58 protein-coding genes (1 of these 58 cut by a window edge) are annotated in these 54,774 nt (G+C 61.2%); 33 read left to right on the top strand and 25 right to left on the bottom strand.

What is annotated here, in order from left to right:
* Window positions 1–222 precede the first annotated feature (222 nt).
* The 3 genes from C8N43_RS12390 to C8N43_RS12380 all read left to right on the top strand — a co-directional run bounded on the left by C8N43_RS12390 (window position 223) and on the right by C8N43_RS12380 (window position 4,049).
* Window positions 223–513 (top strand): hypothetical protein, encoded by a 291-nt coding sequence (locus C8N43_RS12390; protein ID WP_107845895.1) that lies wholly within the window; start codon window positions 223–225, stop codon window positions 511–513.
* Window positions 514–645: 132 nt separating this feature from the next.
* A complete protein-coding gene (locus C8N43_RS12385; RefSeq protein ID WP_107845894.1) occupies window positions 646–1,821 on the top strand; it encodes an acetyl-CoA C-acyltransferase family protein in 1,176 nt (391 codons plus the stop codon).
* Window positions 1,822–1,892: 71 nt separating this feature from the next.
* Window positions 1,893–4,049 carry an ATP-binding protein gene (locus tag C8N43_RS12380; RefSeq protein ID WP_107845893.1) on the top strand — a complete coding sequence of 719 codons (2,157 nt, stop codon included), beginning with the start codon at window positions 1,893–1,895 and terminating at the stop codon, window positions 4,047–4,049.
* Here C8N43_RS12380 and C8N43_RS12375 read toward each other — a convergent pair.
* The gene (locus C8N43_RS12375) at window positions 4,046–5,038 is read right to left on the bottom strand and encodes an asparaginase (protein ID WP_107845892.1); all 993 of its coding nucleotides are present in this window, start codon (window positions 5,036–5,038) and stop codon (window positions 4,046–4,048) included. The genes C8N43_RS12380 and C8N43_RS12375 overlap by 4 nt on opposite strands.
* Before the next feature lie 166 nt (window positions 5,039–5,204).
* Here C8N43_RS12375 and C8N43_RS12370 point away from each other — a divergent pair, with 166 nt between their 5' ends.
* The 3 genes from C8N43_RS12370 (at window position 5,205) to rlmN (ending at window position 7,686) form a co-directional block, all read left to right on the top strand.
* Entirely contained in the window at window positions 5,205–5,735 is a 531-nt protein-coding gene (locus tag C8N43_RS12370) for an invasion associated locus B family protein (protein ID WP_107845891.1), read from the top strand.
* Between the two features lie 98 nt (window positions 5,736–5,833).
* Window positions 5,834–6,448 carry a Hint domain-containing protein gene (locus C8N43_RS12365; protein ID WP_107845890.1) on the top strand — a complete coding sequence of 205 codons (615 nt, stop codon included), beginning with the start codon at window positions 5,834–5,836 and terminating at the stop codon, window positions 6,446–6,448.
* Between the two features lie 41 nt (window positions 6,449–6,489).
* A complete protein-coding gene (gene rlmN, locus C8N43_RS12360) occupies window positions 6,490–7,686 on the top strand; it encodes a dual-specificity RNA methyltransferase RlmN (protein WP_107845889.1) in 1,197 nt (398 codons plus the stop codon).
* Between the two features lie 51 nt (window positions 7,687–7,737).
* On the opposite strand, the gene C8N43_RS19730 is transcribed toward rlmN, so the two are convergent.
* A complete protein-coding gene (locus C8N43_RS19730) occupies window positions 7,738–7,914 on the bottom strand; it encodes a hypothetical protein (protein ID WP_170114422.1) in 177 nt (58 codons plus the stop codon).
* Window positions 7,915–8,070: 156 nt separating this feature from the next.
* Window positions 8,071–8,661 (bottom strand): L,D-transpeptidase, encoded by a 591-nt coding sequence (locus C8N43_RS12355; RefSeq protein ID WP_107845888.1) that lies wholly within the window; start codon window positions 8,659–8,661, stop codon window positions 8,071–8,073.
* 159 nt (window positions 8,662–8,820) lie between these two features.
* Here C8N43_RS12355 and dalA point away from each other — a divergent pair, with 159 nt between their 5' ends.
* Complete coding sequence (dalA, locus tag C8N43_RS12350) at window positions 8,821–9,330, top strand: divisome-associated lipoprotein DalA (RefSeq protein ID WP_107845887.1); 510 nt, start codon at window positions 8,821–8,823, stop codon at window positions 9,328–9,330.
* On the opposite strand, the gene C8N43_RS12345 is transcribed toward dalA, so the two are convergent.
* From C8N43_RS12345 to mtgA, 5 genes are all read right to left on the bottom strand, one after another.
* Complete coding sequence (locus C8N43_RS12345; RefSeq protein ID WP_107845886.1) at window positions 9,327–9,824, bottom strand: L,D-transpeptidase family protein; 498 nt, start codon at window positions 9,822–9,824, stop codon at window positions 9,327–9,329. The two genes, dalA and C8N43_RS12345, sit on opposite strands and share 4 nt — an antisense overlap.
* Before the next feature lie 98 nt (window positions 9,825–9,922).
* Entirely contained in the window at window positions 9,923–10,774 is an 852-nt protein-coding gene (locus C8N43_RS12340) for an SDR family oxidoreductase (protein WP_107845885.1), read from the bottom strand.
* Entirely contained in the window at window positions 10,771–11,796 is a 1,026-nt protein-coding gene (gene queG / locus C8N43_RS12335; protein ID WP_107846352.1) for a tRNA epoxyqueuosine(34) reductase QueG, read from the bottom strand. Before queG ends, C8N43_RS12340 begins: the two co-directional genes overlap by 4 nt.
* A 2-nt stretch (window positions 11,797–11,798) precedes the next feature.
* Window positions 11,799–12,464 (bottom strand): FtsZ-binding protein FzlA, encoded by a 666-nt coding sequence (gene fzlA, locus C8N43_RS12330; RefSeq protein WP_107846351.1) that lies wholly within the window; start codon window positions 12,462–12,464, stop codon window positions 11,799–11,801.
* Between the two features lie 57 nt (window positions 12,465–12,521).
* Window positions 12,522–13,181 carry a monofunctional biosynthetic peptidoglycan transglycosylase gene (gene mtgA / locus C8N43_RS12325; RefSeq protein WP_245912987.1) on the bottom strand — a complete coding sequence of 220 codons (660 nt, stop codon included), beginning with the start codon at window positions 13,179–13,181 and terminating at the stop codon, window positions 12,522–12,524.
* 195 nt (window positions 13,182–13,376) lie between these two features.
* Between mtgA and C8N43_RS12320 the strand changes: the two genes are divergently transcribed.
* Window positions 13,377–16,325 carry an error-prone DNA polymerase gene (locus C8N43_RS12320; RefSeq protein ID WP_107845884.1) on the top strand — a complete coding sequence of 983 codons (2,949 nt, stop codon included), beginning with the start codon at window positions 13,377–13,379 and terminating at the stop codon, window positions 16,323–16,325.
* Window positions 16,322–16,753, top strand: a complete 432-nt coding sequence (locus C8N43_RS12315) for a c-type cytochrome (protein WP_107845883.1) — start codon at window positions 16,322–16,324, stop codon at window positions 16,751–16,753. Before C8N43_RS12320 ends, C8N43_RS12315 begins: the two co-directional genes overlap by 4 nt.
* A gap of 2 nt (window positions 16,754–16,755) precedes the next feature.
* Here the strand turns inward: C8N43_RS12315 and C8N43_RS12310 are convergent, their stop codons facing one another.
* Window positions 16,756–17,025: an I78 family peptidase inhibitor gene (locus tag C8N43_RS12310; RefSeq protein ID WP_107845882.1), complete on the bottom strand. Its 270-nt coding sequence runs from the start codon at window positions 17,023–17,025 to the stop codon at window positions 16,756–16,758.
* Between the two features lie 106 nt (window positions 17,026–17,131).
* On the opposite strand from C8N43_RS12310, the gene C8N43_RS12305 reads away from it, so the two are divergent.
* Together C8N43_RS12305 and C8N43_RS12300 are read left to right on the top strand one after the other, a co-directional pair.
* On the top strand, window positions 17,132–18,244 hold the full coding sequence (locus C8N43_RS12305) for an S-(hydroxymethyl)glutathione dehydrogenase/class III alcohol dehydrogenase (protein WP_107845881.1): 1,113 nt from the start codon (window positions 17,132–17,134) through the stop codon (window positions 18,242–18,244).
* On the top strand, window positions 18,245–18,958 hold the full coding sequence (locus C8N43_RS12300) for an NYN domain-containing protein (RefSeq protein WP_107845880.1): 714 nt from the start codon (window positions 18,245–18,247) through the stop codon (window positions 18,956–18,958). It begins immediately after the preceding gene.
* Here C8N43_RS12300 and C8N43_RS12295 read toward each other — a convergent pair.
* Window positions 18,955–19,572, bottom strand: a complete 618-nt coding sequence (locus tag C8N43_RS12295; protein ID WP_245912986.1) for a TetR/AcrR family transcriptional regulator — start codon at window positions 19,570–19,572, stop codon at window positions 18,955–18,957. The genes C8N43_RS12300 and C8N43_RS12295 overlap by 4 nt on opposite strands.
* A gap of 183 nt (window positions 19,573–19,755) precedes the next feature.
* The gene (locus tag C8N43_RS19625; protein WP_158269974.1) at window positions 19,756–19,920 is read right to left on the bottom strand and encodes a hypothetical protein; all 165 of its coding nucleotides are present in this window, start codon (window positions 19,918–19,920) and stop codon (window positions 19,756–19,758) included.
* Window positions 19,921–20,070: 150 nt separating this feature from the next.
* Between C8N43_RS19625 and C8N43_RS12290 the strand changes: the two genes are divergently transcribed.
* Genes C8N43_RS12290 through C8N43_RS12275 form a run of 4 tightly spaced genes read left to right on the top strand, consistent with a single transcriptional unit; the run spans window position 20,071 to window position 23,356 of the window.
* Window positions 20,071–20,994: an AEC family transporter gene (locus C8N43_RS12290; RefSeq protein WP_107845878.1), complete on the top strand. Its 924-nt coding sequence runs from the start codon at window positions 20,071–20,073 to the stop codon at window positions 20,992–20,994.
* A 9-nt stretch (window positions 20,995–21,003) separates the two neighbouring features.
* Window positions 21,004–21,834, top strand: coding sequence for an S-formylglutathione hydrolase (gene fghA / locus C8N43_RS12285; RefSeq protein WP_107845877.1), 831 nt, complete (start codon window positions 21,004–21,006; stop codon window positions 21,832–21,834).
* Complete coding sequence (locus tag C8N43_RS12280) at window positions 21,831–22,451, top strand: HAD family hydrolase (protein ID WP_107845876.1); 621 nt, start codon at window positions 21,831–21,833, stop codon at window positions 22,449–22,451. The genes fghA and C8N43_RS12280 overlap by 4 nt, the downstream gene beginning before the upstream one ends.
* On the top strand, window positions 22,448–23,356 hold the full coding sequence (locus C8N43_RS12275; protein WP_107845875.1) for an ornithine cyclodeaminase family protein: 909 nt from the start codon (window positions 22,448–22,450) through the stop codon (window positions 23,354–23,356). The genes C8N43_RS12280 and C8N43_RS12275 overlap by 4 nt, the downstream gene beginning before the upstream one ends.
* A gap of 1 nt (window position 23,357) precedes the next feature.
* Here C8N43_RS12275 and C8N43_RS12270 read toward each other — a convergent pair whose 3' ends face one another.
* The gene (locus C8N43_RS12270; RefSeq protein ID WP_107845874.1) at window positions 23,358–24,596 is read right to left on the bottom strand and encodes an MFS transporter; all 1,239 of its coding nucleotides are present in this window, start codon (window positions 24,594–24,596) and stop codon (window positions 23,358–23,360) included.
* Between the two features lie 84 nt (window positions 24,597–24,680).
* On the opposite strand from C8N43_RS12270, the gene zapE reads away from it, so the two are divergent.
* A complete protein-coding gene (gene zapE, locus C8N43_RS12265) occupies window positions 24,681–25,751 on the top strand; it encodes a cell division protein ZapE (protein ID WP_107845873.1) in 1,071 nt (356 codons plus the stop codon).
* A gap of 37 nt (window positions 25,752–25,788) precedes the next feature.
* On the opposite strand, the gene C8N43_RS12260 is transcribed toward zapE, so the two are convergent.
* The 3 genes from C8N43_RS12260 to C8N43_RS12250 are packed head-to-tail and all read right to left on the bottom strand — an operon-like array spanning window position 25,789 to window position 28,934.
* Complete coding sequence (locus tag C8N43_RS12260) at window positions 25,789–27,051, bottom strand: bifunctional folylpolyglutamate synthase/dihydrofolate synthase (RefSeq protein ID WP_107845872.1); 1,263 nt, start codon at window positions 27,049–27,051, stop codon at window positions 25,789–25,791.
* Window positions 27,048–27,974 carry an acetyl-CoA carboxylase, carboxyltransferase subunit beta gene (gene accD / locus C8N43_RS12255; protein ID WP_107845871.1) on the bottom strand — a complete coding sequence of 309 codons (927 nt, stop codon included), beginning with the start codon at window positions 27,972–27,974 and terminating at the stop codon, window positions 27,048–27,050. Before accD ends, C8N43_RS12260 begins: the two co-directional genes overlap by 4 nt.
* 54 nt (window positions 27,975–28,028) lie before the next feature.
* Complete coding sequence (locus C8N43_RS12250; protein WP_107845870.1) at window positions 28,029–28,934, bottom strand: CPBP family intramembrane glutamic endopeptidase; 906 nt, start codon at window positions 28,932–28,934, stop codon at window positions 28,029–28,031.
* Window positions 28,935–29,033: 99 nt separating this feature from the next.
* On the opposite strand from C8N43_RS12250, the gene ilvD reads away from it, so the two are divergent.
* The 7 genes from ilvD to C8N43_RS12215 all read left to right on the top strand — a co-directional run bounded on the left by ilvD (window position 29,034) and on the right by C8N43_RS12215 (window position 36,835).
* Window positions 29,034–30,797: a dihydroxy-acid dehydratase gene (gene ilvD / locus C8N43_RS12245; RefSeq protein WP_107845869.1), complete on the top strand. Its 1,764-nt coding sequence runs from the start codon at window positions 29,034–29,036 to the stop codon at window positions 30,795–30,797.
* A 4-nt stretch (window positions 30,798–30,801) separates the two neighbouring features.
* Complete coding sequence (locus C8N43_RS12240) at window positions 30,802–31,491, top strand: hypothetical protein (RefSeq protein WP_146174214.1); 690 nt, start codon at window positions 30,802–30,804, stop codon at window positions 31,489–31,491.
* Between the two features lie 70 nt (window positions 31,492–31,561).
* Window positions 31,562–32,335, top strand: coding sequence for a DUF6478 family protein (locus C8N43_RS12235; RefSeq protein ID WP_245912985.1), 774 nt, complete (start codon window positions 31,562–31,564; stop codon window positions 32,333–32,335).
* 15 nt (window positions 32,336–32,350) lie between these two features.
* Window positions 32,351–32,731, top strand: a complete 381-nt coding sequence (locus C8N43_RS12230) for a hypothetical protein (RefSeq protein WP_107845866.1) — start codon at window positions 32,351–32,353, stop codon at window positions 32,729–32,731.
* 150 nt (window positions 32,732–32,881) lie between these two features.
* Window positions 32,882–34,906 (top strand): NADPH-dependent 2,4-dienoyl-CoA reductase, encoded by a 2,025-nt coding sequence (locus C8N43_RS12225; RefSeq protein ID WP_107845865.1) that lies wholly within the window; start codon window positions 32,882–32,884, stop codon window positions 34,904–34,906.
* Window positions 34,906–35,790: a zinc transporter ZntB gene (locus C8N43_RS12220; RefSeq protein WP_107845864.1), complete on the top strand. Its 885-nt coding sequence runs from the start codon at window positions 34,906–34,908 to the stop codon at window positions 35,788–35,790. Before C8N43_RS12225 ends, C8N43_RS12220 begins: the two co-directional genes overlap by 1 nt.
* 139 nt (window positions 35,791–35,929) lie before the next feature.
* Window positions 35,930–36,835 carry a LysR family transcriptional regulator gene (locus tag C8N43_RS12215; protein ID WP_107845863.1) on the top strand — a complete coding sequence of 302 codons (906 nt, stop codon included), beginning with the start codon at window positions 35,930–35,932 and terminating at the stop codon, window positions 36,833–36,835.
* 30 nt (window positions 36,836–36,865) lie between these two features.
* Here the strand turns inward: C8N43_RS12215 and C8N43_RS12210 are convergent, their stop codons facing one another.
* Genes C8N43_RS12210 through C8N43_RS12195 form a run of 4 tightly spaced genes read right to left on the bottom strand, consistent with a single transcriptional unit; the run spans window position 36,866 to window position 39,816 of the window.
* Complete coding sequence (locus tag C8N43_RS12210) at window positions 36,866–37,816, bottom strand: OmpA family protein (protein ID WP_107845862.1); 951 nt, start codon at window positions 37,814–37,816, stop codon at window positions 36,866–36,868.
* Complete coding sequence (locus C8N43_RS12205) at window positions 37,813–38,382, bottom strand: peroxidase-related enzyme (protein ID WP_107845861.1); 570 nt, start codon at window positions 38,380–38,382, stop codon at window positions 37,813–37,815. Before C8N43_RS12205 ends, C8N43_RS12210 begins: the two co-directional genes overlap by 4 nt.
* A gap of 11 nt (window positions 38,383–38,393) precedes the next feature.
* Window positions 38,394–39,092, bottom strand: coding sequence for a GNAT family N-acetyltransferase (locus C8N43_RS12200; protein ID WP_107845860.1), 699 nt, complete (start codon window positions 39,090–39,092; stop codon window positions 38,394–38,396).
* Complete coding sequence (locus tag C8N43_RS12195; protein ID WP_107846349.1) at window positions 39,085–39,816, bottom strand: competence/damage-inducible protein A; 732 nt, start codon at window positions 39,814–39,816, stop codon at window positions 39,085–39,087. The genes C8N43_RS12200 and C8N43_RS12195 overlap by 8 nt, the downstream gene beginning before the upstream one ends.
* A gap of 46 nt (window positions 39,817–39,862) precedes the next feature.
* Between C8N43_RS12195 and sfsA the strand changes: the two genes are divergently transcribed.
* From sfsA to radC, 3 genes are read left to right on the top strand one after another with little or no spacing between them, the layout of a single operon-like run.
* Window positions 39,863–40,600 carry a DNA/RNA nuclease SfsA gene (gene sfsA, locus C8N43_RS12190; RefSeq protein WP_107845859.1) on the top strand — a complete coding sequence of 246 codons (738 nt, stop codon included), beginning with the start codon at window positions 39,863–39,865 and terminating at the stop codon, window positions 40,598–40,600.
* Window positions 40,601–40,645: 45 nt separating this feature from the next.
* Window positions 40,646–41,458, top strand: a complete 813-nt coding sequence (gene map / locus C8N43_RS12185; RefSeq protein WP_107845858.1) for a type I methionyl aminopeptidase — start codon at window positions 40,646–40,648, stop codon at window positions 41,456–41,458.
* A gap of 42 nt (window positions 41,459–41,500) precedes the next feature.
* Window positions 41,501–42,253 (top strand): RadC family protein, encoded by a 753-nt coding sequence (gene radC / locus C8N43_RS12180; RefSeq protein WP_107845857.1) that lies wholly within the window; start codon window positions 41,501–41,503, stop codon window positions 42,251–42,253.
* 3 nt (window positions 42,254–42,256) lie between these two features.
* Here radC and C8N43_RS12175 read toward each other — a convergent pair whose 3' ends face one another.
* The 3 genes from C8N43_RS12175 to secA all read right to left on the bottom strand — a co-directional run bounded on the left by C8N43_RS12175 (window position 42,257) and on the right by secA (window position 47,435).
* Window positions 42,257–43,804: a substrate-binding domain-containing protein gene (locus C8N43_RS12175; RefSeq protein WP_107845856.1), complete on the bottom strand. Its 1,548-nt coding sequence runs from the start codon at window positions 43,802–43,804 to the stop codon at window positions 42,257–42,259.
* Window positions 43,805–43,817: 13 nt separating this feature from the next.
* Window positions 43,818–44,669 carry a hypothetical protein gene (locus C8N43_RS12170; protein WP_107845855.1) on the bottom strand — a complete coding sequence of 284 codons (852 nt, stop codon included), beginning with the start codon at window positions 44,667–44,669 and terminating at the stop codon, window positions 43,818–43,820.
* Between the two features lie 69 nt (window positions 44,670–44,738).
* Window positions 44,739–47,435, bottom strand: a complete 2,697-nt coding sequence (gene secA / locus C8N43_RS12165) for a preprotein translocase subunit SecA (protein ID WP_107845854.1) — start codon at window positions 47,433–47,435, stop codon at window positions 44,739–44,741.
* Between the two features lie 178 nt (window positions 47,436–47,613).
* Here secA and C8N43_RS12160 point away from each other — a divergent pair, with 178 nt between their 5' ends.
* From C8N43_RS12160 to mutT, 3 genes are read left to right on the top strand one after another with little or no spacing between them, the layout of a single operon-like run.
* A complete protein-coding gene (locus C8N43_RS12160) occupies window positions 47,614–48,456 on the top strand; it encodes a peptidylprolyl isomerase (RefSeq protein ID WP_107845853.1) in 843 nt (280 codons plus the stop codon).
* A 19-nt stretch (window positions 48,457–48,475) separates the two neighbouring features.
* Window positions 48,476–49,711 carry a bifunctional glutamate N-acetyltransferase/amino-acid acetyltransferase ArgJ gene (gene argJ / locus C8N43_RS12155; RefSeq protein WP_107845852.1) on the top strand — a complete coding sequence of 412 codons (1,236 nt, stop codon included), beginning with the start codon at window positions 48,476–48,478 and terminating at the stop codon, window positions 49,709–49,711.
* Window positions 49,708–50,106, top strand: a complete 399-nt coding sequence (gene mutT / locus C8N43_RS12150; protein WP_107845851.1) for an 8-oxo-dGTP diphosphatase MutT — start codon at window positions 49,708–49,710, stop codon at window positions 50,104–50,106. The genes argJ and mutT overlap by 4 nt, the downstream gene beginning before the upstream one ends.
* A gap of 240 nt (window positions 50,107–50,346) precedes the next feature.
* On the opposite strand, the gene hemH is transcribed toward mutT, so the two are convergent.
* Window positions 50,347–51,408 carry a ferrochelatase gene (gene hemH, locus C8N43_RS12145; RefSeq protein WP_107846348.1) on the bottom strand — a complete coding sequence of 354 codons (1,062 nt, stop codon included), beginning with the start codon at window positions 51,406–51,408 and terminating at the stop codon, window positions 50,347–50,349.
* An 11-nt stretch (window positions 51,409–51,419) separates the two neighbouring features.
* Window positions 51,420–52,268 (bottom strand): methyltransferase domain-containing protein, encoded by an 849-nt coding sequence (locus C8N43_RS12140; protein ID WP_107845850.1) that lies wholly within the window; start codon window positions 52,266–52,268, stop codon window positions 51,420–51,422.
* Between the two features lie 44 nt (window positions 52,269–52,312).
* Between C8N43_RS12140 and C8N43_RS12135 the strand changes: the two genes are divergently transcribed.
* Genes C8N43_RS12135 through C8N43_RS12120 form a run of 4 tightly spaced genes read left to right on the top strand, consistent with a single transcriptional unit; the run spans window position 52,313 to window position 54,597 of the window.
* A complete protein-coding gene (locus C8N43_RS12135; RefSeq protein WP_107845849.1) occupies window positions 52,313–53,032 on the top strand; it encodes a double zinc ribbon domain-containing protein in 720 nt (239 codons plus the stop codon).
* A 36-nt stretch (window positions 53,033–53,068) separates the two neighbouring features.
* Entirely contained in the window at window positions 53,069–53,326 is a 258-nt protein-coding gene (grxC, locus tag C8N43_RS12130; protein ID WP_107845848.1) for a glutaredoxin 3, read from the top strand.
* Window positions 53,326–54,156, top strand: coding sequence for a carbon-nitrogen hydrolase family protein (locus tag C8N43_RS12125; RefSeq protein WP_107845847.1), 831 nt, complete (start codon window positions 53,326–53,328; stop codon window positions 54,154–54,156). Before grxC ends, C8N43_RS12125 begins: the two co-directional genes overlap by 1 nt.
* Window positions 54,157–54,597 (top strand): MarR family winged helix-turn-helix transcriptional regulator, encoded by a 441-nt coding sequence (locus tag C8N43_RS12120; protein WP_107845846.1) that lies wholly within the window; start codon window positions 54,157–54,159, stop codon window positions 54,595–54,597. It abuts the gene before it with no gap.
* Here the strand turns inward: C8N43_RS12120 and ubiG are convergent.
* Window positions 54,572–54,774: the final stretch of a bifunctional 2-polyprenyl-6-hydroxyphenol methylase/3-demethylubiquinol 3-O-methyltransferase UbiG gene (gene ubiG, locus C8N43_RS12115; protein WP_107845845.1), read on the bottom strand. It continues 550 nt past the right edge of the window; the window shows 203 of its 753 coding nt (coding positions 551–753); the start codon falls outside the window, past its right edge; the stop codon is at window positions 54,572–54,574. The genes C8N43_RS12120 and ubiG overlap by 26 nt on opposite strands.

The raw sequence follows: 54,774 nt of genomic DNA, 5'->3' as shown, positions 1-54,774 counted from the left end.
CTTCGACGGTCCAGATGGATGTCTCTCTCGCGCCGCTGTGAGCCGATCTGACGACCCTGTGATCCACTGATCGGGACCGCACCAAATCCGTGCGCTGATGCACCAATTATGCAGATCTATCACGCGCCTGTTCATTGAGTGTGATCAGGCAGAGCTCCATATTCAACTCATCAAACGGCACAACGCCGACAGAAAACAAACGATCTACTGGAGTACACCCAAATGAAAACCATCATCGCATCCGTCATCGCCCTGACCGTCGCTGCCCCTGCATTTGCAGACGTGAACAACGCCAAGGCCTTCTTCGCATTGGGCAACGAATCTGCCGCAGAGCGGACCGTCAGCGAAACCTCCACCGGCGACATCTCCGAGGCGCTCGACATCTTCGTCGCGTCCAAGGACAGCTCCGCCGAGCGTAACATCGTCGTCGACCAGAACCCGCAAGTGAGCCGCAACGTGCAGGCCTTCTTTGCGCTGGGCAACGACTCTGCTGCCGAGCGCGTGCAGTTCTAAGCCACCCCAATCCAAAATGATCGAAGGCCTCTCCGTCCGGAGGGGCCTTTTTGCGTGCGCCATACGCAACGTCATAGCGTGCACACATGTGTTTTCGGTTAGGGTTTCCGCGATATCAGGAGGAACTGACCCATGACCGACATTATGATCCTAAGCGGCGCGCGCACCGCAATCGGCACCTTTGGCGGCGCGCTCGCCGCGACCGCCCCCATTGATCTTGGCGCAGCCGTATCGAAAGCGGCCATGGAGCGCGCTGGCGTCGCCCCGGATCAAATCGGGCATGTGGCCTTCGGCCATGTGATCAACACCGAACCCCGCGACATGTATTTGTCCCGTGCCGCTGCCATGCAGGCAGGTGTGCCCGACACGGTGCCAGCGATGAACGTGAACCGCCTTTGCGGGTCCGGGGTGCAGGCCATCGTGTCCGTGATCCAGTCGCTGTCGCTGGGCGACGCCGAATTTGGCCTTGCTGGCGGCGCGGAGAACATGAGCCGCTCACCCTACATCCTGCCGCAAGCGCGCTGGGGTCAGAAAATGGGCGACGCAGGAGCGCAGGATATGATGCTCGGTGCGTTGAACTGCCCATTCGGAACCGGCCACATGGGCGTAACGGCGGAGAATGTCGCGGCAGAGCATGGCATCACCCGCGAGATGCAGGATGCGTTTGCGATGGAAAGCCAGGAACGCGCGGCAAAAGCGATCGCAGAAGGCCGCTTTGCCGATCAGATCACGCCCATTGAGGTACGTGTGAAGCGCGACATGGTTGCGTTCGACACGGACGAGCACCCCAAGGCGACCTCTCTTGAGGCGCTGGCAGGATTGCGCGCGGTGTTCCAGAAAGATGGCTCCGTCACGGCTGGCAATGCTTCCGGTATCAACGACGGTGCCGGTGCCGTGGTCTTGGCATCTGAGGCCGCCGCGCGCGCGTCCGGCCTGACCCCACGTGCGCGCGTCCTCGGCTACGCCCATGCCGGTGTCCGACCGGAGGTGATGGGCATCGGTCCCGTCCCTGCGGTTCAAAAGTTGTTGGAGCGAACCGGGCTCAAGGCGTCGGACTTCGATGTCATCGAATCAAACGAAGCGTTTGCGGCGCAGGCGCTTGCGGTCAGCCAGGAACTCGGGTTCGACCCCGCCCAAGTGAACCCGAACGGTGGTGCTATCGCGTTGGGTCACCCGGTCGGTGCAACGGGGGCGATCATCACGGTAAAGGCACTTTACGAGCTCGAGCGCATTCGGGGCTCCAAGGCCCTGATCACCATGTGTATCGGTGGCGGGCAGGGCATCGCGCTGGCTATCGAGCGGGTCTGATCCGGCGTTAAGCGTGTTTTCATTTTGTTCGACGAGTGTACGCGCAAAGCAGACACACGAATCGGACCCTGATGGAACACGCGCCGAGCGACAGTGAGATCATGGCGGAGCGCCGTGCGCGCCTCGCGGCCGAGCGGCTGTTGGAGCAAAAAAGCGCAGAGCTTGTTGCCGCCAATCGCAAGCTCTCGGCCCATGCTCTGTCGCTGTCGGGCCAGATCGTCGACCAGCGCAAGGTCGTGGCCGAACTTGCAGGCGAGAAGGATCGCGTCAGTCAGGATCTGGAAGCCGCGAACCATAAAGTCGTGGCGGTGGAACGGCTGCTTTGGGACGCCGTCGATACGATCAAGGACGGCTTCGCGCTCTATGACGCGCGGCTCAATCTGGTCGCGGCAAACCCGCCTTACCTTGCCATCTTCGAAGGCGCCGCAGGCATTGGGCCGGGTTGCAACTACAAGACTATTCTCGATCTAAGCGTCGACGAGGGGATCGTTGATCTGAAGGGCAGCGATCCCGACGATTGGCTTCAGATGATGCTTGACCGGTGGTCCGCGGGCGAGATCGAGCCCGTGACGCTCCGGTTTTACAACGGGGTGTATGTGAAGATGATGGACCGCCGCACATCTGACGGCGGAATCGTATCCATGGCGATGAACATCACCGACACGATCCTGCGCGAAGACGAATTGCGAGACGCGCGCGACAAGGCGCGCGCCGCCGACCGCGCCAAATCCGCCTTCCTCGCAAAGATGAGCCACGAGCTGCGCACGCCAATGAACGGTGTGGTCGGCATGGCCGATCTTCTGCTCGAAAACGGCCTGGACGAGGAAAACGAGCTGTACGCGCAGACGATCCGCAATTCCGGCGAAGCCCTGTTGGAAATCATCAATGACGTTCTGGATTTCTCCAAGATCGAAGCCGAGAAGATCGAGCTGAAGCCGCAACCCTTCGATCTGGAACGGCTGGTGCAGGACGTGGGCCTGATCGTCGAGCCGACCGTGCAACGCAAGGGGCTCGATTTCCAGATCGACTACGATCAGTTTCTGCCTGCGGAGTTCATCGGCGATCCGGGCCGGTTGCGCCAGATCCTGACAAACCTTGTCGGCAATGCGGTGAAGTTCACCGATGACGGGTACGTTCTGATCCGCGTCGTCGGCATTCCCGGCGAGAACGGCGACTGTCAGCTGCACCTCACGGTCGAGGATACCGGGATCGGGATTGAGCCCAAGATGGTTGAACACATCTTCGGCGAATTTAACCAGATCGAAGATGAGGCGAACCGCAAATATGAGGGCACCGGTCTAGGTCTCGCGATTACGCGCAAACTGGTTGAACAGATGGGTGGCGAGGTCTGGATCAGCTCGCAAAAGGGCGAGGGCGCATGTTTTGGCTTCTCGATCAACCTTCCGGTCGTCACAGACGCGGAGCGGCCGCCCAATGTGCTGCCAGAGAGTTTGAAGTCCGTAATGGTGATCGAACCCAACGCGATGGATCTGGATATTCTGACCCGGCAAGTCGGCCTGCTCGGGCTCGATGTCGAAGTGATGCCGCACGTGAAATCCGTGTTGGAAAAGAAGAAGAACAGCACGCCCGACGTGATCCTTGTCGGCCATCATGGTGAGTTGTCGGACGGGACCTCGACGCTTGGTGAACTTGGCAAGGTTTTCCCCGATACGCCGATGATCGCGATGCTCGGCCCGTCGGATGTGGTCAAGGTCCCGAAGGGCGTCGAGACGCTCAAAAAGCCTTTTCACCGTCAGGATTTGTTCAGTTGCCTCATGGCGGCTTCGGAAAAAGCCGGTGCGGTGGTGCAGAAGGAGTCCAAGGTCTTGCGGCCCCTTCGCATCCTCGCAGCAGAAGACAACAAAACCAACCAGCTCGTTTTTCGGAAGATGCTCAAGGGCGTAAATATGGAGCTGACCTTGGTCGATAACGGCTTAAAGGCTGTCGAGGCCTTCAACGACGGCGACTTTGACCTCGTCTTCACGGACATCTCAATGCCCGAGATGGACGGAATGGAGGCCAGTCGCGCGATCCGCAAACTGGAGACCGAGCGCGGAGAAGATCCATTGCCACTTATCGCAATGACGGCTCACGCGATGGAAGGCGACGAAGGCCGTATCCGGGAGGCGGGCATCAGCCACTACCTGACCAAACCTCTGAAGAAGGCGGAAATCCATGCCCTAATCCGGGAGCTTGCGCCGAAGGACACCGCCCCGTTCGAGGATTAGGCGAAACCGGCAGCGATCTTCATGTGGCCGGTTTTCAGTCCATCCCAGTTGCGGATCGGGCCATGCATAAACTTTAGGGCCATCGGATGCTCCGCATTCAGCGCGCCGTATTTGACAAGGAGGGCAGCAATGGCCGCTTCGGCCGCGCGGGTGCCGCCATCGGCAACTTTCAAGGCTATCCCCAACTTTTGCTCGGGAAGGATCGCGACGAATACGGCCTCTGCCCCGGTTTTGATCGCGACTTTTCCGTCCATCGCACGCATCAGCTCGGTGCAGGCGCGTCCCTCGCCCGCGACAAGATCGGGATGCGCCCCCATGGCGCTCACCAGCCGCTCGCAGGCCGCACTCCGCGTGCCGCCGCCCGAAGGGGCCGCCATTTTTGCCATGGCCCGGGCTAGCCCTGTGACTGTGCAGGCGTGATTTGGGGCGGAGCATCCGTCGATTCCGTAGCCGGGCGAGTTTTCTTCGACCATTTCCTCGAACGCGGCTTTGACGGCGCGCTGAACAGGGAGGTCGATGTTCACGTAGTCCGGACCCGCCCCAAGGTGTTTCGCAAGGGTCAAAAACCCGGAATGCTTGCCGGAGCAGTTGTTGTGTCGCCGACCCGGCGCCTCCCCGGCCCGAATGAGCGCATCACGGGCCGGAATGTCGTTTGGTTCCTGTGGGCCACAGCAAAACGCAGCTTCGGTCAGGCCCAGATCACTGAGCCACGCATCGACCCGATCTGTGTGAATGGCCGCGCCCTGATGCGATGCACAGGCGAGCGCCAACTGCTCGGTCGAGAGCCCGAATGCGTCTGCCGCGCCGCTTTCGATCAGGGGTAGGGCTTGCAGCATCTTGCATGACGACCGCGGGTAGATCACCTTTTCGTCATCACCCCAGCTTTCAACCACTTGACCGCTGCTATCACAGACAACGGCATGGCCAAGATGTTGCGATTCAAGCAAGTCTCCACGCCAGATTTCGAGCATCGGGATGGGCTGTGTCATAGACGCCTCCTCATAAAGCGAAAATCCGCCAATGGGCCTTCCCCCAGACATGACTTCTGGGCTAAAGTTTGGCAATCGAGATAATGAAGTTGCGCCGGTTCAAATCGAGCCTGAAAAGGGCCACCCGGCGTATGAAGAGGCAGAGACAGCTGGAGCTGTGGAACACATGAATTACGTGCTGAAAAGCGTTGCCGTTGCTGCGGCAATCGTCCTGGCCACTGGGCCAACCTTCGCTCAGGAACAATCCACCAACCGTGTTGCGTCAAAGACCGACTGGAGCGTGTTCGTGGAGGACAACCCGACACAATGCTGGGTCGTGTCGAGCCCCAAGGAAACCGTCAACACCAAGGGAGGCCGCGTTGTGGCCGTGACCCGCGGCGACACCTTGATGTTCGTGAGCTACTGGCCCGGATCGGGCAAGCTGGGCGAAGTGTCCTTCACCGGCGGATACCCCTACCCCGACGGCGCGACGGTCAGCCTCCAGATCGGTGATGGTCAGTACGAGCTGTTCACCAGCGGCGAGACGGCTTGGGCACCGACACCCGCGGATGACAACAAGATTATCGCGGCCATGAAGCGTGGGGCAAACGCCGTGATCACGGGACAATCGCGTCGGGGGACGACCACGAAAGACACGTTCTCTCTTCTGGGCTTCACTGCGGCCCTCGAAGATGCCGCAAAGCGCTGCGGCGCGTAGCAAGATCTGATTTTCAAACGCAAGGGGTGCCGGCTGCCAAGGCCCCCTTGTGATCCAAACGACAAGAGCCGGGATCACCCGGCCGGAAGGCAGCACATATGACCCTATCACGTTCGTCGGTCGTCAAACTGCCTGCACAGGCGAAACCGGCGCTTGTGCGCTTGAGCGCCGCAGGTCTGACCGTCGGAACGCCGGTCATGACCAGCACCGGCAAGCGGCCGATCGAAGAGCTGAAATCGGGTGACCGCGTGCTGACTAAGGACCTAGGCATGCAGGTGGTGAAATGCATTGCCTTCCGCGACGCCGATCTGGAGAGCAGTCCGGACTTGTCGCCGATCCGCGTGCCGCCGGGTGCTTTCGGGCATGAACGCCCCGGTCAGGATATCTACCTCGCCCCTAGCCAGCAGATCGCGCTGCGCCACCGGATGTTTGATGTGCTCTTCGCATCGCGCGAAGTTCTGGTCGCCGCACGGGACCTTGTCGGCGTCGCCGGGATCGAGCGGGTGTCGGGCTTGCGCGGGGTGACTTACGTGTCGCTCGGCTTCATGAAGCGCCACCTGCTTTATTGTGGGAACTTGGCCCTTGATCTTGGCCCCGGCTGCCAGACAACCACACGCCCGGCGCTCTCGGTAGAAGAAGCCCGGCTTGCAACGAACCTGCTGCGTCCCCATGTCCCTTCACACGCGCAGGCCGCAGCTTTCCCTTTGCACTGATTTGGTGTAATTCACGGCCTTCCCGAGCCCAGAGGCCCAAGATGTCCGCCACCGCCCCGATCACGCAAGACATGCTGACTATTCCGCGCAAGCTGCCGGACAGCGACAAGGTCAACCTCGTGGGTTTGACCCGTGAGGGTTTGCGCGAGGCGCTGATTGCCGCAGGCACGCCCGAGAAGCAGGCGAAGATGCGGGTGGGGCAGGTCTGGCAGTGGATCTATCAGAAAGGCGTGCGCGATTTCGATGCGATGACAAATCTGTCGAAGGATTACCGCGCCCTTTTGGCCGAAAAGTTTGAAATCGCGCTGCCCGAAGTTGTCACCCGTCAGGTGTCTGATGATGGAACCCGCAAATATCTGGTTCGCATCGCTGGCGGCCACGAGGTCGAGGTCGTCTACATCCCCGAAGAAGGGCGTGGCACTCTGTGCATCTCCAGCCAGGTCGGGTGCACCCTGACATGTTCGTTCTGCCACACCGGCACGCAGAAACTGGTGCGCAACCTGACGGCGGGCGAGATCATCGGCCAGGTGATGCTGGCCCGCGATGATCTTGGCGAGTGGCCGGAACCCGGGCGGAACCCCAAGGATGAGACGCGCCTGCTGTCCAACATCGTGTTGATGGGCATGGGCGAGCCGCTGTACAACTTCGACAACGTGCGCGACGCGATGAAGATCGCGATGGACCCCGAAGGGATCAGCCTGTCGCGCCGCAGGATCACCTTGTCGACCTCCGGCGTCGTGCCAGAGATTGCGAAGACCGCCGAAGAGATCGGCTGTCTTCTGGCGATTTCCTTCCACGCGACGACGGACGAGGTGCGCGATAAGCTGGTGCCGATCAACAAGCGCTGGAACATCGAGGCGCTGCTGGACTCGTTGCGTGCCTATCCGAAGCTGTCGAATAGCGAACGCATCACTTTCGAGTATGTGATGCTGAAGGACGTAAATGATAGCGACGAGGACGCGCGGCGGTTGATCAAGCTAATCAAGGGCATCCCGGCCAAGATCAACCTGATCCCATTCAACGAATGGCCCGGCGCGCCTTATCAGCGCTCTGACTGGGCCCGGATCAAGAAGTTTGCCGATATCATCTACAAGGCTGGCTATGCCTCGCCGATCCGCACGCCGCGGGGCGAAGACATCATGGCGGCCTGCGGACAGCTCAAGTCCGCAACCGAGCGGGCGCGCAAATCACGCAAGCAGATCGAGGCCGAAGCGGGCATCGCCACGCCCCAGACATAGAAAAGGCGGCCACTGGGGCCGCCCTTTCGAATTCAGATGTTCGCGTCGAACTTAGGAAGCAGCGGCTGCAACCAGAACGAGGAACAGCAGCGGGATCAGAATGCCGCCAGCCGAGGAGGAGGTCTCTTCAACGATGACCGGCTCTTCGATGATCGGGTCCGACAGGCCGCCAGCGAATGCGGTGGAAGCGGCCAGCGTGAATGCGGTAGCAAGTGCGATTTTTTTCATCTTTATATATCCTTCCAAGATACGTCTGCTGAGCCTAGACTATCTGGCCCATCCACAGACACCCAAGACAGTATCTCGTCACATCCTATAACCATCTATCCCGATGGAGTTCAATGCGACGGCATTGGTGGGGGATTTCGAAACGCCCGAATGTCGTCAAATTAGCAACACTTGGGTGCCGATTTGCGTCCGTCCGAACACTTCGGCGATGTGTTCATTGAACAGCCCGATGCAGCCATTGGACGATCTGCGCCCGATTTTGCGCGTATCGTGGGTGCCGTGGATTCGGTAGTAGGTCCACGTCAGATAGAGCGCATGCGTGCCCAACGGATTGTCGGGGCCGGCCGGCACGAAATCGGGCCATTCCGGATTGCGCTTCTTCATTGCGGGCGTCGGGCTCCATGTGGGGCCATCGACCTTGCGGATAACGCTGGTGCGCCCGCGACGGGTCAGGTCCTCTGACAGCGGAACGGAAGACGGGTACAGGTTATACTGCCCATCCTCGGTCCACATGTGCAGGGCGCGGCTGTCGATATCGACCAGGATCGCGCCCTTGTTGAGATTGCTGAAATACGGCTGCCAGTCCAGCGCACGGAAGCTGGAGATGTTGCGCCGCGCGAACTCCGGCTCGTCGTCGCCCAGCGGCAGTGTGGTGTTCTGCGCCAAGGCCGGTGCGGCCAGACCTGTTGCGGCGGCGCTCAGCAGAAAACGGCGGCGGCTCAGGCCGAAACGGGATGTATCGCTCATGGAATCTACCCTCCTTGAGTTAATCTTCGGTGTGATAATATGGCGAGAATGCCTCAATCACAATTCAAACCCGAGACAGATCGGCTGATTCCCACCACTGTGTTTGAACCCCTCCGAGGTTCGGTCTAAGCATTGTCAAAATTCCGAAGGACCTGGAACATGGCTAGACTGTTTATCCTCCTGTTTTCCGCGATGTTTGCGCTTGCGGCCTGTACGCCCCCGCCGCCATCGGTCGGGCCGGATGGAAAACCTTTGCCGCGCGTCTACCGGATCAAGAATGCAGACACGGCCAAGATTCAGTTCCGGGTGCTCGATTCGGTGAACGCCCTGCGTACCGCCGCGGGTGAGCAACCGTTGCAGCTTGATGCAAAGCTCACAGCCGCTGCCGCCACCCATGCGCGCGATATGTCGGTGCAAAACCGCCCGTGGCATTTCGGCTCTGACGGCTCCTCGCCGCTCGATCGTGTGGCCCGGGTCGGCTACACGGGCCAGCTGATCGGCGAGAACATCTCCGAGACCTACGAGAACGAGTCCGAGACGTTGGCCGCGTGGATGGAAATGAAGTCGACCCGTGATGTGGTTCTCTCACCGCGCGCGCGCAATCTCGGCTTCTCGTGGTTCCAAGAGCCTAATGGCAAGATCTGGTGGACCCTGGTGACTGGCACCTAGGGGAAGATGTCGATCACCGTGCCATTACGCACCATCGCGTAAATCTTGCGCATCTCCTTGTTCGAGACGGCGATGCAACCGGCAGTCCAATCCGGACCCCTGGGGCCCACGAGGTTCGGCTGACCATGAATGAAGATATCGCCACCGGGTGATTTCCCAAGCGATTTCGCATACGCGATGTCACGCGCGTTCGGATAAGAGATACCAAGCGACAGGTAGAAAGAGCTGTTCGGATTGCGCCGATCAATCAGGTAGCGGCCCTCTGGCGTCTTGCCGTCCCCTTCGAATTCCTTGTGACCCGTGGGACCGAAGCCAAGCTCGACATCGAACTGCTTCAAAAGCCGGTTGCCGTGAAACAGCTTCATCACGCGCGCGTCCTTGTGAACCTCGATCTTGGTGACCTCGGGTCCGTTATAGGTGATGAACTTCGACGAGCAGGCCGATAAGGCCAGCAGCACGGCAAGTAAAAGGCCGCGGAAGAGCACTGAACGCATTGGAGTTACCGTCCCAATATTTTTTTGCGACGATAGCGCGTATCCGCGATCTAAGGAATCCACTTTGCGCGTGCTGACGCGCTTGTGTTGCAGCGGTGCTAGGCCTCTGCGGCGAGCAGGGCGCGCAGCCCCGTCTTGTAGTCGGGGTAGATCAATTCAACCCCCAGCTCGTCCTTGATCCGGTCATTTCGAACGCGCTTGGACTCCGCATAAAAGCTCCGCGCCATCGCACTCATGTCTGCGGTCTCGAAATCCTCGGCGGGCGGAAGCGGCAATCCCAAAAGCTCTGCCGCGTAGCCGATGACGTCTTGAGGCGGCGCTGCATCATCATCGCATAGGTTGTAAACTGCGCCGGGATTTGGGCGGTCGATCGACGCCTTCAGGATCTTTGCAATATCATCGACATGGATGCGGCTGAACACCTGTCCCCTCTTGATGATTCGCCGCGCGGTCCCGGCCCGAACCTTGGCAAATGGCCCCCGACCCGGGCCGTAGATCCCAGCGAGCCGGAAGATGTGCAGCGGCAGTCCGGGGATGCTTTGCCACTCTGCTTCAGCCTCGACCCGCAGCTGGCCACGCGTGGTGGAGGGCGTTAGGGGCGTGGCCTCGTCGACCCACCCGCCGTTGTGATCGCCATAGACACCTGTTGTTGAAAGGTAACCAACCCACGCGAATTGATCGGCTCGTTTTGCTATTCTGTCCCGCAGCTCGCGCAAGACTGGATCGCCCTGCGCATCCGGCCCGGCGGAGACCAGCAGATGTGTCGCGCTGTCCAAGGACTGTGTCAGATCGGTGCCGGGCCAGATGACCGGCGACACATGCTCTGCCCGCAGCGCGTACGCCTTCTCATCAGACCGCGTTGTCCCGGTGACGGTCCACTCCTTACGGGACAACAGCTTGCTCAAAGCGCGTGCGGAATATCCATGCCCGAAGCTGAGAAGATGGTTCATGAAGCGAGCCTTTCGATCGCCCATTGCGCGGCCTCGGCCACCGTGGGGTCAGGATCATCCGTGAGACGCCGCGCGGCCTCTGCCAGGGCGGGTGTTTGCGAGTTTCCAATCGCGTAGAGCACGTTGCGCACGAAACGGTCCCGGCCAATCCGCTTGATCGGCGAACCTGAGAATTTCGTGCGGAACCCGGCATCATCAAGCGATGCTAGCTCGCCCAAATTCGGCGCGCGAAGATCCTCTCGCGCGGCGTATCTGATCTCGGTCGCGTCCTGCGCAAACTTGTTCCACGGGCACACGGCCAAACAATCATCGCAGCCATAGATGCGATTGCCCATTTTTGCGCGCAACTCCGGTGCAACCGGTCCCTTATGTTCAATCGTCAGATATGAGATGCAGCGCCGGGCATCCAGCTGGAACGGTGCAGGGAAGGCATCAGTCGGGCAGATGTCGAGACATGCGCGGCAGGACCCGCAATTCTCGTCTTCCGGTATATCAGGGTCTAATTTCACCGTCGTGAAGATGGCGCCCAGAAAGAACCAGTTTCCCAGATCTCGCGCCAAAAGGTTGGTGTGCTTGCCTTGCCACCCAAGCCCGGCCGCCTGCGCGAGCGGCTTCTCCATGACAGGGGCGGTGTCGACGAAGACCTTGATCTTTTCGCCGCGCGCCTGCTCCAACAGCCACCGTCCGACGCGTTTCAGGCGCTTTTTGACCAGATCGTGGTAGTCCCGGTTCTGCGCGTAGACCGAGATGGCGGCGCGGTCGCGCAGCGTCAGTGTGTCGAGCGGGTCGTGATCAGGCGTATAGACCTCCGCCAGCATGATGATCGAACGAGCCTCCGGCCAAAGCGCTTGCGGATCGCCCCGCCACGCCATCCGCTCCGCCATCCACGACATCTCCCCGTGCCGCCCCTCGTCGATGAAGCGCTTCAGCCGATCCCCGGCCAGCGGGATCGCGTCCGGGCGACAGACGCCCATCTTCGAGAACCCTTCCGCCAGCGCGACATCGCGAAGCCGGTCTTTCAGGCTCAAAAATCGAGATCCGAGTAATGTGGCGGCTGCGGGAAGCCAGGCACCTGATCCGCAAGGATCGAGCGGAAGGCAGGTCGCGATTTGATCTTGGCGTACCAGTCCTTGACGTTCGCGTTGCGGTTCCAGTCCACGTCGCGAATGTAGTCGAGGCAGCTGAAATGTGCGGCGGCCGTGAAATCAGCCAGGGTCATCTGATCGCCCGCCAGCCAGCGCCGCTGATCCAGCAGCCAGCCCATGTAGTCGATGTGATATTTGATCTTCTGCGCGCCGAGCTTCACGTTCCGGCTTTCCGGATATCCCTGCCCCATGATCTTCTTGTTCACCCGCTCGTAGAGCAGCTTCGACGTCACCTCTTGGTGGAACTTGTCGTCGAACCAGAACACAAGGCGGCGCATCTCGGCGCGGTCCTCGGGCTTTTTCGGGAACAGGGCGGGGTCCGGCAGAACCTCTTCGAGATATTCGCAGATCGCCTGGCTCTCGCTCAAGGTCTGACTGTCGATCTTCAGGATCGGCACCTTGCCTGCGGGGTTGCGCTGCAGGAAATCGGCCGACTGCTCCCAGTAGCGTTCCTCGACCAGCTCCACCTCGACCTTCTTCTCTGCAAGCACGAGACGCACCTTGCGGCAGTAAGGCGAGAGCGGGATGTGGTAGAGACGGTTCATGGAGCGGTCCATCAGGTCACTGCGGTCTGCCTGTCATGGCAATCTTGGCGCTGATTTTCAACCGCTGAAACAAGCGTTGCGCCCGTCTGCGCGGATTGTCGACGCACCCGCTGCGATGGCGCGGGCCCGCTTTTGCACAAAGGCAGAGGGTCGCTTGGCCGACCGCCCTTTCGGATTTGGCAAAATCGCGGCCAGTCTTGCCGCCTGCGCGGGGCTCAGATCCTTGGCGTCCACGCCGAAATACCACGGTGCGGCGGCGCCGACGCCGAAGATGCCTTCGTCGAACTCCGCGACGTTCATGTAAACCTCGAGAATGCGGCGCTTGGACCAGATCGCCTCCATGACCGGGGTGATCGCGGCCTCCAGCGCCTTGCGGGTCCAGTTGCGTCCGTGCCACAGGAAGACGTTCTTGACGGTCTGCTGCGAGATGGTCGAGGCCCCGCGCCCGGACCCGTCCTCCAGCGCATCGCGGATGGCAGCCATGTCGAAGCCCCAATGGTTGCAGAAATTTGCGTCCTCCGCGGCAACGATCGCATGGGGCATATGGGATGAAATCGTGTCGAAGTCGCGCCACTCGCGCCGGGTCTCATCAAGCCGCCAGCCTTCGGTCAGGATGTAGGCCGTCGTAGGCGGGTTCACGACCGCATAGAGCGCCACCCAAAGCACCACAAAGACCACGGCTGCGAGCAGCAGTCGCATGCCCCAGCGGACGGCCATGATCGGCACGATCCCGAGCCACCAGAAGAACGATCTCTTCGGGCGGGCGGTCTTTTGGGGTTTGGATCTGGTCTTCGCTGCCTTCGCCATCATGCCGTTCTAGCCGCATTCGCGGCATCGGCAAAGCCTTGACATGGTACCCCGGAAGGCCAGAGTTAAGGGTTCGAACAAAATAAGAACAAACCTGAGTCGCCCGTGCCCTTTGTCGAGTTGAACATCACCTCCAATTTCACCTTCCTGACGGGGGGATCCCATCCCGAGGAATACGCTCTTCGGGCCGCGGAGATGAGTATGGGCGCCTTTGCCATTGCCGACGAAAACTCGGTGGCGGGGATCGTGCGGGCCCATACCGAATGCCGCGATATCGCGCGCCGGGTGCGTGAGATGCAGGTGGTTCAGGCGAAACAGGGTCTGATTGGCCCACCGAGGCCCGCTCATATCCCTGCGCCCTCCTGCTCGCGCGATGTCACCACGATCCCCCGGCTGATGCCCGCATGTCGGCTGGTGCTGATGGATGGCCTGACGATCACCGCCCTGCCGATTGATCGACAGGGCTGGGGGCGTTTGACGCGGTTGATCTCCAAGGGCAGGCTTGCGGCCCCGAAGGGGGAGTGTCACCTGACACTGGCGGATGTGCTGGACGGCGCGCAGGGCAATGTCCTGCTCCTCCACCCTGCGCCACCGGCGCGGCGGGTGCAGCGCGGCGCGGGCGGATGGGTGTCACAGGCGGAACGTCTGTCGCGCCGCTTTCCTGGGAATGTCTATCTGTTGATGGCGCCGAACTACCGCGGTCAGGACGCACGGCGCTTTGCCCATCTCGCAAAGCTCGCGCAGCAGCTTGGCATCAAGCCGGTCGCGTCCGCCGCGCCGATGATGCATGTCAGCCAGCGCCGTCGCCTGACCGATGTGCTGACCTGTATCCGCAAGGGCATCAAGGTCGACGATCTTGGCCGCGCCGCCCAAACCAATTCCGAGCAGCGCATGCGCTCGCAGGCGGACATGCTGCGCCTGTTCAAGGGCCATGAGGATGCCGTGCACCGCACCGCGGAGATTGCCGCGCGCTGCACCTTCTCGCTCGACGAGCTGCGCTATGATTACCCGTCCGAGGCGACCGGCGGCGAGACCCCGGCGCAGCGCTTGCGCCGCCTCGCCCATGAGGGGCTGAAATGGCGCTACAAATACGGCGCGCCAGAGAAGGTTCGCGCCATGTTAGAGCATGAATTGGCGCTTATCACCAAGCTCCGCTACGAGCCCTATTTCCTGACCGTCAACGACATCGTGGCTTTCGCGCGCTCCCGCGGGATCTTGTGCCAGGGGCGCGGATCGGCGGCCAATTCGGTGGTCTGCTACTGCCTTGGCGTCACCTCCGTCAGTCCGGAGATCGGCACCATGGTCTTCGAGCGCTTCGTGTCAGAGGCCCGCGACGAGCCGCCCGATATCGACGTCGATTTCGAACACGAGCGCCGCGAAGAGGTGATCCAGCATATCTACGAGAAATACGGCCGCCACCGGGCGGGGCTGTGCGCCACGGTGATCCACTACCGCGGCAAGCGCGCGGTGCGCGAGGTGGGCTGGGCCATGGGTCTCAGCGATGACAGCATCGGCGCGCTCAGCAGCCAGATCTGGGGCTTCGGATCCGTGCGCGGCATTGAGCCCGACAAGATGCGCGAGCTGGGGCTCGATCCGACCGATACGCGCCTGATGCAGACCCTGATGCTGATCTACGAAATTCAGGGATTTCCCCGGCACCTGTCCCAGCATGTCGGAGGCTTCATCATCACCGAAGGTCGGCTGGACGAACTGGTGCCCATCGAGAACGCCACGATGGAGGACCGGACCGTCATCTGCTGGGACAAGGACGACATCGACACGCTGGGCATCCTGAAGGTCGATGTGCTGGCGCTGGGCATGCTCAGCTGCGTGCGCAAGGCGTTCGACCTGATGCGTGAGCACCGGGGGCTGGACTACGATCTGGCGACCCTTCCGCAAGAGGACGCGGCAACCTATGACATGCTCTGCCGCGCTGACAGTCTGGGGGTGTTTCAGGTAGAAAGCCGGGCACAGATGAACTTCCTGCCCCGGATGCGGCCGCGCACTTTCTACGATCTGGTGATCGAGGTGGCGATCATCCGGCCCGGACCGATCCAGGGCGACATGCTGCACCCGTTCCTAAAACGCCGCAACGGCGAGGAGGAGGTCTCGTTCCCCTCTGACGCGCTGGGCGAGGTGCTGGGCAAGACGCTGGGCGTGCCGCTCTTTCAGGAGCAGGCGATGCAGATCGCCATCATCGGCGCGGGCTTCTCACCCGAAGAGGCCGACCGCCTGCGCCGCTCGCTCGCGACCTTCAAGAAGCACGGCAACGTGTCGGAGTTCCGCACCCGGTTTCTCAAGGGCATGGCGCAGAATGGCTACGCGCCGGACTTCGCGGAGCGCTGCTTCAGCCAGATTGAGGGGTTCGGCTCCTACGGCTTCCCCGAAAGCCACGCCGCCAGCTTTGCGCTGCTGGTCTATGCCTCGTCCTGGATGAAATGCCACCATCCCGGCATCTTCGCCTGCGCGCTTCTCAATTCGCAGCCCATGGGCTTTTACGCCCCGGCGCAGATCGTGCGGGACGCCCGCGAGCACGGGGTAGAGGTGCGCCCGGTCTGCATCAATGAGAGCCACTGGGACTGCACGATCGAGCCGGACGGCCAGGGCGGGCTGGCCCTGCGTCTGGGCTTCCGGCAGATCAAGTCGATGAAGGAGGACGAGGCCAACTGGCTCACCGCCGCCCGCGGCAATGGCTACCTGACGGTCGAGGATGTCTGGCGTCGGGCCGGCACCCCGCCCCACGTCCTGACTATTCTGGCAGAGGCGGACGCCTTTTCGGGCATCGGCCTGTCCCGCCGTGATGCGCTGTGGCAGGCCCGGGCCATCAAGGGGGACGCGCCCTTGCCGCTTTTTGCGGGCGATATGGACGGCGAGGGGCTGTTCGAGCCCAAGGTCAGCCTGCCCGACATGTCGCTGGGCGAGCAGGTGGTGGAGGACTTCGTCTCGATGCGCCTGACCCTGCGCGCCCACCCGGTCGCGCTGATCCGGCACCGGCTGACCCCCGGCACGCCCCGCTTGACCGAGCCCGCCACGCGGTTAGGCTCGCCATTATGAAACGTCTCATACTGATCCCCGCTCTCGTGCTTGCCTCTGCCGCCTTCGCCCATCAGGGGGTCAAGGACTCGCAGGTCTTGGCGCGCATGGAGCTGATGAAAGAAGTCGCAGCCGATATGAAAGTGCTGGGTCAGATGGCCAAGGGCCAGACGGCGTTCGATGCAAGCAAGGCGCGGACCAGCGCCGCCAATCTCAGTGCCCACGCGACCGAGACGATCCGATTGTTCGAAGCCAACGCCACTGATCCGAAAAGCGAGGCCCTGCCCGCAATCTGGGAGAATTTCCCGGAATTCACCGCGCAAGCGCAGGACATGGGTGCGGCCGCGGATGCTCTGAAGCTGGGCTCTGACGCGGAATTTCGCGAAAGCTTCACCGCCCTCGCACAGACCTGTGGAAGCTGCCACAAGACGTTCCGCCAGAAAAACTGACCCTAGCGGCAGGTCACACTAGAAATCAGATTGTTCGTATCGATGTCGATCGTCAGCCGGTCGGGACTGAAATCCATGGTGATCACATCCTCAGGCCGCAGCACACGCGAGGGTTGCGGCAGAACGATCCCGTCCAGGATCGAGGCATTGCGGCCCAGCAGGTAGTAGAAATCCTCTGCTCCGCACCGTGGCACGCCATCGAAATCTGCGGGGTCCGACGGGCGCGGGCCACATGCCGCCAGCAAAAGGCATAGGGGAACAAGGAATCGCATTGCACGGATTTAAGGTCTCCGGCGTCCCGGCGCAATCCAAGGGGCGTTGCCTTTGGCGGGTGGTTGCGCATAGTTGAACGCGATCAAATTTAGGGGAGATCTCATTATGCGCACCAAAGCAGCCGTCGCGATAGAAGCCGGAAAGCCGCTCGAGGTGATGGAGGTTAACCTTGAAGGGCCCAAGCACGGCGAGGTTCTGGTCGAGATGAAAGCCACCGGGATTTGCCACACGGACGAGTTCACCCTGTCCGGTGCTGACCCCGAAGGTCTGTTCCCGGCGATCCTGGGCCACGAAGGCGCGGGCGTCGTGGTCGACGTGGGCCCCGGCGTGACGACGCTGAAGAAGGGTGACCACGTGATCCCGCTCTACACGCCCGAGTGCCGCGAGTGCGAATATTGCCTGAACCCCAAGACGAACCTGTGCCAATCGATCCGCTCGACCCAAGGCCAAGGCCTGATGCCGGATGGCACATCGCGTTTCTCGACACTCGATGGTGACCCGATCCTGCACTACATGGGCTGCTCGACTTTCGCGAACCACTCCGTGGTGCCAGAGATTGCGCTGGCGAAGGTCCGCGAGGACGCACCGTTTGACAAGATCTGCTATATCGGCTGCGGCGTGACCACCGGCATCGGCGCAGTGATCAACACCGCCAAGGTCGAGATCGGCTCGCGCGCTATTGTCTTCGGGCTTGGTGGCATCGGTCTGAACGTGATCCAAGGCCTGCGACTGGCGGGCGCGGATCAGATCGTGGGCGTGGACCTGAACCCGTCCAAGGTGGAAATGGCCACCCGCTTCGGCATGACCGATTTCGTCAACCCGAACGAGGTCGACGGCGACATGGTCGCCCATCTTGTCGAGCTGACCAAAGGTGGTGCGGACTACACGTTCGACGCGACTGGCAATGTCGGTGTGATGCGCACAGCGCTCGAATCCGCGCATAAAGGCTGGGGCGAAAGCATCATCATCGGGGTCGCTCCGGCGGGCGCCGAGATCAGCACCCGGCCTTTCCAACTGGTCACTGGCCGCAGCTGGCGCGGGACGGCCTTTGGCGGGGCGCGCGGGCGCACCGATGTGCCCAAGATCGTGGACTGGTACATGGATGGAAAGATCGAGATCGACCCGATGATCACCCACACGATGGGGCTGGACGACATCAATAAGGGCTTCGATTTGATGCACGAGGGCAAATCGATCCGCTCCGTCGTGGTCTACTAGATGGCGGATCGTGATCGGCCGCTTTATGCCGTCCTGATCGACGCCGACAACATTCCCGCAGACCACGCCGAGGCGATCCTGAAGGAGGTCACCACCTTCGGCGAGCCTGCCTTGCGCCGCGTTTACGGCGACTGGTCGTCGGGCCAGCTGAAGCGTTGGTCGGAAAAAATCCGCGGGCTTGGCCTCGTGGCCCATCAGGAGACGGCCAATACCAAGGGCAAGAACGCCTCCGACATCGGGTTGGTGATCGACGCGATGGATATCCTCCACACGGGTCGCTTCGATGGGTTCGTGCTAGTGTCCTCCGACAGTGATTTCACTCGCCTTGCGTCGCGCATCCGCGAGGAAGGGCTCGACGTTATCGGGATTGGCGAGGGCAAGGCCCCCGAGGCGCTGCGCAATGTGTGCAATCGCTTCGTGTTGATCGAAAACCTGGTGGAAACGCCGCCGGAGGCCGCAAAAGGCGCGTCGCGGCCCGCTGGCAAGCAGGATCCGAAACACGCGATTCCGCTGATCCTGCGGGCTATGGAGAAAGTGAATACCGACGACGAATGGTGTCCGATGGGACCAGTTGGCCAGTACATCATGGCCGACAATCCCGATTTCGATACGCGTACCTACGGCGAGGCAAAGCTGAGTGATCTGGTGAAGAAGCTGCGCCGGTTCGAGACCCGCAAAGAAGGAAACCAGCTGATGCTGCGCCGGGTCGACTAGACCCCGTAGCGCGCCAAGAACATGTCGACCGCACCTTCAATCACGCGGTCGATCTGTTCTTGGGTCGGCTTTTCGATGATGTTGAAAATCATCTGCACGAAGATCTCGGACTTCATCAATTCCTGGAACTGCATCGCGGCCAGGCTGACATCCTCGATCTTCAACTCACCCCTTGCGCAGGCGTGCTCGAAGTACTCTGTCAGGCGGTCTTCAAGCAGTTTCGGGCCGGACATGTAGAACTCGCGGCCAAGTTCGGGAAACCGATCCGACTCCGCCACGCAAATGCGGAAAATCCGCTGTGCGAAATCCGACGTCAGGAATTCCATCATCTTGTAGGACATGCCGGTCAGCATCTCGCGCACAGGCACATCGGTGGCATCCACCTGCAGGGCGCGATCGGCCTGCGCGGCGCATTCGTTCTTCGCGACCTCGAAGAAGAGAACGCGTTTATCGGGGAAGTAGCTGTAGAGCGTGGCCTTCGATACTCCGGCCTCTTTCGCGATCAGATCGACGCTTGCGCCCTCGAAGCCTTGGGCGAGGAATACGTCACGCGCGCCGGCCAGTACTTGGTCGTACTTGCGGCCACGTTTGATCTCTGGCGTGTTCCCGTCCAATGAAGTGTCTCCTGATCCCCTAGGGTGCATCTTAGACCATTCAGTTCAGAATCAGCAATATGTCCAAATAATTATGGGGTGGGCCTGTGACCCACCCCATTGTGCGCGACGTTGCCGGGGAGAGCGTGTCGCGCCTCGCGCAATCCCGCGGGAGGGACGGAAAGCTTTGCGGTATACCGAAAATCACTGGTTCTTCGTGATCGAGCCGAGTCCCGCGTTTTTCGTCACAGTGTCCGTCTTCACATCCGTGGGGAAATCAAAGTCCGGTGGGAAGACGATGTTAGCCGCGAATGCGGGAGCGGCGGCGATGATTGACAGGGCGACGAGCGCGGATTTGAGGGCGATCATGTGCTAACTCCTTGTGAAGTGAACTGATTGGTTTAGAAGTCAACTAAACCGTACGGTTCACCTTTTCAAGAGGTAAATGAACAGATCAGTTCACTTTGCGTCACTGACTTCCTCTGTTTCCTCCCGCATGGGCATGATATCGCAGCAGGGATGCTGGAGATATTTCTGAAAACACTGCCCTTTTTCGCGATTATCGCGGTCGGGTACTGGGCGGGGCGCAGCCGGTTCTTCACGGCTGAAGCAACCGCCTATCTGACGAAATTCGTCTTTTATTTCGCGCTCTCTGCCATGCTGTTCCGCTTCTCGGCGAATCTGTCGATGAGTGAAATCCTCGATTGGACCTTCGTAATCGCCTATTTCTGGGCGACCCTCTTTGTCTACCTCATCGTCACTGCCGTCGCTTTGTTACGCTGGCGCTCGATCGAGGAAGCCGCCATCGAAGCGCAATGCGGCGTCATCGGCAACGTCGGATTCCTGGGCGTACCGATGCTGGTGCTTTTGATGGGCGAGGCCGCCATTGGGCCGGTGATGCTGGTGCTTGCTGTCGATCTGATCTTCTTCGGAAGCCTCGTGGTGATCCTGATCACCGGCTCGCGGGATGGGCGCATGTCGCTTGGCATCTTGAAAACGGTGGGCACCGGCCTTTTGAAGAACCCGATGATCGTGTCCATCGTGCTGGGCTTCACATGGTCCGCGATGGAATGGCCGATCCCGGGACCGTTCAACGAGTTTCTGTCGATCCTCGGCGGCGCGGCCACGCCCGGTGCGCTTTTTGCCATTGGCGCCTCACTGGCCTCCAAGGCGGCGGAGCGGATGGTCGTCGCAAGCTGGCTGTCCTTCTCAAAACTGGTGCTGCATCCGGCGATGGTCGCGATCGCGGCGCTCCTGATCTTCCCTGTCGAGCCTTACGCCGCCTCTGTGATGATCGCCGCCGCAGCGCTGCCGGTCGCGGGCAACGTCTACATGATCGCGCAGCATTACGGGGTTGCGCCGACCCGGGTGTCCGCGAGTATCCTCATTTCAACCGCCATCTCCATCGTGTCGGTGTCGCTCGTCATCGGCTGGGTCAGTTAAGGAACAACCATGGAAACCATCTCCGAGAACGCCTGTTTCGGCGGGACCCAAGGGGTCTACACGCACCGCTCCGAGAGTTGCGATTGCGACATGACGTTCGGTCTGTTCATGCCCGAAGAAGCGCAACACGGCCCGGTGCCGCTGCTTTGGTATTTGTCGGGCCTGACCTGCACCCATGAGAACGCCATGACAAAGGCGGGTGCGCAAGGGTGGGCAGCCGATCACGGAATAGCGGTGGTTTTCCCTGACACGTCGCCGCGTGGCGAGGGCGTAGCCGATGACGAGGCCTACGATCTGGGCCAAGGTGCGGGCTTCTACGTCAACGCGACCGAGGCGCCGTGGTCCAAGCATTTCCAGATGTATGACTACATCACGAAGGATCTGACCTCGGTCCTGTTCAACGCCTTCGCGCTTGACGAGACCCGGCAGAGCATCACGGGGCATTCGATGGGCGGGCACGGCGCTTTGACCCTCGCTATGCGCGAACCGGGCCGCTTTGCCAGCGTCTCGGCGTTCTCGCCGATCTGTAATCCAACGGGTTCCGACTGGGGCAAGAAACAGTTTTCGGCCTATTTAGGCTCGAATGAAGCCAGTTGGTCCGCGCATGACGCCAGCGCCTTGATGGCGGAAAAAGGCTTCGATGGCCCCATGCTGATCGACACCGGCACGCAGGACCAGTTCCTCGACTTATTGCGCCCAGAGACCTTGGCAGAGGCTGCCGCCAAGCGCCGCCAACAGATCAATTTCCGGATGCAACCGGGCTATGATCACTCCTACTTCTTCGTTTCCACCTTCATGGAAGAGCACATCACCTTCCACGCAGAGGCGCTTTACGCATGATTAGGGCGGTCATCTTTGACATCGGCAACGTGCTGATCGAATGGCAGCCGGAGCGGTTCTATGACCGCGCCATTGGCGAAGATCGCCGTCGCGCGATGTTCGAGACCGTCGACCTGCACGGGATGAACGACAAGGTCGACACGGGCGCACCCTTCAAGGAAACGATCTATCAGACCGCCGAGGATTATCCGGAGTGGCGCCGCGAAATCCAGATGTGGCATGACCACTGGATCGAGCTTGCGGCGCCGGTCTACGGCCACTCGGTCAAACTGCTCCGTGCGCTGCGGGCAAAGGACGTGCCCGTGTTCGCATTAACCAACTTCGGGATCGGCAGCTTTGATTATGCGGAGTCCATCTATCGTTTCTTAGGCGAATTCGATCGGCGCTATGTGTCCGGCCATATGGGCGTGATCAAACCCGATCCGCGCATCTACGAGATGGTCGAGCAGGACTGCGGATTGGCCCCGGACAGCCTGCTTTTCGCGGATGACCGCCCCGCCAATATCGAAGCGGCAGAGGCGCGGGGGTGGAACGCACATTTGTTCACCTCGCCCGCCGGTTGGGCGCAATGCCTCGTAAGTCACAAGTTGCTGACGGAAGATGAGGCGCGCCCGTGACGGTGCAAATCATAGATTTCGACGCGGGGAACGAGATCCTGTCCTGGAGCGGTCTTTTGGACGCATTCGCCAAGGGCCATCAGCTGCCAAAAGCCGAGATTGGCGATACGTTCCTCTATCGCGACCCCGACACGATGTTGTCCCGCTCGGCCTGGATCGATGGTCTGGGCGTGGCTGTGAAGACCGCAACGATCTTCCCCGGCAACGTGCAATCCGGCGCGCCAGCGATCAACGGGTCTGTGTCACTGTTCTCGGACGATGATGGAAGCCTCGAAGCGATGCTCGATTTCCATTTGATCACCAAGTGGAAGACCGCGGGCGACAGTCTTTATGCGGCAAGCTTGCTCGCAAATCCTGATGCCGAGCGCATCCTGATTGTCGGAACAGGGGCCGTTGCCGGAAACATGGTCGGCGCCTACCGCAGCGTGTTCCCAGCCGCGCAGATAAGCGTCTGGGGCAGAAACAGAGTCAATTGCGACCGGTTCGCCGAGGCGCATGGGGTGCAGGCGGTTCAGGACCTAGAAGCGAGCGTCGGCGAGGCCCATATCATCTGCACCGCGACCATGAGCACTGAGCCCGTAATTAAGGGAGATTGGCTGCAGCCCGGGCAGCACCTCGATCTGATCGGCGCTTACCGCCCTGATATGCGCGAGGTTGACGATACGGCCCTGCAACGCGCCAAGATATTCGTCGACAGTTTCGCAACAACCCTCGACCATATCGGGGAGCTGAAAATCCCGCTCTCCTCTGGCGCGATTGGCCGCGAAAGTGTGATCGCCGATTTTTATACCCCCGACGCGTTTCAGAGGGATGCAGACGATATCACGATCTGCAAGAATGGCGGTGGCGCGCATCTTGATCTGATGACCTGCCGCCATCTGCTTGACCTGTGGAACGCACGCTGAGCTAAGCGGGTTGCGCGGACCAAGGCTTCTCGCGCACGGGAAGATGCACGATCGCGCTAAACGCCCCGACCCCGACACCTACCCACCACACGGCCGTGTAGTCACCCGTGATGTCGTACATCTGACCGCCAAGCCAGACGCCCAGAAAAGACCCTAACTGGTGGGAAAAGAACACGATCCCGTAGAGCGTTCCCATGTAGCGGAGCCCATATATATGCGCCACAAGCCCGGATGTGAGCGGGACGGTCGCCAGCCACAGGCTTCCCATGCCAAGACTGAACAAGATCACCGTGGTCGGTGTCATCGGAACAAGGATAAACCAGGCCGCAATGATCGTCCTTCCAGTGTAGATCGCCGCAAGCAGGTACTTTTTCGAGTACCGCTTACCAAGATATCCCGCGAAGATCGTACCGCCGATATTGGCCGCACCAATCAACGCAATCGACAAGGCGCCCAAGGCGGAGGTGGTCGTCACACCCATACCCGCGAGCATGCCGCCGGGATCAATTGGTCCGCACACCTCGGTCACGAACGCGGGGAAGTGCGCGGTAACGAAAGACAACTGGTAGCCGCAGGAAAAGAACCCCAGGAAGATCATCGTGTAGGACGGATCCTTGAAGGCGCGCTTCAGCACCGTGCTCAGGCTCTCTTCCAACTCTTGCTTCGACGCAGTGGGCGCGCGCATGAAAGGCAGCGCGAAAAGCGACAGCAGCATCACCACGGCGAAAATGATGAAGACCATCTGCCACGAATAAAAGCCAAGCAGATATTCCGCGACCGGCGCGCCGAAGACTTGCCCGGCGGACCCCGCAGCGGTCGCGATGCCAAGGGCCATCGAGCGGTTCTCGTCCGAGCTGGCACGCCCGACCATGGCAAGGATGACGCCGAAGCCAGTGCCCGCAATGCCGAATCCCACCAGTATTTCATAGAATTGATGCGCGCCCGGCGTGATCGCGAAGGAGCTCAGCACCAAGCCCGCTGCGTAGAACAGGGCGCCGAGAATGATCGCCTTGCGGTCTCCGACCTTCTCGGCGATTGCGCCAAAGATCGGCTGCCCAATACCCCATGCGAGGTTCTGGATCGCGATGGCGAGGCTGAACTCGGACCGTGGCCAGCCAAATTCCTCGCCAATGGGAATCTGAAACACCCCGAAACTCGCGCGAATGGCGAAGCCCAGCATCATGATGATGCATCCGACGATCAGAACCGGGGTGAATAAAGGCGTGCGTGTATCGACCATTGGGCGACGCTGATTGAATTTCCAGTTTGCGTCAATTCAGGATTATTGCGACATCAGAACAGTATTTTTTATGAGACCCGACGCATGCTGCTGACAGACGCCTATGAGACCAAAGTGAAGTCGGGTGAATTAGAGCCTGATCCTACTCAGAAAGAGGCGCTGCCTTACTTTGACAGCGTGGCCGAGGGCTTGGCTCAGGCGAAGTCAAAGAAGAAGCTTTTCGGGTTCTTCGGCGCTGATGAGGTGCCCGTGAAGGGCCTTTATCTGTGGGGCGGAGTGGGGCGTGGCAAGTCCATGTTGATGGACCTGTTCTTCGAGACCGTGCCGGTCGAGCGAAAGCGGCGGGTGCATTTTCATGCCTTCATGCAGGAGGTGCATGGGGCGATGCACGAAGTGCGCAAGACCGGGGTTGATGATGCGATCAAACCTGTTGCCGAGGACATCATTCGCGACGTGCGTCTGCTGTGTTTCGACGAGATGCAGATCACCGATATCACCGATGCCATGATCGTCGGGCGGCTGTTTCAAAGCCTGTTTGCCGCAGGTGTCGTGGTCGTGACGACCTCTAATCGCGTGCCCGATGATCTCTATAAGGATGGCCTGAACCGCAATCTGTTCCTGCCCTTTATCGAGCTGATCAAGGATCGGCTGATCGTGCATGAATTGGCGTCAGAGACGGATTACCGACAGGACCGGCTTGAGGGCGAGCAGGTCTATTTCCACCCGGCAAATGCCGAGGCGCAAGACAAGATTTCTAAGATATGGCAAGGGTTTACGAATGGTCAGAGCGAGCCGTTGACCCTGCGCGTCAAGGGTCGTGATGTGCGGATCCCGGCGTTCCATAACGGTGTTGCGCGGGCGAGTTTTTACGATCTGTGCGGTTTGCCCTTGGGGGCTGCGGACTACCTCGCGCTGGCAGAGGCCGCGCGGGTTCTGATCCTCGAAAACATCCCCTGCCTGTCGCGCGATAACTTCAATGAAGCCAAGCGGTTCGTGACCCTGATCGACGCCTTGTACGAGGCCAGGACCCGGCTGATCTGCTCCGCCGCGGACCGGCCGGAACGGCTATATCTTGAGGGAGAAGGCGCGTTCGAATTCGAGCGCACCGCGTCGCGCCTACGCGAGATGATGGGGGCGGAATGGGGTGTCGGATAGCTGTCGGCTTTGCGTCGGACTTTTGTCGGGCAAAAGGTCAGCCGTTCTGACGGAGCACTTCCCCGGCCAGATAGAGAGACCCGCAAATCAAGACAGGTGCCTCAGGATGGTCTGTCGCAAGCTTTTTTAACGCATCTTCAACGCTTTCGGCTTCAAAGGCCTCCATCCCGACGTCGCGCGCAGCGGTGGCTGTGTCGGCGGCAGAGAGCGTCGCGGTCTCGCCCGGGATCGAAACCGCGTGAAGCGAGGCGGCGACCTCAGCCAAGGGGACCATGTAGCCGCGCACATCTTTGGTATTGAGCATCCCGCAAATAAGATGGACACGCCCGGCTTGGGGGCGCAGGACATCGGCGATGGCCTGCCCGGCAGCCGGGTTGTGCCCACCATCCAGCCAAAGCGGACCCGATGCGGCGTCGGCCAGCGGTCCGGATTTCAGACGTTGCATCCGGGCGGGCCATACGACGTTTTTCATCGCGGCCTCATACGCCGCCGGCCCGAGGTCAAGATGGCGCAAAACCGCAAGCGCGGCCCCTGCATTCTGGATTTGATGTGCGCCCGGTAATGCGGGCAGCGGCAGGTCCAGCAAACCGTGGTCGTCCTGGAAGATCAGTCGCCCGCGTTCCTCGAACGCATGCCAATGTTGCCCGTGGGCCAATAGCGGAGCGCCCAGTTTCGCCACGCGCTCTTCGATCACGTCGAGCGCCTCTTCGTGCTGCGGGCCTACCACACATGGCACGCCGCGTTTGATGATGCCTGCCTTCTCGCCCGCGATTTTTGCGAGCGTATTGCCGAGGAAGGCTTCGTGATCGATGGAGACCGGAGTGATCACAGTCATCTGGGGCTCAATGACATTGGTGGCGTCAAGACGACCGCCCAAACCGACCTCGAGTAGAGTGAAATCGGCTCTAATCCGGCTGAAAGCCAGTAGCGCGGCGACAGTCGTGATTTCGAAATAAGTGATCGGATCGGGGCCATTGGCGACATAACATTCATCGAGCACCTCGGTCAGATGATCCTCTGAGATCAACTCGCCTGCGAGCCGGATGCGTTCGTGAAAGCGCGCAAGATGGGGCGAGGTGTAGGCGTGAACGCTGTGCCCCGCGCCTTCCAGCCCGGCGCGGATCATGGCCTGGGTCGAGCCCTTGCCGTTGGTGCCCGCGATATGGATCACCGGCGGAAGGTTGTCTTGAGGGTTTCCGACCGCGTCGAGCAGGCGCCAGACGCGATCGAGGGTCAGGTCAATGACTTTTGGATGTAGCGCCATCATCCGTTCAAGGATGGCGTCGCTCCCGCTGCTCACTCCGCGTTTTCCGCAGGTTTAGAGTCTGTTTCCGCCTTTTCCACCGGGGCGGGAAGGTCGGCCATGACCGCAGGCGGCTGCTTCATCATCATCCGGATGATCGTGACCAATTCTTCCTTCATCTGCTTGCGGTGGGTCACTCGATCCAGCATGCCATGATCGAGCAAATATTCGGCGCGCTGAAAGCCCTCGGGCAGTTTCTCGCGGATGGTTTGTTCGATCACGCGCGGGCCCGCGAAACAGATCAGGGCGTTCGGCTCGGCGATATGCACGTCACCCAGCATCGCGTAGGACGCGGTCACGCCGCCGGTGGTCGGATGGGTCAGCACTACGATATAGGGCAGGCCCGCTTCCTTGAGCATCTCGACCGCAACCGTGGTGCGGGGCATTTGCATCAGGGACAGGATGCCTTCCTGCATGCGAGCGCCGCCCGCGGCTGAAAACAGGATCAGGGGGCGCTTCGTGGCGACAGCGCGCTCGGCGGCGGCGATGATCGCGTTGCCGACATACATGCCCATCGAGCCCGCCATGAAGCTGAAATCCTGACAGGCGGCGACGACGGGCGTGCGCATGATTTCACCCTCGGCGACCAGCATCGCTTCCTTCTCGCCGGTTTGCTTTATGGCCGCCTTCATGCGGTCGGGGTATTTCTTCTGATCCTTGAAATGCAGCGGGTCGGACAGCGGCGCGGGGACCTCGACCTCGGTGAAGATCCCGCCGTCGAACAGTGTGCCGAAGCGCGCCCGGGCGGTGATCGGCATGTGGTGGTCGCAGTTGGAGCAGACGTTGAGGTTCTCGGACAGCTCCCGGTGAAACAGCATCGTTCCGCACTCGTCGCACTTGGTCCACAAGTTCTCCGGCACCTCGCGGCGCGAGAACAACGAGTTGATCGTCGGGCGGACGTAGTTGGAAATCCAGTTCATAAGGCTCTGCTCCCGTGTTCGTTTTCAGTTAATCCCGACCGGGGCGAAATGCAATCAGCGCAGGACACGGCGCAGGGTGATCCAGATGACGGTCAACACGGTGATATCGATGAGCAGGTAGGTGCGCACGATCTCCACGTCGTCCATCGTGAAGGGGGTGTGGAACAGCGCGAGGCCCGACAGCTCCCCGGGCACCCCGACGATAAGAAGGGCCAGGAAGTTGTTGGCGAAATGCAGGCCCATCGCAGCGGCGAGGTTGCCGGTAATGCGCGTCAGATCAGCGGCCACGACCCCGAAGAGCGTGGTCGCGAAAACGATCATATAGGCAAGAACAGGGTCTATTGTGTTGTCGAAATGCCCCAATCCGAACAGCAGCGACGGCAGCACCATCCACCAGAACCAATGCTGAAACCGTGCGGCCACCTGCTGCTGGATATAGCCGCGAAAGACCAGCTCTTCGGCGGTGGTCTGGATGAAAAGAAGCGGGATCGCCCAGGGCAGGTAGGTGGCCCAGGTAGCGAGGTCGAGATGCGGGATCACCTCGTGCGGAGACAGGAACAGGCTCAGGATCGAATTGATCACCTGGATGCCCAGAAGCACCCCGATCGCGATCAGGAAATATCGGCCGAAATCTGTTCTGGGGCCCAAGAGCGAGCGCAAGCCGCGCCAATGCCACAGGCACATCGCCAATGCCGCCACCGCCATGCCGATGAATGTCGCAAGCACGATGAACATCTGCCCCGGCGTGCTGTCCTCGCTGAACATCAGCGCTGCGCCGTCCACGCCTTCGAGTTCCGGAAAGATGTAGGAGGCGGGCACGATGCCGAAGGCGATGATCGCGAAGGCGAGGCCCATATAGACCGCCAGACCAGTGAGCAATCCTAGGACGAGCCGCCAGATGGCGGGGTAGCGGCGGGCGGGGGCGATATAGGCCTCGAAGGCGGGGGTACGGTCGAACATGCGCCATAGGTAGGACGCGCGTCCGGAAGGCGCAATCGCGCTTGTGCCACTGGGGCTGGGTCTTTATTCCCGTCTCCAACGCTTTTCAGGGAGGCATCCATGCTGAAGAAACCCACCGACAAAACCAACCTGCCCAGTCGCTACGTGACCGAGGGCCCGGCGCGCGCGCCGCATCGCTCCTACTTCTACGCGATGGGTCTGGGCGACGACGAGATTCACCAGCCCTTTGTCGGTGTGGCGACCTGCTGGAACGAGGCCGCGCCGTGCAACATTGCGCTCAACCGTCAGGCCCAGGCCGTGAAGCTGGGCGTCAAGGAAGGCGGCGGCACCCCGCGCGAGTTCACCACGATCACTGTAACCGACGGCATCGCGATGGGCCACGAGGGCATGCGGTCCTCGCTCGCGTCGCGCGAAGCGATTGCCGACACGGTGGAGCTGACCATGCGCGGGCATTGCTACGACGCATTGGTGGGCCTTGCGGGCTGCGACAAGTCGCTGCCGGGCATGATGATGGCGATGATCCGCCTGAACACGCCGTCGGTCTTCATCTATGGCGGCTCGATCCTGCCGGGAAAGGCGCCTGCGGGCGCCGATGTGCCGGATGAGTACAAGAACCGTGACCTGACCGTGCAGGACATGTTCGAGGCCGTCGGCAACCACCAAGCGGGCAACCTGAGCGACGCGGCATTGGAAGTGCTGGAGCGCGTGGCATGCCCGTCCGCCGGGGCGTGCGGCGGTCAGTTTACCGCGAACACCATGGCCTGCGTGTCCGAGGCGATTGGCCTCGCGCTGCCCAACTCCGCCGGCGCGCCTGCGCCCTATGAGAGCCGCGATCAGTACTCCGTGGCTTCGGGCCAGGCGGTGATGACCCTGATCGAGAAGAACATCCGCGCGCGCGACATCTGCACCCGAGAGGCGTTCGAGAACGCCGCCCGCGTCGTCGCCTGCACCGGCGGCTCGACCAATGCGGGTCTGCACCTGCCCGCGATGGCCCATGAGGCTGGCATCGACTTCACGCTGCAGGACGTGTGCGAGATCTTCCGCGACACGCCCTACTTCGTGGATTTGAAGCCCGGCGGGCAATATGTGGCGAAGGACTTGTATGAGGCGGGTGGTGTGCCGGTCGTGATGAAAGAGCTGCGCAAGGCGGGCCTGATCCACGAAGACTGCATGACCGCGACCGGCTATTCCATCGGCGAAGAGATCGACAAGGTCTCGCTCGAAGCGGATGGCAAGGTGATCTACTCCATCGCCGAGCCGATCTCGAAAACCGGTGGCGTCGTGGGGCTGATGGGCAACCTCGCGCCCGAGGGTGCCATCGTGAAGGTCGCGGGCATGGAGCAGCAGCACCAGATGTTTACCGGTCCCGCCCGCGTCTTCGAATGCGAAGAAGATGCGTTCGAGGCCGTGCAGAAGCGCGAATACGAGGAAGGCGAAGTGATCGTCATCCGCAACGAAGGCCCCGCAGGCGGGCCGGGCATGCGCGAGATGCTGGCCACCACTGCTGCCCTGTCGGGTCAAGGCATGGGTAAGAAGGTGGCGCTGATCACCGATGGGCGCTTCTCTGGCGCGACCCGGGGCTTCTGTGTTGGCCATGTTGGACCCGAGGCGGCCCATGGCGGCCCGATTGGCCTGCTGAAGAACGGCGATGTCATCACGCTGAACGCCATCACGGGCGAGATTAGTGTCGATTTGACCGATGATGAGCTTGCCGCACGCAAGGCCGACTGGAAAGGCCCACGCAAGACGATCTACGCCTCCGGCGCGCTTTGGAAATACGCGCAGCTGGTGGGGTCGAGCCGCCTAGGCGCAGTGACCCATCCGGGCGCCAAGGCAGAAAAACACATCTATATGGACATCTGACCACATGCGCTTTTGGGGAGGAGCGGCAGTCGCGGTGCTGGCCCTGTCGGGCTGTGACATCGCGCTGCCGGGCGGGTCGGTTCCGCAATCCGAGATTATCGTAACGGCGGACCGGGTGACCCTGCGCGGGCCAACGGGGTTTTGCGTCGATCCCGACAGCAGCCGTCACCGCCCATCCGAGGCATTCATCGTGTTCGGGAATTGCGCGGCGATTGCCGGCAATGACGAGCTGCCACAGCCGTTTGTGCGCGCGTTTGCGACCGTGACGGTCCTGCCCTCTCAGGCGGGGTCCACGGCGCTGGGCGATTCGGGCGTTGCGTTGGAGCAGTTCTTCTCTTCGACCGCGGGCAAAGCGGCGCTGAGCGGCAATGGCGATCCCGACACCGTAGAGGTCCTGGACAGCTTCCTGCGCAACGGTGCGTTTTTCGTGCACGCGCGCGACCGCTCCGGCGGGAGCATCCCCGGGGCGGACAACACCTATTGGCGCGGGTATTTTGACGTGAAGTCCTCTTTGGTCGCCGTGTCGGTGATGGGATTGGAAAGCGCGCCGCTGTCCAGCAGCGATGGGTTGGCCACGCTTTACGATTTTGCGAACTCAATCCTTGAAGACCAAAGGCCCAATCAGACCGCCCCCGCCAGTTCCAACCCGGACGATGTGCAGAACACAGGATTGCTGCGCCGTTTATTTGGTTGAAACCATTGTTTGCAATATAGAAACAATGATAGCGCTTTAGGGCGCAGTATTTGGGGCAGTACCACTCGATATGAAGGACCGTATGCGAGAGTTCGTCAGGCGGCGGTTGCACCGCCGGAGCCTGCGCCGTTGGGAGGCGGCGATACGCGACGCGGAAACGCTTGACCTGTCGGTGCTGCGTCACCTGCGGACCCAGGCACGGCAGATGCGCCGCCGGGTGGATCAGGTCACCCATGTGGCCGACGCGCGTCTGACGCTGCCGCGCATCGGCTCCAACGCCATCCGCAAGCCCGCGCAATCGGACTGGGCGCATCGTCCCGAACTGTGGCGCGGGCCGGTTGATCCCATCGGGATGGCGGCGGTGGAAAGCCGCACGCGCATCGGCAACGCGGCGACGCTCTACCATGACTGCCAGATCTCCGAGCTGACCCTGCGCCAGGTGCGCAACACGCGGGAGGGCGATCTGGCACCCTTCGGGCTGCGCATGGACGTGTTCAAGTTCGACGGCAGCTTTTTGAGCCTTGTTCTGGACCTGCCAGAAAGCGCGACCGACGGGCTGCGCAAGAACCACATCCTGCGCATGGACACCGAGGTGGAGACGGAGAAGCCGCTGGAGATTTTCGCGCGGCTCAACATCAAATATGGCCCCAATGTCGAGCAGGTCGTGCGGGAGCTGCCGCTGGACGGCTCAGAGGCGATGGTCGAGTTCGACCTGGCGCACACGAAGATCAGCGAGCGGCGGCTGGAGCGTATCTGGATGGACCTGATCTTTGAGGGCCCGGAGATGAACGAGATCAACCTGCGCGACGTGACGTTCTCGCGCCGCCCGCGCGCCGATTTCTAAGCAGGAGACTGACCGATGAGCGACGTGACCCTGACCAAGACCCGCATCCAGGTGGGCGTCTACGAGGCGGTGCTGACCGCGCAGACCGAAGGCAACTACCATCCGGACCTGTCGGTCATCCATCTCGAGCAACCGGTCGACGGCTTGGAAATCACCGAGGATGCGAGCCTTGGGAACACGTGGCATGTCCGCTTCGCGATCCCCGCGTCCCTGCTGGGCGATGGGGTGCAGAGCTTCCTTATCATCGAGAACGCCACCGGGGAGACGCTGGACAGTTTCACCATCATCACCGGCGAACCGCTCTCCGATGATATTCGCGCCGAGATGGACCTGCTGCGGGCGGAGCTGGACATGCTGAAAAAGGCGTTCCGGCGGCATTGCGTCGAGACCGCGTGAGGGATTGCGCCGCGCGAGGCGCGCCGCCAGGCGAGGATCTGCTCCGCACCTCGGAATATTTATAAGGCAATGAAGATGTCATGACGTTGGGTTTTGCGTGACCTTGCGGCGGGCTTACGTCAACTTGGCCACGATTTCGGAGGATTTCCCATGACCGCATACCCGCACCTGCTGGCCCCGCTCGACCTTGGCTTCACGACCCTGAAAAACCGTGTCCTGATGGGCTCGATGCATACGGGGCTGGAAGAGACCAAGGACTGGAACCGCGTGGCAGAGTTCTACGCAGAACGGGCGCGCGGGGGCGTCGCACTGATGGTGACAGGCGGTATGGCCCCCAACCGCGAAGGTGGCGTTTTCCCGGGCGCGGCGGGCCTCTTTTCCGACGAGGATATTGCCAACCACAGGATTGTCACCGACCGGGTGCACGACGCAGGCGGCAAGATCGCCATGCAGATCCTGCATGCGGGCCGCTATGCCTACGGGCCGGAATGCGTCTCTGCCTCGGCCATCAAATCGCCAATCTCGCCCTTCCCGCCGACGGAGTTGGACGAGGACGGGATCGAGAAGCAGATCGCGGATATCGCCACCGCCGCCGAACGCGCGCGGCAGGCGGGCTATGACGGGGTCGAGGTGATGGGGTCAGAGGGCTATTTTCTGAACCAATTCTTGGTAACCCATACCAACAAGCGCGAGGATCGCTGGGGCGGGAGCTACGAGAATCGGATGCGGCTGCCGATCGAGGTCGTCAAACGCGTGCGCAAGGCCGTTGGCGACGATTTCATCGTGATTTACCGGCTGAGCATGATTGACCTGATCCCCAACGGCTCGACCTGGGATGAGGTGGTGATGCTCGCCAAAGAGATCGAGAAGGCGGGCGCCACGATCATCAACACCGGCATCGGCTGGCACGAGGCGCGCATTCCGACGATTGCCACCTCCGTTCCGCGTCGCGCGTTTACGTGGGTGACGAAGAAGCTGATGGGCGAGGTGTCAATTCCTGTCATCACCTCGAACCGGATCAACACGCCCGATGTCGCGGAAGACGTGCTCGCCGATGGATGTGCGGACATGGTGTCCATGGCGCGGCCCTTCCTTGCCGATCCGCATTTCGTCAAGAAGGCAATGGACGCACGTGCGGCCGAGATCGCGCCCTGCATCGCTTGCAATCAGGCCTGTCTCGACCACACATTCAACGGCAAGATCAGCTCGTGCCTGGTCAATCCCAAGGCGTGTTTCGAGACTGAGCTGGTCGTGGAGCCCGCGGAAACCGCGAAAACGGTTGCCGTGGTTGGGGCCGGACCCGCCGGTCTTGCGACCGCGCTCACGGCGGACGAGCGTGGGCACAAGGTCACGTTGTTTGACCGCGCCGACCGCGTTGGCGGGCAGCTGAACATGGCCAAGCAGGTGCCAGGCAAGGAGGAGTTCTTCGGGCTTGTGGACTGGTTCGAGACGATGCTGTCGAAATCCTCTGTCGAGGTGAAGCTGGGCACCGACGCAAGCGCAGAGATGCTGAGCGAATTCGACGAGGTCATCATCGCGACCGGTGTCTTGCCGCGCGATCCGCAGATCGACGGGCAGGACGGGCCGAACGTGCTGTCCTATATAGATGTGCTGCGCGGCAAGGCCGAAGTCGGCAAAAAAGTGGCGATCATCGGTGCGGGCGGTATCGGATTCGATGTGGCGGAGTATCTGGTGACCGATGACAGCCCGACCGAAGACCTTGATGCCTGGATGGAGGAGTGGGGCGTCACCGATCCTGCCGCCAAGCGCGGCGGGCTGGTGCCCGAAGGCCCGAAGCCCGATGCACCGGTGCGCGACGTGACGCTGCTGCAGCGCAAGTCCGAGAAGCTGGGAAAACGTCTGGGCAAGACGACGGGGTGGATTCACCGGGCCGCGCTTCAGATGAAGGGCGTGCAGATGGTGGGCGGCGTCAATTACGAGCGCATTGATGCTGAGGGCCTGCATGTTTCCGAAGGCGAGGCACGGGAGAACCCGAGGGTGATCGAGGTGGATACAGTGGTGTTGTGCGCGGGTCAGGTGTCTGAGCGCTCGCTGGCCGACCAGTTGATTGAGCGCGGGCGCACGCCGCATGTCATCGGTGGCGCGGATGTCGCGGCAGAGCTTGATGCCAAACGCGCGATTGATCAGGGCACCCGACTGGCCGCGCAGATCTGATGCCGATCTGCGAGTTCGAGACGGCGACATATCGGTGGGTGCATTTCGATGCGACCGACCCTGCCTTGCCTGCGTGGCTCGAGGCCAACGTGCCTGACCTGCCCCGGCGCACGCTTCTGCAGGTCGAGACGCGCCCGCGCTGTGACAGCTACGAGGACGGGCTGATCCTGAACCTGCGCGGCGTGAACCTGAATGAGGGCGCGTCTGCCTTCGACATGGTGTCTCTGCGCATCTGGGTGATCGACGGCCTGATTGTCACCGTGCGGTTCCGCAAGATCTTCGCTGTCGATGCGATCCGCGTCGACTTTGAGGAGGGGCGCGGACCGGAGAGCCTTGGCGCGTTCATTGTTCGGTTGGTGGACGGACTGACCGACCGGATCGAGCAGACCGTGCTGCACGGGGTCGAGGCCGCCGACGAGATCGAGGCAAAGGTCTTCGACGATGAGGTTGCGGTCGAGATCGGCCCGCTCCGCCGCGAGACCATCGGGCTGCGCCGCTATGTCGGCCCGCAACGGGATGCCTTGCAAAAACTGTCGAGCATTGATGTCGGGTTTCTGTCGAAGACCACCCATTTGCGCCTGCGCGAAGCGATGAACCGGACGACCGTGGCGGTCGAGGCCTTGGCCTCTACCCAGGACCGGCTGATCGCGGCGCAGGATCATCTCGACGCCTCGCAGGCAAATCGGCAGGGGCGCAATGGCTATGTTCTGTCCATTGTGGCTGCCATCTTCCTGCCGCTTGGATTTCTGACCGGCGTGTTCGGAATGAACGTCGCGGGCCTGCCCGGCACCGAATGGCCATATGCCTTTGCGGCCCTCTGCGCCTTCATGGTGGTCGTGGCGCTGGTGCTGATCTGGGTCTTCAAACAGCGCGATTGGCTTTAGGAAACACCTGTTTCGCCGTTTCCATGACATGAACGATCCCTACAGATACCCATTTATCGTCCAGCCTTCTTCGCATTGCTGCCCCAATTGGCGCGGATAAACCTCCCAAACGCGATTGTATTGTTTTTGAGGTATCCGGATGGATCGACTGACCGAAATGGAAGCGTTCGCCACTGTGGTGGACCAGGGGGGCTTTACCGATGCGGCCCGCAAGATGGGGATTTCCAAATCCGCCGTCTCGAAGCACGTCTCCTCCCTAGAGTCGCGTCTTGGCGCACGGCTTCTGAACCGCACGACGCGGCGCGTCAGCCCGACCGAAATTGGTCTTGCCTATTACGATCGGGCCCGCCGGGTTCTAAATGATGCGGGCGAAGCCGACGCGCTGGTCTCCTCGATGCAAAGCGCGCCATCCGGGCTGCTGCGCATCTCGGTCGCGACGGATTTCGGCGTCAATCACATGTCGCCGATCTTGGGCGACTTCCTCGTGGACTACCCAGATATCACCGTGAACATGGTGCTGAACAATCGCTTCGTGGAACTAATCTCCGAAGGGTTCGATCTGGCCATTCGCATCGGCGAGATGGAAGATTCGAGCCTGCGCGCGCGCAAATTGACGGAGACCTCGAAGCGCCTGATCGCGTCGCCCGAATATTTCAAGCAGTTTGGCCGCCCCGAGAAGATCGATGATCTGAACGAGCACAAGCTGCTGCATTATTCAAACCAATCCGCCGGAAATGTCTGGAAACTGACTGCGCCATCCGGCGAGAAGCGCCAAGTGCGCACGCAAGGCTGGCTGACCGTCAATGACGGGCAATCCCTGCTGAATGCGGCCGTCTCCGGTCTTGGCATCGCGTATCTGCCCAGCTTCCTTTATGCTGAAGCGCTGCAGCAGGGTCTGGTTGAGGAAGCCATGCCCGACCTGCCGCGCGAGACACAAGGGATCTATGCCGTCTACCCGCCCGGCCGTTACACGCAGCCGAAGGTGCGCACGTTTATCGACTTCCTGGTGGAGGCCTTCAAAGAGAAAGGCCCCGACACTTGGTAGGTCACGACTTTCCCCCGATGCTTGGCAGCATCAACTTTGGGTCGAGGTGATAATCACCTCGACCCTTCTGTTTAAGGTCCGTCCATCTTCGGTCAGATTGGGCGCGCGCGGAGCAAGGTAGCCGACGCCGTCCGCCTCGACCTGTCCGCTGGGGATACCGAACTCCGACACAAGGCGCTCTGCCACCGATTGCGCGCGCCTGCGCGACAGGTTGATGTTGCCCTGCAGCGATCCTTCGGCATCTGTGTGCCCAACAAGCGCAATGCGGATCTCGGGGTTGGCCTTCAAGTACTCGGCCAGATCGATGAGCGACAGGAACTTGCCATCGCCAAGCGACGACGATCCAGTCTCAAAACGCAAATCATCAAGCACCGCGCTGCCGGTCTGCAGCAGGGTTTCAACGACCGAGCCAAACTCGACCGTCGGCACGGACGGGGCAACTTGCGACACTAATCCACCGGATTTCGCCTCTACCTTGGTCTCGGTTTCGCTGCCGACGAGGATCATTTGCACGAAGGCTTGATCCGCGCCGCGGCTGACGAACAAGCTGATATATTCCGGCACCGGCCCGCCAAGGCGCTGGGCCGCAAGATAGCGGAAATCGCCTAGATCGACATGCATGTCTGGTTCCGGCAGCACGCGGGTGCCGAAGCGGAAATCGAAGCCCCCGCACACGTCCGTCGTGCATTCATATAGCAACTCGAACCCTGCCGACTCCAGCTGTTGGCGCAGGCTGTCCATCACCAGAAGCGTGGTTCCCCCGGCGATCTCCACGCGCCAGGCCTTCGTCAGCCCGCTGCCCTCGGCTACCAAGGTCTGAATAATCCCGTCCGCATACGGTCCGACGGGCAGTTTGTAGCTCATGAAGTCGCGCGCGATGGAGGCGGTCTCCGCAGATGGTCCCGGAAAGGTCAATTCGACCGCCGCCGATACCGGCTGGGCCACAAGGACCCACATCGCCAGAGCGCGCGCAAGGCTCATCTATGCTGGCCGTGATAGTCGTCGTTGGGGCGCATATCGATCGCCGAGGCCATGCGGTTCGTCATGTTGAAGAAACTCGCGACCGCTGCGATGTCCCAGATATCGCGGTCGGAGAAGCCGACATTGCGCAGCGCGGTGCGGTCGGACTCTTCGATCCGGTAGCTGGCTTCAGTCATCAGAACCGCGAAATCGAGCATCGCGCGCTGTCGTGCATCTAGGGGCGCGACGCGGTAATTCATCACCAGCGCCTCGCCAAGTTTCGGGTCACCAGACAGCTGCCGCACCGCCGCCCCGTGCGCGACGAGACAGTAGAAGCACTTGTTCACCGACGACACCGCGACCGCAATCATCTCCCGCTCCAGCTTGCTGAGATTGCTATCGCCAAGCATCAGATCATTATACATGCCGGTGAACGCGTTAAGCTTCTCTGGCTCGAACGCGTAGGCCTGCAGCACGTTTGGAATCATGCCCAGCTTCTCGACACAGATGTCGAAGTATTTCTGCGTCGCTTCCGGCAGCGGATCGGCCATGGGAAGGTCGAGGGCGGTCACTTGGGGTTCGGTCAAAGCGGGCTCTTTCATGGTTTGATACGGTAATGATACCGCCCAACGGGGACCATGCCCAGAGAACTGTACAGCGATTTTGCGGGCGCATTTACGTCCGTGACAGCGAGCGACTTGCGGGTCGCGCCGTGCCCGGCGGCCCAGTTTGACACGGCCTGCATCATGTGACGCCCCAGGCCGCAGCGCCGGAATTCGGGCAGGACAAGCACTGCGTGGACCATTGCAACCTGTCCATGGATCGCAACAAAGGCCGCGCCCGCAGCGCGGTCCTTAATCCGGCCAAGGATCGACGTTTTCGGCCCCTGACCCCGCTCCATGACCGCGATCCGGTCCGGACCGACACCATCTTCAACCCACAGATCCAGCATGATCTGAAGCGGGGGCCAAATCTCGAAGGCTGTGACCGGGGGGACGTCAGCCACGACGATGTCGCTCTCGAACAAAAGCGTCGGATCGACGATTTCATAGCCACGTTCAGCAAGAATAGAGTCCAATTTTTCGTCCTGATCGCGGAGGACAAAGAGCTTTGGTTGCTCTAACGCTTTCATGGCATTTTCTGCCAGCGCGACATCGGCGGCACCCACCGGATCGATGGCCTTCGCCGCCATGACGCGTTTGCCGCCGCCCTTGCCTTCCTTGATCTCCCACGGACCGACACGCGACTTGCGCGCCGCGGGCCACGTGGCCTCTAGGGTCTCGAAGATATCACTCAACGGGCACGCCCAATGTGCTGGCCAATTCTGTTTTCACGGCCACTAGTTGCGCAGCATCCGTGCCGCGCATCACCACGTTGGAGCCGTGCACGCCGTCGCGCATAAACGGGTAGGAGCCGAAAGACAGCTCCGGATGGGCCTCTGCCAACGCACCCAAAGGGCCCGCGATATCACCTTCGCCCATGTTGACGCGCAGGGTCTCTGACAGAAGTGGGTCGCCCCCGGTCAGCGTGGCCAGTACGCTTTCGACCATCGCGTGGAAGACCTTGGGCACCCCGGCCATGACGTGCACGTTTTCGATCGTGAAGCCGGGCGCGGTGGAAACAGGGTTGTCGATCAGGCGCGCGCCCTCGGGAATGCGCGCCATGCGCATCCGCGCCGCGTTGAACTCCAGCCCGGACCGCTCGTAATGCGCGGCCAGCAGCGCCCGGGCGTCTTCGCGCACATCGACATGGGCGCCAAAGGCCGCGCCGATGGCGTCCGCGGTAATGTCGTCATGGGTCGGCCCGATGCCGCCAGACGTGAACACATGGTCGTACTTGTCGCTGAGCGCGCGCACGGAGGCGATGATCTCATCGGTCTCGTCTGCGACGACGCGCGCTTCGCGCAAATCAATGCCCGCTTCGGTCAGTTTGCAGGCCAGGTGGTTCGTGTTGCTATCCTTGGTGCGCCCGGACAGGATTTCGTCCCCGATGACAAGCATGGCGGCGGTGGGGTTCGGCATGTGGCGCTCCTTGATGGCGGTCCTCTTTGTGGTATAGGCCCCGCCCATGCGCTTTCAAACCCCACTTGTCCCCGCGCGGCTGATCCGCCGCTACAAACGCTTTCTGGCCGATGTCGTGCTGGAAGAGGGCGGTCGAGAGGTCACCGCGCATTGCCCCAATCCCGGCGCGATGCTGGGGCTGAAGGACGAGGGGATGCGCATCTGGCTTGAACCGAATGAGGATCCGAAGAAGAAGCTGAAATATGGCTGGCGGCTCGCCGAGCTGGAAAGCGGCCATTTCGCAAGCATCGATACCGCGATGCCCAACCGCGCCGTGAAAGAGGCCCTGCACGGTGGGCGGATCGCAGAGCTTGCGGCCTATTCGAGCGTGCGCCCGGAAGTCGCCTATGGCACCGGAAGCAGGGTCGATTTTCTGCTGACAGGCGACGGTCTTCCGGACGCGTATGTTGAGGTCAAGAACGTGCATCTCAGGCGATCAGGGGACTGGGCGGAATTCCCGGATTGCGTGACCACCCGAGGCACGAAGCACTTGCAGGAACTGATTGAGGTCAAGCGAAGCGGGGCGCGGGCTGTCATGCTCTATCTCGTGACCCGAACGGATTGTAGGCGCTTGAAGATGGCCGGTGATTTAGACCCTAAATATGCCGAAACCTTCGATTTAGCACGTGCACACGGGATCGAAATGATGTGTTACGGCACCGATATTTCGCCCAAAGGCGTTGCGGTGACGCATGCCCTGCCCGTGGATAGCAAATCTCAGGCAATCGGTTCCTCTAGCACTTGAAACGACAGGGCCCTATATTGCGGGCAAAGACACAAAGGACAGTCCGTGGACGAGACCACCCATAAGGGCCGCATCACCAAGCAAGGGATCCGCATCTATGAGGAAGCGGACTTCGAAGGCATGGCTAAAGCCGGGGCTCTGGCGGCGCAAATCCTTGATGAGATCGCCGACCTGATCGAGCCGGGTGTCACGACCGAAACCCTCGACGATGCGATCACGAAGATGGTCGACGACGCCGGCGCCAAGTCGGCCACGATCGGCTACAAGGGCTATCAGCATGCGTCCTGTATCTCAGTCAACCATGTCGTGTGTCACGGGATCCCGGGGTCCAAGACGCTCAAGGACGGGGACATCCTGAACATCGACGTGACCGTGATCGTCGATGGGTGGTTTGGGGATACGAGCCGCATGTATGTGGCGGGAAAGCCCTCGCGCAAGGCAGAGCGGCTGATCCAAGTGACCCATGACGCGCTGTTCAAAGGGATCGAGGCGGTGAAGCCGGGCAACACATTCGGTGACATTGGCTACGCAATTCAGAAATTCGTCGAGGCACATCGCATGTCTGTGGTGCGTGATTTTTGTGGGCATGGGCTTGGCCGCGTCTTCCACGCGCCGCCCAACGTTTTGCACTACGGGCGTCCGGGGACTGGCGCCGTGCTTGAAGAGGGCATGTTCTTCACGATCGAGCCGATGGTTAATCTCGGCCGTCCAGAGACGAAGGTTCTGGCAGATGACTGGACCGCAGTCACCCGCGACAAGTCCCTGTCCGCTCAGTTCGAGCATTCCATCGGGGTGACAGCGGAGGGCTGCCGGATCTTTACCCTATCGCCCGCGGGCCGGTTTCACCCGACGAAGTAGGGCTTAACGGCTCCTTAATCAGAATCGCTCGATTTATGTCGAATGGAACATAGATCTGCCAATCTGTCCGAGGCCCCCCTTCCGGGCTTTCATCCCCATCGCCTTGATATCCAACGCTCTGCAGAGGCAGAGCAGCACGGCCATCGACAGCGCGTTCGGGAACGGTTTCTGCAAACCGGTGCCGACGCGACGAGCGATGCCGAGCTGCTTGAGATGATCCTCTACCGTGCCATTCGCAGGCGCGAGACCAGCAGCCTTGCGCGCCGTCTGTTGACAGCGTTTGGCGACTTCAACGCGGTGATCTCTGCACCGCGCAGCCAGCTTGCCGCGATCCAGGGTGTCGGAAGCGCCGTCATTCAGGAACTGAAAATCGTAGAGGCATCGGCTCATGCCATGTCCCGCGCCAAGGTCATGCACCGCGATGTGTTGTCGTCCTGGGACGCGTTGCTGGACTATTGCCGCACCAAGATGGCCCATATGGAACGCGAGCAGTTCCGCGTCCTGTTCCTTGACCGGCGCAACAGGCTGATGGCCGATGAAGCCTTGCAGACCGGAACGGTGGATCATGTCCCGGTCTATCCGCGGGAAGTCGTGAAACGCGCGCTGGAGCTGAACGCCTGCGCCCTGATCCTCGTGCACAATCACCCATCCGGGTACGCAAGCCCGTCCGAGGACGACTTAACCATGACGGAAACGGTGCAGCGCGGGGCCGAGGCGCTTGGTCTCGTATTGCATGATCACTTGATTATCGGGCACGACGGATCGTATTCGCTGCGGGCGAATGGGCAAATATAGACCCTATTTTACCCAAACTTCGACCCGTCGATTAATCGCACGACCCCATGCCGTGTCATCACAGGCCATGGGCAAAGCCTCTCCAAACGCGTCGGTTTGCAATACAATGCGCGAGAAATCTGCAGCCTCCGCCTGTTCGCGGATCAGGCCCAGGACCAGTTGCGCCCTCTTGCGCGACAGGGCCAGGTTTGGCCCGGCGGGACCCTCGCTGTCGCTGAACCCAACCAGAAGTAGTTCGCGCTCGTTGAAGGCCCCCGTTTCGAGTGCCCGGGCCAGCCGCAGGACATTTTCTTCTGACTGAACATCAAGCCGAGTGCCGCCGACAAACCGAAAGGTCGTCGACAGCCTGTCACGGTCACGCAGGGCGGCGACCATGCGCTGGAGCTCTGGCAGAGGGACCTCTTCCCCGGCCTCTGAGATAGCATGGGCCAAGCGGTCGCCCTGATCGTCAAACCGGGTTGTTGTGATTGCCTGATCGACGAAGCCCGCCCGACGGATGACGATGTCGGCGGCGGGGTCTTGGGTGAAATCAAGAAACTCCCGCGCAATCAGCGGCAAGCGGCGTGCGGGCGTATAGAGCATCAAGGGTAGCGTCAGCGGATAGTCCTCGGCCCGAAGCGCGGCAAGCGTCGCGTTCGTCTCGAAGCCGCATGTTCCGGAGACCCGCATCGGAACCGCATTCCCAACCTCGCTGAGCGTCGTGATCCCGAACGCAAAGCTGTCCCCCGCGACACGATCGGACAAATCTTCGAGCGAGGCATAGGTGGCGGGCTCCCCAACTATCTCGAGCCTGTTCGGGCGCAGGACCCGATCCTCAAACGCCTCGGCCAGTCCCGTCTGCGGAGCAGGGAGGTGGCGCAGGATCGGAATATCCGGCCCGCCGATATCCGACCAGCGAGCGGCCGTTCCGGACGCGGCGGCGGCCATCTGTTCGAGCGATATGTTGCGGGTCGATTGGCCCGGTGCGGTGATCGCGACGATCCCATCGAGCGCCACAACCCGTGCGCGCCGGCCTTTCAGCAAATCACCAGAGGCGGCATCCTTCGCCATCTGCACCTCGCCGGGCCGGGGTTCCCGCACGACCAGCGCGATATCGGCTTCCTCGGCAATAAGGTCGGCATAGCCTTCCGCGGTCGTCCCGGCGCGCAATGTAAATCGTGCGCGCACACGCTCCGCATCGCGCAGCACGAACGTAGACAAAGTGTCGTCGGTCACCTCTCTGGTCACCTCGTAGTCTTGTCGCATAGCAAAAGCGCGGATCATCGCGGGGATCAGGACGTCGGCCATCCGGCGGGTGCCTGACAAGCGCACATCGGCCACGAAGGCGTCGATGTCGGGGCAACCGGGGCCATCGCAAATCACGCCTTGCCCGTCCAGGGTCAACGGGCCGTAGATCGTCTCAACCCGGTAGAACTCGCCATCATAGGTGAGCAAGGTGCCCTCGATCACGATGGTCCCGTCGCGGGACGTCAGGCGTACATCGTCGGCCCAAGTGGCAAAGGCCACGCAGGACAGGATCGCTGCGAGAAGACTGCGTCGGAAAAAGTGCAAGGAGCCGCCCGTATCAGATTGGGCCGAGTTTCAGGTCTTGCAGGATATTTTTCAACTCAAGACTCTGTCCGACATCGGCGCAATCCCGCGCACGCAGCGTAATGTCATAAGCGGTCTCCGGCTCCCCCGGAACGGCCCGAAAGACGCGCGCCGACTGGTCCGCGCCGCAATTATCCGCAGTTATGTCAGAGCGCATGGACAGCCGCACGATCCCGCCCCGCGTCAGCTCGCCCAAGCGACGCGAGAAGATGTGCAAGACCTGCGGCTCTTCGCCCAGGCGATACATCTGTCCGTCGAGGACCTTTGGCGCATTAGACACTAATTCACCCGGATCGGCCCCTTCCCACTGCAACGCAACGCGGGCGAAGGCCGCGACCTCTGGTACTTCGGTCATCGCCGACAGCGACCCGCCGTCCGGCAAGCGGACCGATACTTGGGCTTGCGGGGTGAGCGCCGGAAGCATGAATTCGGCCTTGCCCGTCATGCTGAGGGCAGTTGTGAAGGAGAGCCCGTGATGTGTGACGTCGACGTATTGCGACGGCTCGCAGGGGGCTTGTATTTCAACCCGAAGCATCGCGTTTTCGGATGGAAGAACCGTCAGGGATGGTCCGCACGTTGTCCCGAAATTGGAAATGTTGGCCTGACGTCCGACAATCTCTGCCACCGGCACTACCGCGCTTGCCTCCGGCGCGACCTTTGCGACGGATGGCAATGTCGGCAGACGCACGGTGTCGGGAAGGACCGGACTTGCAAGGTGCTCAGATGGGCCGGCTGGCACGATGGCGGCCACGATGCCTTCTGCCGATGCCTGCGAGGATGCCAAAAGCCCTGCGGCCAAAGCCGCGGCTCTCAATTGTCTGTTCATCTGCCCGTCCTGCCGAGTTTTCTCGTTCTTGGCAGGAATCAGACCCTAAATAAGCCGGTGAGGCAAGCTTTAGACAAGCTCGCCGTGACAATGTTTGAATTTCTTGCCAGATCCACACGGGCATGGCGCGTTGCGGCCCGGATTGCCCCAGGTCGAGCGGTCATTCTCGTCAAACCCTTCGAGGGCCGCGGGCTCTTCGGCAGGCGCGGGCGCAGGCGCTTCGGTCTGCTGTGCGGCTTGTTGCTGCGCCATGAATTGAGCAAGCAGTTGTTTTTGCTCTTCTTCGCTGAGCGGACGCACCTTCGAGAGCTTTTCGGTCACATCTAGACGCAGACTGTCGAGCATACCCTCGAACAACTGGAAGCTTTCGGTCTTGTATTCGTTCAGCGGATCTCGCTGGGCGTAGCCACGGAATCCCACGACCGAACGCAGATGTTCCAGCTTCAGAAGGTGATCGCGCCACTTGCCGTCGATGGTTTGCAGAAGAACCTGCTTTTCGATGTTGCGCATCTGCTCGGGTCCGAAATCGACGGCCTTCTTGGCCATGAACTCGTCCGAGGCATCGTAAAGTCGCTCGCGGAGGTCGCCGTCATCGACGCCTTCTTCCTCGGCCCAGTCGATCACTGGCACGTCGATGCCGATCTTTTCCATCACGGCTACATAGAGCCCCTGCGTGTCCCACTGGTCCGCGTAGGATTTCGGCGGGATGTACTGATCAACCAGATCGTCGATCACCTGATGGCGCATATCCTGCGCGATCTCGCCAACCTCTTCGGCCTCCATGATTTCCATGCGCTGGCTGAAGATCGCCTTGCGCTGGTCGTTCATCACGTCATCGAACTTCAGCAGCTGCTTGCGGATATCGAAGTTGCGGCCTTCGACCTTCGCTTGCGCTTTCTCCAGCGATTTGTTCACCCAAGGGTGGGCGATGGCCTCGCCCTCTTTCATGCCCAAGGTGGACAGCATCTTGTCCAGACGCTCGGACCCGAAGATACGCATCAAATCGTCCTCGAGCGACAGGAAGAAGCTCGACCGGCCCGGGTCCCCCTGACGGCCAGATCGGCCGCGCAGCTGGTTGTCGATGCGGCGGCTTTCGTGGCGTTCTGTGGCGAGCACGAACAGACCGCCCGCGTCCTTGACCTCGGCTTCCGCCTTGGCGTGCTCGGCCTCGATGCGGGCGCGGATTTCCTCGGGATCGCCGTCTGGATCGGCATCTACTGCCGCCATGATCTGCATCTCGATATTGCCGCCAAGTTTAATGTCGGTGCCGCGGCCCGCCATGTTGGTGGCGATGGTCACGGCGCCGAGGGTGCCCGCATTCGCGACGATCTCTGCCTCGCGCTCGTGCTGGCGCGCGTTCAGGACGTTATGCGGCACACCGGCCTTTTCGAGCAGCGAAGACAGAAACTCGGATTTCTCAATAGAGGTCGTGCCGACGAGAACCGGCTGGCCTGTCGCGTTGGCCTTTTTGATCTCTTCGGTGATCGCGTCGTATTTTTCCTTGGCCGTGCGGTAGATCGCGTCGTGCTCGTCGATCCGGGCGATGGGTTTGTTGGTCGGCATTTCGACCACACCAAGGCCATAGATTTCCTGAAATTCCTCGGCCTCTGTCGCGGCGGTACCCGTCATACCGGCCAGTTTGTTGTAAAGCCGGAAGTAGTTCTGGAACGTCACCGAGGCGAGTGTGACATTTTCCGGCTGGATCGCGCAGCCTTCCTTGGCCTCGATTGCCTGGTGCAGCCCGCCGGACAGGCGACGCCCGGCCATCATGCGGCCGGTGAACTCGTCCACAAGCACGACCTGATTGTCGCGCACCATGTAGTCCTTGTCCTTGGTGAAAGCTTTGTGGGCCTTCAGGGCTTCGGTGACATGGTGGACAAGCGTGGTGCTTTCGGGGTCATAGAGCGACTGCTCTTCGGGCAGCAGCTCCATCTCGCGCAGGCGCTTCTCGATGAAGTCGTTGCCCTCGTCGGTGATCGTGACCACCCGGGTTTTTTCGTCGAGCTTGAAGTGCTCGTCGGTGATTTCAGGGATCAGTTTGTCGATGGTGACATACAGTTCCGAGCGGTCCTCGGACGGTCCAGAGATGATCAGCGGCGTCCGGGCCTCGTCGATCAGGATCGAATCCACCTCGTCGACAATCGCGTAGTTGTGCCCGCGCTGGGCCATCTCGGCCAGCGACGCGCGCATGTTGTCGCGCAGGTAGTCGAAGCCCAGTTCGTTGTTCGTAGCGTAAGTCACATCGGCGGCGTAGGCCGCCTTCTTCTCGTCGTCGGGCTGCTGCGGGTAGATCACCCCGGTGGTCAGGCCCAACGCGCTGTAGACCTTGCCCATCCATTCCGCGTCACGCTTGGCGAGGTAGTCGTTCACGGTGACAATATGCACGCCCTTGCCGCTCAGCGCGTTCAGGTAGGCCGGGAAAGTCGCCACGAGCGTTTTGCCCTCACCGGTCTTCATCTCAGCGATGTTGCCTTGGTGCAAGAAAATCCCGCCCATCACCTGGGTGTCGAAGGCGCGCAGGCCAAGCGCGCGTTTGGCGGCTTCGCGCACATTGGCGAAGGCTTCGGGCAGCAGCGCGTCGAGGCTTTCGCCTTTCTGGGCGCGCATCGCCATCTGTTCGGTGCGGGTCTTGATCTCGTCGTCGGACAGGGCCTCGAATTCAGGCTCCAGGTCGTTGATCTTGGCGACCAGCGGGCGGACGGCCTTTACTTTGCGGTCGTTCGGCGTCCCGAACACCTTCTTTGTAATGGTTCCCAAACCCAGCATATTTCCGCGCCTTTTATGATCGCTGACATGTATGTGTGCGAAGATGCCTTGCTCCTTGGCCTGTCGCACCATATCTCGACTGCCAAGACGGAGGCCTCCCCGACCTTTGGCGATGTAAGGGGCGGCTCTGATAGTGTCAACGCCGCGCGCCGTCGCGGACCCTTTGGAGACAAGCGAAATGGGCAAATTTTCAACACTTCTGCGTGCGACTGGCCTGGCCGTCACGGTGGCGATGCCAGCTGCCGCGCAAGATGCCGATACGGTGCTGGCGACCGTCAACGGGACCGACATCACCATCGGCCACATGATCGCGCTGCAAGAACGCCTGCCTGATCAGTACAAGCAACTGGCCGACGATGTGCTCTACGAAGGCATGCTCGAGCAGCTGATCCAGCAAACTGCCCTCGCGCAAGAGATGGAAAAGGATGACACCAAGTCGCTCGCCCTGACCCGAGAGAACGAGATCCGCGCGTTCCTGGCAGGCGAGCTGCTGGCCAAGGTCGGCACGGCCGATCTGGACGACGGCTCGGTCGAAGCGCTTTACGAAGAGCGCTACGAGACAGGCGAGCCAGAGATGGAATTCAACGCATCGCACATCCTCGTCGAGACGGAAGAAGAGGCCAACACCGTCATCGAAGAGCTGAGCGGCGGCGCGGATTTTGCCGAGCTCGCCAAGGAGAAATCCACCGGCCCGTCCGGTCCCGGCGGCGGCCTTCTGGGATGGTTCGGCAAGGGTCAGATGGTGCCTGCCTTTGAAGAGGCTGTTCTGAGCCTTGAAGAGGGCGCTGTGACCGAAGCGCCTGTGCAGACCCAGTTCGGCTGGCATGTCGTGAAGCTCAATGAAAGCCGCGCCAAATCCGCGCCGGAGCTCGACAGCGTGCGCGACGAGCTGGAGCGCGAGCTGCGGGCAGCGGCAATCGACAACCGGATCACCACCTTGACCGAAGCCGCCGACATCACCCGTGCCGAGGTTGAGGTTGATCCCTCCATCATTCGCAATCTAGAGCTTCTGAAAGACTAGCAGCTTCGGAGCGCCCGGCATGGCCACAATCACAAAGACCTCCCCCTTGGCACCCAAGGGGGGCTTTCCCTCTCTGCCCGTCATTTCTGGCGTTCGTTTCGCGTCCGTGGCCGCAGGGGTGAAATATCAGGGCCGCACGGATGTGATGCTGGCGGAAATTGCACCGGGGTCCTCTGTTGCTGGCGTCTTCACCCGCTCTGCCACGCGGGCGGCGCCGGTTCTGGACTGTCAGGCGAAGCTCGGCACAGTCGATGACCCGAACGCCGGTTTTGCGTTTCTCGTGAACTCCGGCAACGCAAACGCCTTTACCGGCGGTGCGGGTGTCGCGGCGGTGGGCCATACGGCCGGTGCAGTCGCCAAGACATTGAGTATCCCTGAAAGCCATGTCTACACAGCGTCCACAGGTGTGATCGGTGAGCCGCTGCCCCATGAGAAAATCACCTCTGCCTTAGACAAGCTTTCGGCCGACTTAGACCCTGAAAAGATCGAAGACGCCGCCCAAGCGATCATGACCACCGATACCTTTGCCAAGGGTGCCGAGCGTGTCATCGAGGTCGATGGAAAACCTGTGAAAATCGCGGGCATCGCGAAAGGATCGGGCATGATCGCGCCAGACATGGCGACGATGCTGGTCTACATCTTCACGGATGCCAAGATCAGCCAGCCCGCGTTGCAGGCGCTGGTCTCATCGGAGAACGCCCGCAGCTTCAACTGCATTACCGTCGACAGCGACACGTCCACGTCCGACACGCTGCTGGTGGCCGCGACTGGCGCGTCTGGTGTGGATGTGGAAGGCCATGCTGGTTTCGCGGAGGCCCTGCATGACGTGATGCTCGATCTTGCGCACCTCGTCGTACGGGACGGCGAGGGGGCCACGAAATTCGTCGAAGTGCAGGTCACGGCCGCGGTGAACGACACGGATGCCAAACGCGTTGCCATGGCCATCGCGAACTCGCCCCTGGTCAAGACCGCCATTGCGGGCGAGGACCCGAATTGGGGCCGCGTTGTGATGGCCATCGGTAAATCCGGCGCACAGGCGGACCGGGATCGCATTTCTATATGGTTCGGGGACGTGCTGGTCGCGGAAAATGGCTGGGTCTCACCCGATTATGTCGAGGCGGACGCCGCTGCGCACATGAAAGGCGAGGTGCTCTTGATCCGGGTCGATCTGGGCCTCGACACAGGTGCCGCAACCGTTTGGACCTGTGACCTGACCCATGGCTATATCGAGATCAACGCGGATTATCGGTCGTGAAGATGGTCCTGGTGTCTGCCGTCGCGCTCATTGATGCCGATGGTCGCGTGCTGCTTGCACAACGCCCCGAAGGCAAGTCGATGGCGGGCCTGTGGGAGTTTCCGGGCGGCAAGGTCGAGCAAGGCGAGACGCCGGAACATGCCTTGGTCCGGGAGTTGCACGAAGAGCTTGGGATCGACACATGGGAAAGCTGCCTCGCGCCGCTCACCTTTGCGTCTCACAGCTATGAGGATTTCCATCTTCTGATGCCGCTATTTGCGTGCCGCAAATGGCAGGGTATCCCGAAGGCGCAGGAAGGTCAGACGTTGGAATGGGTCCGCCCGAACAAGCTGCGTGACTACCCTATGCCCGCTGCAGATGTGCCGCTGATCCCGATTTTGCGGGATTGGCTTTAGATTTCGCCCGAAATTCGAGCATATGCCCGATAAATATGGTTAATAATTACTGGATTTAGGTTCGATTTGTATTATCCTCTCTCACAAGACCTTGGGGGAGGAACTTATGCTACGCACAATATCCATCGGCAGCAGCATTCTAATTCAGGGAATGTTCGTCAAAAAGCTGGCCAACGGTTTGATGCGCGTCGCAGTAGACGGCCAAACCTTTGATGGCCGCCCGGTTACGCCCCGCCGGACCTAGATCCAGCCCTTCAGATTGTCATCGATGACGCCGCAAAGCGCATTGATATGCGCGTCATCGTCATTGAGGCACGGAATATAGGTGAAGTGTTCGCCGCCCGCTTCCTCGAAGCTTTCCTTGATCTCTTCGTTGATCTCTTCGAGCGTCTCGATGCAATCGGCGGAAAACGCAGGGGCAATGACGGCGATGTTCTTCTTGCCGTCTTCTTCGGCCAGTCGTGCGACCTCCTCGACCGTGTAGGGCTTCAGCCACTCTTCCGGCCCGAATTTTGACTGGAACGTGGTACAGATCTCGGTATCGGCCCAGCCCAGACGCTCCTTGAGAAGCCGCGTCGTTTTCTGACACTGGCAGTGATACGGATCGCCCTCCATCAGGTAGCGCTTGGGCACACCGTGGTAGGAGCAGACCAGAATGTCCGGCTTCTTCTCCAGTTGCGCGTAAGACCGCTCCACCGATTGCGCGAGCGCGTCGATATAGGCAGGATTTTCGAAATACGCAGGGATGGTGCGGGCGGACGGCTGCCACTTTTCTTCCATCAACGCGCGGAAGAACTGGTCATTGGCCGTGGCCGAGGTCGCGCCGGCGTAATGTGGGTAAAGCGGGAAGAACACGATCTTGTCGCAGCCGCGCTCAATCATCTGGCGCACCTTCGATTTGGTCGACGGATTGCCGTAGCGCATGCAGAAATCGACCTCGATCCGGTCACCATATTTGGCCTTCATCGCGTCTGTGATCTTGGCGGTCTGGTCCTTGGTGATCGTCATCAACGGGCTCTCGCCCGCTTCGTGATTCCAGATGCTTTTGTAGGCCGCGCCGGAGGAGAACGGGCGCTTCGTCAGGATGATCAGCTGCAGCAGAGGCTGCCAGATAAACGGGCTGTAGTCGATGACGCGCTTGTCGGACAGGAACTCGCCCAGGTAGCGCCGCATCGGCCAGTAGGTGTAGTCGTCGGGCGTGCCGAGATTGGCCAGAAGAACTCCAACCTTGCCGAACTTTACCTTCGGATGGTCGGGCCCTGCGTGGGGCAATTCGGTCTCAAGGGCGGTCATGTTCATCATGTTCATTTCTGTCAGTCCTCATCCCCATTAACGGGTTTTGCGTCCGGCCCCAACTCGGTCGTGCCCAAAAAATCTGCAAGCCGCGATTTGGCCGATCCGGGGCGCAGCGGCTTTTGCTGCGTTTCCGAGGGCGCCCACCCGGTCAGGAAGATCATTTCAAACGTCGCCGCAACCCGGTCGGGCCCAGATGGATATGTATCGGTGTATATACGCGCCATCTCCGCAAACAGATTGCGCGGCGGCACCTTTTTTTCCCGCGCGGCAAGCGCGTTGGTCTCGCCCATCGCGCGCAGATCGTACAAAAGCGCAAGCGGGGAGCTGTACGAAACCGTGCGTTTGGAGCTATCGGCAACGGGCAAAGCAAGGCCAGCGCGTTGAAGCAGCCCGCCCAGATCTCGGATTTCGCCCATGGGCGCGATGCGCGGGGACAGCCCGCCGGTGATGCGGGTCTCGGCCTCGGCCAAGGCTGCGCGCAGCTCGACCAGGGTTTGCCCACCAAGCATGGCGACGATCAGCAATCCGTCCGGTTTCAACGCGCGGCGGCATTGAACCAGCTGGCCCACCGGATCGTTTGCCCAGTGCAGGCCCATCGCATGCACGACCAGATCATGCGACTGAGGCTGAAGATCAATCGTCTCGGTATCCGGCACCACCGTCGCATCGGGAAAGGCGGCGCGCCAGATATCCCCGAACCCCGTGACAATCGCAGGTGTCGTAAACGTTCTGTTAACGTCGATGAGCCTTTCTTGGACCTCGAAGATCGCCTCGTCATGCAGAAATCCCGCGAACTCACCCTTCGCGGCGCGCGCGCGGTGGCGGGCGAGCGCGTCAAGATCGAACAGGGCGGGGGCTTGCGACATGCGGAGGCTTCCAGAGGCGAGACATGGCTACTTAGAGGCTAGAGATGAAAATGCAAACCGCGCTGAGGCTTCTGTATCCAAGCCAATGCCTGACCTGCGCAAACCCCGTGGAAGGCGACGCGTCCCTGTGCGGCGGCTGCTGGCGCGAGACGCCGTTCATTTATGGTCTGACCTGCCGAAGCTGCGGTGTGCCGCTGCCGGGCGATGATGACGGCCAAGATGTGCAATGCGACGACTGCCTGACCATCGCGCGGCCTTGGCATCGGGGCGCTGCGGCGATGCTGTACAAGGGCAATGGCCGGTCGATTGCGCTTCGCCTGAAGCATGGCGATCGAACGGACTTCGCGGTTCCCGCCAGCGCGTGGATGGCGAAGGCCGCGCCGCGGATGCCAGCGGACGGCGTTGTGGTGCCGGTTCCGCTTCACTGGTTGCGCCTGCTGAGACGGCGCTACAACCAATCGGCCCTGCTCGCCAAGCGGATCGCGACGCGGCTTGATCTGACCTATCTTCCCGACTCTCTGCACCGGTTTCGCGCCACGGACGTGCTCGACGGCAAGACGCGCGATTTGCGCTTTGCGGCGATGGACCAAGCGATTGTGCCGCATCCGAAACGCGGGGGAGCTCTGGCTGGGAAAGCTGTCTTGCTGGTCGATGACGTTATGACGTCGGGCGCCACGCTCGCCGCTTGTGCTGAGGCTTGTGTTTCAGAGGGCGCACGCAGCGTTGATATGGTGGTGCTGGCGCGCGTGGCGAAAGATGACTAGGTAAGGCGCCAAAGCAAGAGACAAAGGAGCCGCGCCATGGCCCAAGTTGAAATCTACACCTCGCCGCTTTGTGGTTTTTGCCATGCGGCCAAGCGCCTACTGAGCTCCAAGGGCGTCGAATTTGAAGAGACCGATGTCTCCCGCAATCCTGACAAGAAGGGCGAGATGATCTCGCGTGCCAATGGCGGGCGCACGGTGCCGCAGATCTTCATCGACGGCACCCATGTCGGCGGCTGCGATGATCTTTATGCGTTGGAGCAAGCCGGCAAGCTGGACCCGATGCTGGCCGCGTGATGCGGCTCGGCATCCTGCAGCTCAACGTCTCCGACGATCCTGCCGCCAACCTGTCCGGAACGCTCGACATGGTGGAACAGGCCGCCCGCGCTGGCGCGGTGCTGATCGCGACGCCGGAGGTCACGAATTGCGTTTCGACCAGCCGCAAACGTCAGATCGAGATGCTGCGCCAGCAAGACGATGACCCGACGCTGGCGGCATTGCGGCAGGCTGCGAACACGCATGGGGTCTGGCTGCTGATCGGCTCACTGGCGCTCAAGACGGGCGACCCGGACGGCCGCTTCGCCAATCGCAGCTTCCTGATCGACTCCAAGGGCCAGATCGCCGCGTGGTACGACAAGATCCATATGTTCGACGTTACGATCTCGGACAGCGAGGCGTATCACGAAAGCAAAGGTTACCGTCCCGGCGACCGAGCCGTCGTGACAGACACACCCTTTGGCAAGATCGGTTTGACGATCTGCTACGACATGCGCTTCCCGGCGCTCTACCGGACGCTTGCGCAAGCGGGCGCGCGGATCATTTCGGCCCCGTCGGCCTTTTCGCCCGTCACAGGTGACGCCCATTGGGAAAGCCTGCTGCGCGCACGCGCGATTGAGACCGGATGTTTCGTCATCGCGCCTGCGCAAACCGGGACCCATGCCGCGAAGTCGGGCAAGTCACGCACAACTTATGGGCATTCCATGGTCGTTTCGCCTTGGGGACAGGTTTTGCTGGATGCTGGCACCAAGCCGGGTATCAGCGTTCTGGACATGGATTTGGAAGAGGTTAACAAAGCGCGACAGCGTGTCCCTTCCTTGGAGCACGACCGACCGTATACGCTAGACTAGATGACCGAGACCAAAGACACGATCGCCGCCTCGCTGTTCAGCGAGTTGTTCATGGCGGACCAGCTTGCGCGCAACACGCTCAGCAAGGTGCTGCCCAAGGGTATGGAGCTGTCGCATTTCTCGGTTCTCAATCATCTCGCCCAACTCTCGGAGCCGCGCACGCCGGCACAACTGGCCAAAAGCTTCGCGCTTACACGGGGCGCTATGACCAACACGCTCAACAAGCTGGAATGGGCGGGGCATATTCACGTCTCGCCCGATTGGGACGATGCGCGGCGTAAGCAGGTTGTCATCAGCCCGGCAGGGCGCGCGGCGCGTCAGGCGGCACTGGCTGCAATCGGCCCGGTGATGGGCGATCTTGTCGAGAGGATTGGCGAGGAAAAGGTGCGCGGCGCCGTCCCCGTGCTGCGCGCGATCAGGCGCTCGCTGATGGAGACTTGAGGCTTGCGGTGACGTAATTCACCGACAGGTCGCGATCCGACAGGGACCAGTCCCACGTGATCGGGTTGAAAACGAAGCCCTTTCGGTCGACAGGGTCCAGCCCCGCCTTATTGATCAGATGAAACAGCTCATCGGGCGTGATGAACTTGGACCAGTCATGGGTGCCTTTCGGTAGCC

This window comes from Litoreibacter ponti, from assembly GCF_003054285.1.
GTDB lineage: Bacteria > Pseudomonadota > Alphaproteobacteria > Rhodobacterales > Rhodobacteraceae > Litoreibacter > Litoreibacter ponti.
This window is presented reverse-complemented; position numbering and strand designations above follow the sequence as displayed.

What these genes read in the sequence shown, in the direction of transcription:
- C8N43_RS12195 (WP_107846349.1), bottom strand. Translation starts at nt 39,816, where the DNA reads ATGCCGAACCCCACCGCCGCCATGCTTGTCATCGGGGACGAAATCCTG.
- C8N43_RS12380 (WP_107845893.1), top strand. Translation starts at nt 1,893, where the DNA reads ATGGAACACGCGCCGAGCGACAGTGAGATCATGGCGGAGCGCCGTGCG.
- C8N43_RS12220 (WP_107845864.1), top strand. Translation starts at nt 34,906, where the DNA reads ATGCCGATCTGCGAGTTCGAGACGGCGACATATCGGTGGGTGCATTTC.
- C8N43_RS12270 (WP_107845874.1), bottom strand. Translation starts at nt 24,596, where the DNA reads ATGGTCGATACACGCACGCCTTTATTCACCCCGGTTCTGATCGTCGGA.
- C8N43_RS12140 (WP_107845850.1), bottom strand. Translation starts at nt 52,268, where the DNA reads ATGTCGCAAGCCCCCGCCCTGTTCGATCTTGACGCGCTCGCCCGCCAC.
- accD (WP_107845871.1), bottom strand. Translation starts at nt 27,974, where the DNA reads ATGAACTGGATTTCCAACTACGTCCGCCCGACGATCAACTCGTTGTTC.
- C8N43_RS12120 (WP_107845846.1), top strand. Translation starts at nt 54,157, where the DNA reads ATGACCGAGACCAAAGACACGATCGCCGCCTCGCTGTTCAGCGAGTTG.
- C8N43_RS19625 (WP_158269974.1), bottom strand. Translation starts at nt 19,920, where the DNA reads ATGATCGCCCTCAAATCCGCGCTCGTCGCCCTGTCAATCATCGCCGCC.
- hemH (WP_107846348.1), bottom strand. Translation starts at nt 51,408, where the DNA reads ATGATGAACATGACCGCCCTTGAGACCGAATTGCCCCACGCAGGGCCC.
- C8N43_RS12225 (WP_107845865.1), top strand. Translation starts at nt 32,882, where the DNA reads ATGACCGCATACCCGCACCTGCTGGCCCCGCTCGACCTTGGCTTCACG.
- C8N43_RS12125 (WP_107845847.1), top strand. Translation starts at nt 53,326, where the DNA reads ATGCGGCTCGGCATCCTGCAGCTCAACGTCTCCGACGATCCTGCCGCC.
- C8N43_RS12230 (WP_107845866.1), top strand. Translation starts at nt 32,351, where the DNA reads ATGAGCGACGTGACCCTGACCAAGACCCGCATCCAGGTGGGCGTCTAC.
- C8N43_RS12375 (WP_107845892.1), bottom strand. Translation starts at nt 5,038, where the DNA reads ATGACACAGCCCATCCCGATGCTCGAAATCTGGCGTGGAGACTTGCTT.
- C8N43_RS12170 (WP_107845855.1), bottom strand. Translation starts at nt 44,669, where the DNA reads ATGAACAGACAATTGAGAGCCGCGGCTTTGGCCGCAGGGCTTTTGGCA.
- C8N43_RS12210 (WP_107845862.1), bottom strand. Translation starts at nt 37,816, where the DNA reads ATGAGCCTTGCGCGCGCTCTGGCGATGTGGGTCCTTGTGGCCCAGCCG.
- C8N43_RS12305 (WP_107845881.1), top strand. Translation starts at nt 17,132, where the DNA reads ATGCGCACCAAAGCAGCCGTCGCGATAGAAGCCGGAAAGCCGCTCGAG.
- argJ (WP_107845852.1), top strand. Translation starts at nt 48,476, where the DNA reads ATGGCCACAATCACAAAGACCTCCCCCTTGGCACCCAAGGGGGGCTTT.
- C8N43_RS12310 (WP_107845882.1), bottom strand. Translation starts at nt 17,025, where the DNA reads ATGCGATTCCTTGTTCCCCTATGCCTTTTGCTGGCGGCATGTGGCCCG.
- C8N43_RS12355 (WP_107845888.1), bottom strand. Translation starts at nt 8,661, where the DNA reads ATGAGCGATACATCCCGTTTCGGCCTGAGCCGCCGCCGTTTTCTGCTG.
- rlmN (WP_107845889.1), top strand. Translation starts at nt 6,490, where the DNA reads ATGTCCGCCACCGCCCCGATCACGCAAGACATGCTGACTATTCCGCGC.
- C8N43_RS12240 (WP_146174214.1), top strand. Translation starts at nt 30,802, where the DNA reads ATGCGCTTTTGGGGAGGAGCGGCAGTCGCGGTGCTGGCCCTGTCGGGC.
- C8N43_RS12290 (WP_107845878.1), top strand. Translation starts at nt 20,071, where the DNA reads ATGCTGGAGATATTTCTGAAAACACTGCCCTTTTTCGCGATTATCGCG.
- C8N43_RS12390 (WP_107845895.1), top strand. Translation starts at nt 223, where the DNA reads ATGAAAACCATCATCGCATCCGTCATCGCCCTGACCGTCGCTGCCCCT.
- ilvD (WP_107845869.1), top strand. Translation starts at nt 29,034, where the DNA reads ATGCTGAAGAAACCCACCGACAAAACCAACCTGCCCAGTCGCTACGTG.
- mtgA (WP_245912987.1), bottom strand. Translation starts at nt 13,181, where the DNA reads ATGGCCGTCCGCTGGGGCATGCGACTGCTGCTCGCAGCCGTGGTCTTT.
- C8N43_RS12135 (WP_107845849.1), top strand. Translation starts at nt 52,313, where the DNA reads ATGAAAATGCAAACCGCGCTGAGGCTTCTGTATCCAAGCCAATGCCTG.
- zapE (WP_107845873.1), top strand. Translation starts at nt 24,681, where the DNA reads ATGCTGCTGACAGACGCCTATGAGACCAAAGTGAAGTCGGGTGAATTA.
- C8N43_RS12215 (WP_107845863.1), top strand. Translation starts at nt 35,930, where the DNA reads ATGGATCGACTGACCGAAATGGAAGCGTTCGCCACTGTGGTGGACCAG.
- sfsA (WP_107845859.1), top strand. Translation starts at nt 39,863, where the DNA reads ATGCGCTTTCAAACCCCACTTGTCCCCGCGCGGCTGATCCGCCGCTAC.
- C8N43_RS12300 (WP_107845880.1), top strand. Translation starts at nt 18,245, where the DNA reads ATGGCGGATCGTGATCGGCCGCTTTATGCCGTCCTGATCGACGCCGAC.
- radC (WP_107845857.1), top strand. Translation starts at nt 41,501, where the DNA reads ATGGAACATAGATCTGCCAATCTGTCCGAGGCCCCCCTTCCGGGCTTT.
- C8N43_RS12280 (WP_107845876.1), top strand. Translation starts at nt 21,831, where the DNA reads ATGATTAGGGCGGTCATCTTTGACATCGGCAACGTGCTGATCGAATGG.
- grxC (WP_107845848.1), top strand. Translation starts at nt 53,069, where the DNA reads ATGGCCCAAGTTGAAATCTACACCTCGCCGCTTTGTGGTTTTTGCCAT.
- C8N43_RS12345 (WP_107845886.1), bottom strand. Translation starts at nt 9,824, where the DNA reads ATGCGTTCAGTGCTCTTCCGCGGCCTTTTACTTGCCGTGCTGCTGGCC.
- C8N43_RS12315 (WP_107845883.1), top strand. Translation starts at nt 16,322, where the DNA reads ATGAAACGTCTCATACTGATCCCCGCTCTCGTGCTTGCCTCTGCCGCC.
- secA (WP_107845854.1), bottom strand. Translation starts at nt 47,435, where the DNA reads ATGCTGGGTTTGGGAACCATTACAAAGAAGGTGTTCGGGACGCCGAAC.
- C8N43_RS12385 (WP_107845894.1), top strand. Translation starts at nt 646, where the DNA reads ATGACCGACATTATGATCCTAAGCGGCGCGCGCACCGCAATCGGCACC.
- dalA (WP_107845887.1), top strand. Translation starts at nt 8,821, where the DNA reads ATGGCTAGACTGTTTATCCTCCTGTTTTCCGCGATGTTTGCGCTTGCG.
- fzlA (WP_107846351.1), bottom strand. Translation starts at nt 12,464, where the DNA reads ATGAACCGTCTCTACCACATCCCGCTCTCGCCTTACTGCCGCAAGGTG.
- C8N43_RS12370 (WP_107845891.1), top strand. Translation starts at nt 5,205, where the DNA reads ATGAATTACGTGCTGAAAAGCGTTGCCGTTGCTGCGGCAATCGTCCTG.
- C8N43_RS12365 (WP_107845890.1), top strand. Translation starts at nt 5,834, where the DNA reads ATGACCCTATCACGTTCGTCGGTCGTCAAACTGCCTGCACAGGCGAAA.
- C8N43_RS12340 (WP_107845885.1), bottom strand. Translation starts at nt 10,774, where the DNA reads ATGAACCATCTTCTCAGCTTCGGGCATGGATATTCCGCACGCGCTTTG.
- C8N43_RS12235 (WP_245912985.1), top strand. Translation starts at nt 31,562, where the DNA reads ATGAAGGACCGTATGCGAGAGTTCGTCAGGCGGCGGTTGCACCGCCGG.
- C8N43_RS12160 (WP_107845853.1), top strand. Translation starts at nt 47,614, where the DNA reads ATGGGCAAATTTTCAACACTTCTGCGTGCGACTGGCCTGGCCGTCACG.
- C8N43_RS12250 (WP_107845870.1), bottom strand. Translation starts at nt 28,934, where the DNA reads ATGTTCGACCGTACCCCCGCCTTCGAGGCCTATATCGCCCCCGCCCGC.
- fghA (WP_107845877.1), top strand. Translation starts at nt 21,004, where the DNA reads ATGGAAACCATCTCCGAGAACGCCTGTTTCGGCGGGACCCAAGGGGTC.
- C8N43_RS19730 (WP_170114422.1), bottom strand. Translation starts at nt 7,914, where the DNA reads ATGAAAAAAATCGCACTTGCTACCGCATTCACGCTGGCCGCTTCCACC.